Origin of the sequence: Kocuria coralli (assembly GCF_008831305.1) — a bacterium.
GTDB lineage: Bacteria > Actinomycetota > Actinomycetes > Actinomycetales > Micrococcaceae > Kocuria > Kocuria coralli.
This window is the reverse complement of sequence record NZ_ML708610.1, coordinates 114,098-171,768: the sequence shown is the minus strand read 5'-3', so window position 1 is coordinate 171,768 and position 57,671 is coordinate 114,098. Positions and strand designations below refer to the sequence as shown.

The window sequence follows — 57,671 nt, the reverse complement described above, 5'->3', positions numbered from 1 at the left end:
TCCTCGCTGCCGGCCCGGCGGCCCTGCATGCGCAGCATGGCGGAGACCGTCTGGAGGCTGTTCTTCACCCGGTGATGGGTCTCGCGGATGGTCGCGTCCTTGGAGTCCAGCTCACGTTCCCGGCGGCGCAGTTCCGAGACGTCACGGCACAGGATCACGGCTCCCAGATGGTCCCCGCCGAGCTTCAGGGGGATGGAGCGGAAGGTCACGGCGGCGCGCCCGTGGCGCAGTTCGGCGTAGTCGGCCATCCTCCCGCGCAGAACGCCCATGAGGACCTCGTCGACCTGCTTGCCGACGGGGAGCGCGGTGGCCAGGGCGTCGGTCAGGAACTCTCCCAGGACCTGGGGGCCCGCGCCGACCCGGTTGACCGCGGACACGGCGTTGGGAGACATGAAACGCACCCTGTCGTCGGCGGTGAGCCGGATCACGCCGTCGTCCACGCGCGGCGCGCCCCTCCCGGGCGCCTGCGGGATGCCCTCCGCCGGCCAGGCGCAGGTATGCGCCATGCGCATCAGGTCCATGGCGCTGTCCCGGTAGGTGAGGTCCCAGCCCGACAGACGGGCGTCGCCGAGTTCCGCATGCAGCGAGAGCACCGCGAGGGTGACGGACTCGAAGGTCACGGGAACCGCGAAGACCTGGCGGCGGGCGTTGCGGTCCCTGTAGACCGAGACGGTCGGCTGGACCCACGCCTCACGCAGGAAGTCCGACAGGCCGGCTTCGATCTCCCGCCCCAGCTGGTCCTCGACGTACGCCGTCTGGGCGGTGCCCGGCCGGGTATGGGCGATCACGTTCATGGAGGCTCCCACGGCGGGGCGGCGGGATTCCGCGGGTCCTCTCGTATATTCGCCCGGAGCGCTGAGCATGACGTCGCCCATGCCCAGATCGGCGACGATCTGCAGGTCTCCGAGCAGCAGGTGCAGATGGTCGATCGCGCGCGCTGAAACCTCGGGACGATCCTGGATGGCGGTCAGCGGCAAGAGAGCAACCTTTTCGGTGGTCCGGACGACCGAGGCCGCGGTGTCTTCGCCGGCACCCGGGAACCTGATCAGGTGCCCAGGTCCTTCCGCAGATTATCACCGGCGCAACCATCCGCTAAGGCGCCGGCCGAAACTCGTGCCCGTCACCTCCTCCCCGTCGTCGTCCGGGAGCTCTCCTCCGGCGAGGCCGTCTGCCACCTGACGGGCCAGGCTGCGCAGCTCGGTCCGGACCGTGGAGGCCGGGGCGGCTTCGGCCAGCACGGACCCGTCCAGCGCCGCCCGGTCCACGGTCGCGGACTCGAAGGACACCGAGGCCGAGATCGGGACCGGAGCGCCGATGGCATCCCAGGCCTCCCGGATGGCAGCCCGGGGAGCCCGGCCCGCGGCTGCCTGGCGGACCTTGTTGGCCACCACGAGGACCGGGGCGGCGGTGTATTCGGTGAGGGCCGGCAGGGACTTGGCAGCGCGCGGCATTCCCAGGACATCGGCGGAGACCACCGCGAGGACCAGGTCGGCTTCCTCCAGGGCGGTGATCGTCGCGGCGTTGCGCCGAGGGGCTTCGGTGTCGAAGCTCAGCTCTTCCTCCTCCTCGAGGCTGAAGCCGACGTCCACGACCACGATCGGCTGCGGCGTCGCCGCCGGCCGCTCTCCGCCCTCCTCGCCGTCCCCGGCCCAGTGGGGCTCCCCCGCCGCACGGCAGGCCTGAAGCAGGCGCCGGACCGAGGCCGCGCGCAGTTCCGGCCAGCGTTCGGATCGGGTCAGGCCCGTGAGCACGTCGATGTGCGTCTTCCCCAGGTCCACCCGCACGGCCGCACGGTCGAGGGCGGCGAGGTCCAGGCGGTTGCGATCCGCGGCGCGGCAGGCCAGGGCCACGCCCGCGGACTCGTCCAGGAGCCCCAGGAGGCTCGCGACCGACGGCCCCCAGGTATCCAGGTCCACCAGGGTGACGGGATGGCCCAGCACCGCCAGTTCAGCAGCCACGTTGACGGCCACCGTGCTCCGGCCGGGGGAACCGTGCGGCCCCCAGACCACGACGACCCCCGGGGACTCTCGGACGGCCTCGGCACCGGCTCCTGGCTCCCCCGGGCGCCGGGGGCTCTCTTCGTCCTCCGCGGCAAGCGGGGACCGGGCCTCATCAGCCGAGCCCGGGATACCCGTGCTCGGCGGGCTCCCCGGCAGGGACGGGCCGTCCGGGCGGTTGTACCGCTCGCCCTCCTCCGCCGGGTCGTCGCTCGGGCCGTGTCCGGCGGAGGGATACGCGCCCTGAGCGGTCGGCTCGGTCCGGTCCGGGCCACGACCCTGCGAGCCGCCCAGCCCGGCCTCCGCACGACGGGAAGCCTCCAGCAGCAGCTCCGCGACGTCCTGGGCGGGCAGGTCTGCAGGGACAAGAATCGCTCCGAGCCGTACCAGCCGGTCCTCGTCGTGCCCTTCGACCACGGCGACGACCGCCCCTCCCGCCAGGAGGGAGTCGACGGCCTCACCCGCGAACTCCGGGGCGCACTCCGCCACGAGCACCGCTCTGGCCAGGCCCGACCGGACCACAGAGAGGACCTCCACGAGATCCGAGGCCCGGCGGACGAGGGTGACCGGTCCGTGGAGCCGGTCGATCTCATGGGCGAGGAGGGCGGCTGCCGGACCGGCTGTGACCAGTGGCAGGCTCACCCGCCACCGCCCATGTGCGGCACCACGGTAATCCGCGACTCACTGGCCAGTGCGTCCACGACGGCGGAGACATCCTGCTCCTCGACCAGCACCTGAGCGGTCGCCCCCGTTCCCGCTCCCAGAGTTCCCGTAGCCCGCTCGACGGAAGCGAGCTCAGCCCCGGAGAGCACCTGGACTGGCTCGCTCCAGCCCCGCCCGGTGTTCTCCCGCCGGGACACCCAGAGGTCCACGACGTCCCCGGCCGAGGTCTCGGCCGGAAGAGCGGTCTCCAGGGGGATGCCCATGGGGCGGCGGTCCAGGTCCTCCGCCGAGCCCACCGCGCCGGCGGGCAGCAGCCGCCCGCTGGGAACCCTCTCGACGATCACGTCTCCCTCCCCCACCTCGGCGGCGTCCCGGACGTAGGTGCCCTCCGTCCCCTCCAGACGCACGTCCACCGTGCGGAGGTCCTCCGCGGAGATCCGGGTGCCCACGTCGAGGTCTCGGGCGGCGACCACATAGGGCTCGGTGGCCGTGGCCCATGCCATGGTCGCGGTGGTCCCGGCCACGGAGGCCACCACCAGGCCCACGCCGATCAGGAGGCGGGGCTCCTTCCACCCCGGACGGCGGAACCGGCCGCCCCCCGCGGCCTCCGCCGGTCGACCCGGCCCAGATGCGCCGCTGCGTCTGCCCGTTCCATGTGCCACCCGGTCTCTCCCCTCTGGAGCACGAACTCGCGTGGACATAGTGACCCATCGGAAGGCGGAGATTCGAGGCCGTCGGTCGATCTGTGGACGGGAACCGCGCAATAAACCCCAGAACGACCGATTTGCATCGGAACATGTGGATATCGACGCGTCGCCGCTCGGCGGTGGCACACTGGTGGCACACCGACCGACCCCGCCGGCGCTGCCGGCGCTGCCGGCGCTGCCGGCCCCATGAGGAGCAGACGTGTGAGGAGCAGACGTGGCGAACGCGCAGTTCTACACCCTGGCGGACGTGGCTGAGATCCTCAGCGCCTCCCCGGCACAGGTGCGTGCCATGGTCCGGTCCGGAGAGCTGCCCGCGATCCAGATCGGCGGCCGGGGCCAGTGGCGGATCCAGATCACCGTGTTCGACGACTGGGTGCAGCGCAAGCATCAGGAGACGGCCGAGGCCGTGCGCAGCGGGGCGTCACTGGACTGACGGCCCGCCCGGGAGCAGGATCCGGTCCCCGGCCTACGATCCGGCGCCCTGCCCTTGAGCCACCACGCAGGCGATCGCCGCGTAGGGAACCGTGCGGACCGACCGCACGGAGCGACGACGCCGGAACTCGTCATGAGGGTGCAGAGCCAGGTCCAGGTGGTCACGGCCCGCACGATCGACCGTTCCCTCGAGAAGCACCGCCGGGCCGGAGGCCAGATGCACCGTGGCCCCTGCCCGCGCCTGCGCCAGAGCTCTGATCGCGTGGGGCAGCCCCAGACGACGGCGCTGCTCGGGCGACTGACGCCGCAGTCCCAGGCCCTCCACCCAGTCGATGGCATGGATCGGCACCAGGGTCTCGCTCCCGGCATCTTCGACGACGGTCCAGTCCGTCCCGGCCGAAGCGATGCATCCCTCCAGCACCAGGCCGCCGCGAAGGCCCGCTCGCACCCGATGGCCGATATGGGCCGCGAACCGGTCCTCCAGCAACGCCTCCGAGGTCTCCGCACGGGTCAGCTCGGCGGCTTCTAGTTCGATATCACGGTACCGAGCCGCTGCCAGCTGGGCCTCCATGTCCGCGAACAGGTCATCCCACCGCATCGTCCCGCCCTCCCCCAGGTTCCGCCGCACGCTCGTGCGTCCGATCGTGTGCCGGATGTCACTTTACGTCGTAGTCCACAGCGGTGACGCTCACCCCTTGACTCATCACCTGATCTTATCCACCATGCTCTAACAGCATCTAATGCAATCAAACGACATCAAATGACCATCGCGGTTGATCTCATTCTCGGCGTCAGGCAACGGGAGGCGGACCATGAGTCCTCGGCAGGCAGTCCGGTTCACCCCACCACGACCGAGCTCACCCCGCATCGAGCCGTGCGAGTCCCAGGCTGAACCGCCCACGAGGTACTCGCGCGCCGGAGACGGCACCGTGGCCCGCACGCCCGCGGCCTCCGTGCTGATCGGGCTGGCGGCCCTCGGTCTCACCGCATTGTCGCCCGGGGCCGCCGTCGCCTCTCCCCAGCAGTCGACCGCAACCGACCCGCACGATGCGACGACCCATCAGGACGGGGGCACCGGAAGCGGGAGCACCTCTTCCGGCTCCCCCTTCTGGTCCGCCCCCGGCGAGTCTCCGTCGAGTCCCGAGGCTGGACCCGCGGATTCAGCGGCGTCCGCCGTTCCGGAGATCGCCACCGGCCCCGTCGAGGTCGCCCGGCCGGGGCCTGCCGGAGGGGCGTCCCGGGTCGTGGACGGGACCGTGACCGTCCGCGGAGGCGAGTCCCTGTGGTCCATCACCGCGGACCTCCTGGGCCCCGAGGCCTCTCCGGCGGATATCGCAGCGACCTGGCCGCATCTGTGGGAGGCCAACGGCAGCCACATCCCGGACCCGGATCTCCTCCTGCCCGGGACGGTCCTCGACCTTCCGGAGTACCTGCGGAGCGCCGGATCATGACGGCCTCCGGTCGTAGCGGCGGCTCCGCGATCCCAGCGCACGCACCCTGCCCGGCGGGGCATCGCCCGCCGTCCTTCGTGACCGCCAGCCGCCCGTCAGGAGCATGCCATGTCCATCGTCGCCCGGAATGAATCGACCCCGCGCAGAGCCGCCGGATACATCTGGCGTGCAGAGCAGCGCGCCGCACAGGATCTCAGACCCGGGACCGAACGCGAGCGCGTGACCGCGCTGACCCGCGCAGTCACGGTGGCGGCCCTCGAGGTACTGGCCGGGACGCGCACCGCAGGGCAGTTGCTGCGCTGGACCACGCCGGAGATCGTCGAGAAGTTGCGTCGTCGTGCAGAACTTCTCCAGCAGCGCAGGACGCACGAGCCTTCGAACACCGCCCTGCAGGGCGTCTACCGCCATTCGGAGGTCGTCCGCCAGCGCGTATGCCACGTCGCAGACGGCGTCTACGAGGTCGCCCTGGTGGTCCGCGACGACGCGCGGACCCGTGCCGTGGTCCTGCGTGCCGAACGCCCCGAGCAGGCCTGGCGCATCACGATCCTGGAGATCGGCTGAACCGCGCGCCGGCCGGACCATGAACGCAGTGTCGGCACCATGGGCCGGCCGCCCGGTCAGGCGTCCCGGCGCGCCTTGTTCTTCTTCTTGCCCTTGCGCCTGGCCGCCGCCTCCGCGGCACGACGCTCGGCGCGCGAGGTGTGCTGAGCGGACTGCTCGCCCTTGCCGTCGGCGGGCGCGCCCTCCACCTCGGGCACCGACTGGGTATCGGTCGGGGATGCCTGGCTCCCGGTGTCCTCCGGATCCTGATCCTCGTCCGATGCGGTGGTGTTCGGCTCGGTATGGACATCGGCCGCGCCGTCCTCGCCGGGCGCCGAGAACTGCAGGAACCGCGGTTGCTTGGGCACCTTGACCTTCACCGCACCCCCGGCTCCGGCCCGCTGCCGGGAGAGGTCCATGTTGAACAGGTAGGTGACGGTCTCCTCCCGGATGGCCCCCATCATCGACTCGTACATGGAGAAGCCCTCGCGCTGGTACTCCACCAGGGGATCGCGCTGGGCCATGGCGCGCAGGCCGATGCCGTCCTTGAGGTAGTCCATCTCGTAGAGGTGCTCAGGCCACTTGCGCCCCAGCACGGACAGCAGTACGCGGCGTTCCAGGTTGCGCATGCTCTCCGCGCCCACGGATTCCTCGCGCTCCTCGTACACGACCTGGGCATCCGAGACGATCTGCTCCCGGAGGAACGCGGTGGTCAGCTTCTCCCGGCCGCCGGCCTCCTCGATGAGCTCGTCCGAGGAGAGCCCCACCGGGTACACCATCCCCAGGGCCTCCCAGAGGGCATCGAGGTCCCAGTCCTCGGGGTGGCCCTCCCGGGTGCGGTCGACCACGATCGAGCCCACGACCTCCGAGACGAACTGCTGGATCTGGCCGCGCAGGTCGTCGCCCTCCAGGATCCTGCGGCGGTCCACGTAGATCGCCTTGCGCTGTCGGTTGAGGACGTCGTCGTACTTCAGCACGTTCTTGCGCTGCTCGGTATTGCGGCCCTCGACCTGGTTCTGGGCGGAGGCGATCGCCCGTGAGACGATCCGGAACTCCAGGGCGGAGTCGTCGGCGGCATTGGCCATCAGCCGCGCGGCGCCGCCGGCGTTGAACAGCCGCATGAGGTCGTCCGTCAGGGACAGGTAGAACCTGGACTCGCCGGGATCGCCCTGACGACCGGATCGGCCCCTCAGCTGGTTGTCGATGCGCCGCGACTCGTGCCGCTCGGTGCCCAGCACGTAGAGCCCGCCGAGCTCCAGGACCTCGTCGTGCTCGTCGCCGATTTCCAGCTCGGCCTCCGCCAGCACCGCGGGCCAGGCGGCCTCGTATCCCTCGAGATCGCGCTCGGGGTCGAGCCCCTTCTCCTTCATCCGCTCGATGGCCATGGCCTCGGCGTTGCCGCCCAGGATGATGTCCGTGCCACGGCCGGCCATGTTGGTGGCCACGGTGACGGCGCCCTTCCGCCCCGCCTGGGCCACGATCGCCGCCTCGCGCGCGTGGTTCTTGGCGTTGAGCACCTCGTGGGGAACTCCGCGTTTGGCCAGCAGCTTGGACAGGTACTCCGACTTCTCCACGGACGTGGTGCCGACCAGCACCGGCTGCCCCCGTTTGTGCCGTGCCTCGATGTCCTGCACGACGGCGGCGAACTTGAGGATCTCGTTCTTGTAGACCAGATCGGTCTTATCCTGCCGGATCATGGGCTTGTTGGTGGGGATGGCCACCACGCCCAGCTCATAGGTGTTCATGAACTCGGCCGCCTCGGTCTCGGCGGTGCCTGTCATGCCGGAGAGCTTGTCGTAGAGCCGGAAGTAGTTCTGCAGCGTGACCGTGGCCATGGTCTGGTTCTCGGGCTTGATCTCCACCCGCTCCTTGGCCTCGATGGCCTGATGGACGCCCTCGTTGTAGCGGCGGCCCTTGAGGATACGGCCCGTGTGCTCGTCGACGATCTGCACCTCGCCGCTCATGAGCACGTAGTCCTTGTCGCGCTGGAACAGCTCCTTCGCCTTGAGCGCGTTGTTGAGGAACCCGATCAGCGGGGTGTTGGCCGTGTCGTAGAGGTTCTCGATGCCCAGCCAGTCCTCGACCTTGTCGATGCCCTCCTCGAGCACGGACACCGTGCGCTTCTTCTCGTCGGCCTCGTAGTCCTCGTCCAGCTTCAGGCGCTGGACCAGCGTGGCGAAGACCGAGTACCACCGGTTGGCGTCACCCGAGGCGGGACCGGAGATGATCAGCGGGGTCCGCGACTCGTCGATGAGGATGGAATCCACCTCGTCGACGATCGCGAAGTTGTGCCCGCGCTGCACGAGCTCCTCGACGCTCCAGGCCATGTTGTCGCGCAGGTAGTCGAAGCCGAACTCGTTGTTGGTCCCGTAGGTGATGTCCGCCGCGTAGTGCTTGCGGCGGGTGGCCGGGTCCTGCCCGGAGAGGATGGTCCCGGTCTCCAGCCCCAGGAAGCGGTAGATACGGCCCATCTGCTCGGCCTGGGACTCGGCCAGGAAGTCGTTGACCGTGACCACGTGCACGCCCTTGCCGGACAGGGCGTTGAGGTAGGCGGGAGCGGTGGCCACGAGGGTCTTGCCCTCACCGGTCTTCATTTCGGCGATGTTGCCGAGGTGCAGCGCCGCCCCGCCCATCAGCTGGACGTCGTAGTGACGTTTGCCCAGGGTCCGGGAGGAGGCTTCGCGGACGACGGCGAAGGCCTCCGGGAGCAGGCGGTCGAGCGATTCGCCGTCGTCGACACGAGCCCGGAAGGCCTTCGTCTCGGCGCGCAGCTCGGCGTCGGTGAACTCCCGGTAGCCGTCCTCGAGGGAGTTGATCGCCTCGGCGTATTCGCGCAGGCGCTTGAGCAGCCTCTTGTCACCGGTCCGGAGCACCTTCTCCAAGATTGACGCCACGTGCTCACGCTCCTTGTAAGTCTGTTCGTCTCTGCAGCCGTCGATCACAGCTGGGTAGCCGCTGGTGCTGGCCGCCCGCCGGGGCTACCCGGCAGCTCGCGCAGCACAAGTTGGGGGCTTGGCAATCCGATCCAGTGTACGCCAGCGGACACGCAGACGGTGCGGCGGGAGACTCCCGCCGCACCGTTCCCGTCGGCGCCCGGCTACAGCATGGTCCGGACGCCCCGTGACCTGGTCAGCCGGCCTGGTAGGCGCGAGCCGGCTCGGACTCGGCGTCGGTGACCTGGGGGCTGAGGCCGATCACGCCGTATTCCCAGCCCTTGCGACGGTAGGCCACCGATGGCTCACCGGTCTCGGAGTCGACGAACAGGTAGAAGTCATGCCCCACGAGCTCCATCCGGTCCACGGCCTGATCGACCGTCATCCGCTCCTCCGGGAACCTCTTGCGCCGGATCTCGACGGGGGGAACGTCGTCGGCCAGGGCGTACGAGGTGTCGAAGGCTTCGTCCTCGGCCGCCGCGAGCGCTTCGGCCGACGCGTAGACAGGACCGTTCAGGGGCGCGACCGGCAACGTTCCCGTTGCCTCGGAGACGGCGGTGGGCCGGTGGTTGCCGCGGTGGACCTTGCGGCGATCCCGGGCGCGGCGCAGTTGCTCGATCAGCTTGGCGTAGGCCTCGTCGAAGACCGCGAACTTGTCGTCCCCCCGGGCCTCGGCACGCAGGACAGGTCCCCTGCCGATCACGGTGGCCTCGACGCGCATCCCGTCCCGGCCGGGGATCGGGTTGTCCTTCACGACCTTGATCTCGATCCGTTGGACCTTGTCACCTAGCTCTTCGAACTTCACAACCTTTTCGGCCACGTATTCCTTGAACCGCTCCGGAACGCTGACGTTGCGTCCCTGGACGATGAGCTCCATGGTGTCCTCCAGTCTCGCTGGTCGCTGAGGAGGTCGGCGAAGGCGGACCCCCACCCCGGGAAGCTGTCCCGGTAGCCACAACGTTACCCTGCTCACACCGCGAATTCATCTTGATCGGCCTCCTCGGCGATCTGGTTCCGCCTGTTCTCACCGGGCGTATTCGCCGCCGCGAGGACCACCGCTCCCAGCACCTCCGCACCGGCGGCTTCCAGGCTCCTTCGCGCCTGCGCGAGCGTGGCGCCGGTGGTCACGACGTCGTCGATCAGCACCACCGTGCCGGGGCCCGCTCGGACGCCTCCCGGCATCCGGCGGCCGGGCGCCACCCGGAACCGCTGCTGTCCCGTTCCCAGCCGCTGATCCGCCGACAGGGTCTTCTGCGCTCCGGGGCCGCCTCCGCCGGGACGCAGGCGGCCGGGCAGATCGCGGAGGTTTGCTCCGGGGTCCCGGCTGCGATGGACGAGCCAGGGTGTCACCCGCACGTGCGCGGTCAGATGGCCGCTGCGCCTGCACGCCGCCAGGAGCTCCTCCACGGGGTCGTACCAGCGACGGCGCAGCGCCCGCGCGGAACTCGGTATGCCCACCAGCTCCACGGGCACGGGACACGAAGGTCCCTGCGTGCCCAGCGCCGATCGGAGGGCCCGCCCGAGGACCGGAGCCAGGACGGGCACCAGGTCCGTGCGCCCGGCCTGCTTCATGGCCAGGATGCACGTGGCCAGTTCGTGCTCATAGGCCCCGGCGGCCACGATCGGCAGGCCCGCGGCATGCCGGGCGTGCCGCTCCACCCGGAGGGGCCGCGCGGTCGTACGGTACAGCAGCCGCCGGCACGGGGCGCACAGTGCCACCGCCGCGCTCCGGCACACCACGCATTCGAGAGGGAGAACCGGTTCGATCCCTTGCGCGATCAGGTCGTGGCCCCTGGTCGCGAGACGGTCGAGGCGGCGCAGGAGATCGCCCCGGGAGTCGTGCGGGAGACCGTCCCACGCGTGATGCCGGTCGTCCTGCTCTGGGCCGTGGAGGGAGATCACCCGTTCATGGTCCTCCGGCGACCCCGCCTGCCGGCGGCAGCGGCGCGGCAGTGGACGGCGAGGCGCCGGTGCCGCCCGAGACCGCCGGGTGTGGAGCCGCTAGCCCGCGAAGGCCGTGGAGGTCACGGAATCGCTCTGCGGCGACCAGGACTCACCCGTGAGCATGCGCAGCCGGCCGTCCGACTCGACGAAGATCTCGCTCTCGCCGTTGCCGCCGGCCAGGTTGCTCACCCCGTCCTCCACGACGGGCAGGTCGCGGTACCGTCCGGAGACGTCGTAGAGCCTGGGGACGGCGCTGCGATCGGTCAGGGCGGAGGCCACGAACTGCGATTCGCTGATCCACACGGCCTGCGACTTCATCCCGGCGCCCTGGCCGGTGTCCACCAGGTACGGCTCGTTGAGCGACTGCGGAGCGCCGTCGTCGTCGCGTTCGATGCCGCTGATCAGGACCTGTGCCGAATCCCCGTCGGTGACCACCAGGAGCGCCCGCGTCCCGTCCCGGGAGATCTTCAGGGAGGAGACCTCCCGCCCGTTGAGCCATGCCGCGTCGACGTTCACGGCGTCCTCCTCGGGCTGGGACAGATCCGCAGCGCTGACCTGCCCGTCGTCGCTCCCGGTCCAGGCCCATCCCTGGGTGTCGACGGACGGGGCCGACAGACCCTCGCCGGTGACGCGTTCCGCCGGCTCCGTGCTCGTCGTGGTGAAGGTCACCATGGCGGAGTCGCCGTCCACCAGGGCGGCGAACCCGTCGGTGTCGATGTTCATGGCCGGGTGACTCGGGTCCTGGCCCGAGAGGGTGTCCGCCAGATCGCCGTCCGGGCTGCTCTGACCGCCCTGCTGGAAGACGAGCTGGTCGCCGTCCAGGCCGATCTGACGGGAGGGGACCTCGATGCTGTCGGCGGACAGGGTGGCCTCGTCGCCCGCGCCGAGGTCCATCTGGCCACCGCCCGCCAGCAGGTCCACCTGGCTGACATCGCCCAGGGCCAGCAGGGTCAGCGTCAGCTGCGAGTACATCTCGCGGTTCGAGGCCACGTCCACCGCGCTGTTGTTGGGGACGTCGAGCGAGACGGTGGCCGTTCCGTCCTGCACGGGGACGGACGCCCCCTCGAGCGCGGTGTCCTCCGGGAAGGCCGTCTCCACCGACCCCTCGAGATAGGAGGCGGGGCCGTTGAGCAGCGCGCGGACCAGGGAGGTGGATACTCCGGGCCGGTCCGGGAACCACCGGGGGTCGGGGACCACGGTCTGGCCGTCGTCTGCCAGGAAGTACAGGTTGTAGGGCTGGTACAGGTCGTCCAGGTTCGACGCCGGGACCAGCACCCCGTCGGGCACCTCGGAGATCCGCCACTGGCCGTCCACCTGGACGAGATCCACGTCCATGCCCTCGCTGGAGCCGGCTTCCTGACGCTGCATGGTCCCGTTGCTGTCGATCATGGCCCGTGCGTCCACGCTGACCCGGACCTGGTCCTCCTCCAGGCCCTGCTGGATGCCTGCCGCCCCCGAGAAGACCACGGTTCGCGCGTAGGGCCGCCACGTGCCCGCCAGCTCGCTCGTAAGGTACTGACGCGCCACGGCGTAGTCGTCGTCCTGCCCCTGACCCGCCGCCAGGAATCCCTGGACCACCTCCTCGGGCGACATCCCGTCCTCCGGCCCGGCCACGGCCGGCATGGTCTCCTCCGTGGCGGTCGCGGCGGGCGGTTCCACCTGATGGACCGGGCCCGAGCGGGGAATCGAGGCGCATCCCGAGATCATCAGGCCGGTGGCCAGCGCGACCGCCGTCGTCCTGGCCAGCCCGGTGCGGTTCCTGGGGCTCCTGGGGTTCATCGGTCCTCCCCTGACGGGTCGTCCGGCTTGACGTCGCGGAAGGCGGGCAGTTCTCCCGTGTCGTCGAGGAAGAGATCCTCGTAGGCCTCGTCGAGATCGTCCTCGAGATCGTCCTCGAGATCCTCGTCCAGATCGCCATCGAGATCGTCGTCGAGGCCGTCCTCCGCATCGACGCCGAGGACGCCGTCGCTTCCGGCCTCGGCGTCGCGCGCCTCGCCGTCCGGCTCCGGGGCGGCTGCGGCGGGAACGGTACCGGTGGCCGCGCCGTCCCCCGTGACGCCGATCCGCTGCGCGGGACCATCCGCCTCCGGCTCGGCTTCGTCGTCCGTCTGGGCCTGGCCGGGAACGGTGTCGAGGGCACCGGACGGATACACCGCGCCCACCCCCTGGTCGCTGACGGAGGCCGAGGACAGGAAGTCCCCGCCGATGGCGGGGCGCGACCCGGCGTCGCCGGCGTCCGGGCCGACCGTCCCTCCTGAGCCGTCAGGGGCCACCTCCTCGGCATCGTCGTCGTCCGCGTCGACGGCGGGAATGGTCTCGGTGATGGTCGCCATCACCGAGGCACGGTCGAGGGGGACGGCGGCGAAGGTTCCGGTGTCGGTCACGACGGCCACCGACGGCAGCTCGTCCTCGTCGGGTGGCAGCTCCACGGGGCTGACGTCGGCATCGTTGAGCGGCCGCGAGCGCAGCAGGGGCAGGGTCAGGCGGAAGCAGGCGCCCTCCTCCAGGGCCCCCCAGGCGTCCAGGCGGCCGCCGTGCAGGCGGGTGTCCTCCACGGAGATCGACAGGCCCAGGCCCGTGCCGCCGGTCGTGCGGGCGCGAGCGGGGTCCGCCCGCCAGAAACGGTCGAAGACCTTCTGGGTCTGCTCCTCGCTCATGCCGATGCCGTGATCGCGGACCGCGATGCCGACCGCCACGTCAGAGGCCTTGACCACGATGTCCACGGGGCGGCCCTCCCCGTGCTCCAGGGCGTTGACCAGCAAGTTGCGCAGGATGCGATCGATGCGGCGCTGATCCATCTGCACGATGCACCGCTGCAGGTCCGAATGCACGCGGATCACGGAGCCGGAGTTCGCCGCCAGCGGGGCGGCCGCCTCGAGCACGTCGTTGAGCAGGGCGAAGATATTGGACCCGGAGATGTCCAGGCGTGCCGCGCCGGCGTCGAACCGGGAGATCTCCAGGAGGTCCGCGAGCAACGTGTCGAAGCGGTCCACCTGGTTGTAGAGCAGCTCGGCGGAGCGACGGTTCACGGGGTCGAAGTCCTCGCGCGCGTTGTGCAGCACCTCGGCCGCCATGCGGACCGTGGTCAGGGGCGTGCGGAGCTCGTGGGAGACGTCGGAGACGAAGGTCTGCTGCATGCTGGAAAGCCGTTCCAGGCGGGTGATCTGGTCCTCCAGGTTGTCGGCCATGCGGTTGAAGGACCGGCCCAGGCGCGCGACCTCGTGCGATCCCTCGACCTGCATGCGCACCCCGAGGTTCCCGTCCGCCAGGGATTCGGAGACCCTGGCCGTCGAGGAGACCGGGCGCACGACCTCACGGGTCACGTAGCCCACGACCCCGGAGACCAGGAGGGCCTGCACCAGGGTCGCGAGGATGAGCACGGCGTGGATGGCGTCCAGGGTGTTCTGCGGCTGGGAGAAGTCGTTGACCAGGTACAGGCCGTAGCGGGAGCCCTGCTGGGGCTGCACCTCGTGGCCCACCACGACCACGGGGACGGCGGCGCCGTCCTCCTCCATCCGGACGGAGGACGACTGCCAGTAGGTGCCACCGTCCGCCGCGACCCGGTTCTGCAGCTCGCGGGGAACGGTGGCGGAGGTCATCCACTCGCTCTCCGCCTGGGCCGGGAGGACGGTCTGGCCGGTGTCCGTGGACAACGGCACGAGCAGCCAGCGGCGCTGGCTGTTGGTGGCATCCGAGTCCAGGGCGTCCAGGGTCGCGGTGACCAGGGTCTGCAGCTGCTCGCGGTCCACGGCGTCGGAGGAGTCGAAGCTCGCCTGCACCTGCCCGAAGTCCGCCTCCGACTGGGTGAGGACCTGCTCCAGCCGGTCGTTGAAGAGCCGTTCCGAGATCTGGTGGGACAGGAAGGCACCCGTGACCAGGAAGATCACCAGCGCGCCGAGCATCGCGATGCTCACGGCGCGGAACTGCAGGGACTGGCGCCACCGGCGGACCAGCAGGCTCATCCTGAATCGCAGCACCCGGAATGGTCCCCGGCGACGCCGGTGCGCCGAGTGGTCGTGGCGGGCCGCGCGGCCCGCGGTGCCCTGGCGGGCACGGCCGGAGGACACGGAGCGCACCGGCCTCGAGCGCGGCCTGCGCGCCGGAACGTGCCCATCGTCGATGACCCCGTCCTCGAGGGTGGGACCGGTGCGCGGGGACTCGGGCTGCGTGCGTTCGGACATGCTCTGTCGGATGCGCCGGGCTCGGGGCCTCAGTGCCGCTCGGGGTGGCCGGCCCGGTAGCCGACGCCGCGGACGGTCACGACGATGTGCGGGTTCTCGGGGTCCCGTTCGATCTTGGAGCGCAGGCGCTGGACGTGGACGTTGACCAGGCGGGTGTCGGCGGCGTGCTGATAGCCCCACACCTCGCGCAGCAGCATCTCACGGGAGAAGACCTGCTCGGGGGCCCGGGCCAGGGTGGCCAGCAGCTCGAACTCCAGTGGCGTGAGCGCGATCTCCTCCGAGCCGCGGATCACCCGGTGGCCGGTGATGTCGATCGTGACATCGCCCACCTCGAGCTCGTTGTTGGTCGCACGCGACCCCGGCCGCAGCCTGGCCTTGACGCGGGCCAGGAGCTCGGCGGGCTTGAAGGGCTTGGGGATGTAGTCGTCCGCGCCGGCCTCCAGCCCGCGCACCACGTCCTCCGTGTCCGACTTGGCCGTGAGCATCACGATGGACGTGTCGGAAGTGGCCCGGATCTCACGGCAGATCTGGATCCCATCCTTGCCGGGCAGCATCAGATCCAGCAGCACCAGGTCGGGCTGGGAGTCGTGGAAGGCCTGGACCGCCTGTGCCCCGTCGGCGCAGAAGGTCGTCTGGTAGTCCTCGGCATTGAGGATGATGCCGATCATTTCCGCCAGGGCAGCGTCGTCGTCAACGACCAAGATGTGTGCGTTCACCAATCCTCCATCGTCAGGGACCGCCGGCCGGTTCCGGGTCCGTCGCGCCTCGCTCCGTACGCGCGTGTCACTCGGCTATGTTCGCATGACGCCCGGTATGTGCGCCCGCAAATCGTCGACGGCACCATGGTATGGCTCCTGGGCCGGTCCGGCCGAACCGGCGGACGGTTCAAGAGTCCTGCGCGGACTGGTGCAGGCCGTGAGCCAGGTCCGTGGCACGAGCGAGGGCCCGCCGCACCATCGCCGGTGTTCGGCTCTCGAGTCCGCGGGCCGGGGCGACCATCTGGTGGCTGAGCAGCCCCTTCGCCAGTCCCAGTTCCGTCCAGGGCCGGACGATGGCTTCCACGAGCTCCCCCGTCGACGCGCGGTTCCTGCCCGGTTCCGCGTTGAGTTCGCCGAGGAGCAGCCCGACCCGCACTCCGCGCTCGACGACGACGGCCAGCGGCTCCCATTCGGCGGCCGGCCTCCCGGGTCGCTCCAGGTACAGGAGGTCGAAGGTCCCGTCCCCGTATTCTCGCGGGTCGGAATCCTCCGGCAGCACGAGTTCCACCCCGGCGGCACCGGCGTCCCGCGCGGCGCGGGCCACCTCGTGCAGCACCCCGTCGGCCTCGGACCGCGGGAGCGCCCGGAGGGTCCGGTAGCCGCTGGCGGTGGGGATCGTGCCGTCCAGTGCCCGTTGCAGCTGCGGCTCCTCCAGGCGCAGGATGACGGGACGGTTCTCCACGGCCGTGCCGACGGCCTCCAGGTGGGCTCGCAGGCCGTCCGCCAGGGAGACGGCGAGGTCCCGGCGGGCACCCGCGTCCAGGAGCGCCTTCTCCCCGTTGTGCAGGTGCAGGCCGGCGGCCAGAGAGACGGGCCCGAGGAGGGTGACCGTCACGGGCTCCCGGTCGCCGTCGCTCTCGGCGCCGACGACGTCGGCCAGGGCGTTGACGTCGCCGGCCACGAGGGACCCGGCCGCCCGCGCCTCCTTGCCGTCGTGGCGCGTGAGCCGCCAGCCGTGGGGCTGCAGGTCGCACCACAGATCGGTGAGCACGCTCACGGTACGAGGGATCGGATGGGCCACGTCGGACCGCGCGGCCAGGATCGGCAGCACGGACCGGTGCGGAGCCCCCAGCTCGCCTCGCAGGACGGTGATGGCCTCGACCATGTCCTCGCCGGGCAGCCCGGCGAGGACCGTCGCGCGCGTGGTCTCGCCGTCACCGTCGCGATCGGGGAGATCCCCGCGGCCGGCCGGGTCGTGCCGGGCCCGGTTCACGCGTCCTGGCCCGTGCGGTGCTCCTCGGCGATCCGCTCGTGATGACGGATGACCTCGCTGATGATGAAGTTCAGGATCTTCTCCGCGAACTCCGGATCCAGCTGGGCATCGGCGGCCAGGTGACGCAGACGCTCGATCTGCTGCTTCTCCCGGCCGGGATCCCCCGCGGGGAGGTCGTTGCGGGCCTTGAGCTCTCCGACGCGCTGGGTGGCCTTGAAACGTTCGGCCAGCACCCCCACGAGCGCCGCATCCAGGTTGTCGATGGTCCCCCGGATCGAACGCAGCTCCTCCATGGCCTTCTCGGATGCACTCATGCGATCGATCCTAGAGCAGCCGTCGCGCGGGCCGTGTCAATGGTCGACTGGCCCAGCACGCGGGTCCCGTCGTAGACCACGGCCGACTGCCCGGGGGCGACGCCCTTCAGCGGCTCGTCCAGAACCATGACGAACTCCATCCGGGTCGCTCCGGCGTCCGCCGTCGTCTCCTGGCCGGAAGGGGTCTCGTCGTCCTCGGCCGTCTCGAGCCACGCGGTGGCCGGAAGGGACTCGCCGTGGGCGCGGACCTGCACCTCGACGCGGATGGCCTGCGACCGGGCTCCGGCCGCAGCCGAGGAGGCGTCGGTCAGGAAGCCGGCGAACTCCGCCACGGGCTGCCCGGCCCACGAGGTCCTGATGCCGCGGATCGTCCGTACCGCCAGCTGCTCCCTGGCGCCGACCACGACCTCGTTCGTCTTGGGGCGGATCTCCAGGACGAAACGCGGCTTGCCGTCGGGCGCGGGCCGGCCGATCCGCAGGCCCTTGCGCTGGCCCACCGTGTAGGCCAGCGCGCCGTCGTGCTGGCCCAGGTCGTTGCCCTCGGGGTCCAGGATGCGCCCCGGTTCCAGCTCGATCCGCTCGGCGAGCCAGCCGCGGGTATCGCCGTCGGGGATGAAGCAGATGTCGTGCGAGTCCGGCTTGGCCGCCACCGAGAGCCCCCGGCGCTCGGCCTCCGCCCGGACCTCGGCCTTGGACGGGGTGTCGCCCAGGGGGAACATGCAGTGGTTCAGCTGCGTCTCGTCGAGCACGCCCAGCACGTAGGACTGGTCCTTGGCGTCCTCCGCGGCGCGGTGCAGCTGCGGATGCCCGTCGACGACGACCACGTTGGCGTAGTGGCCCGTGCACACGGCGTCGAACCCCAGCGCCATGGCCTTCTCGAGCAGCGCGGCGAACTTGATCTTCTCGTTGCAGCGCAGGCACGGGTTCGGGGTGCGGCCCGCGGCGTACTCGGCGACGAAGTCGTCGACGACGTCCTCCTTGAACCGCTCCGAGAAGTCCCATACGTAGAAGGGGATGCCGAGCCGCTCCGCGGCCCGCCACGCGTCGTTGGAGTCCTCGACCGTGCAGCAGCCCCGTGAGCCGGTGCGCAGGGTCCCGGGCATGCGGTTCAGCGCCAGGTGGACCCCGGTCACATCGTGGCCCGCCTCCACGGCCCTGGCGGCCGCGACGGCGGAGTCCACGCCTCCGGACATGGCTGCGAGCACGCGCAATGGCTTCTCCTGTACTGCTCTCATGGTGGTCTCCGGCTGTCTCCCGTTATCGCAACGACGAAGTGTGCCCGGCCATTCCCGCGGTCCTGGCCCGGCTGTAGACCTCGGGCAGGACGGCCAGCAGGGCCTCGACGTCGTCACGGGTGGAGCCGTGCCCCAGGGTGAAGCGCTGCGCCCCACGGGCCGTGTCCTCGTCGAGACCCAGCGCCAGGAGCACCGTCGAGGGCCGCGGCACCCCTGCGGAGCAGGCCGAACCCGTCGAACTGGCGATGCCGGCGCCGTCCAAGAGAAACAGGATCGAGTCCCCTTCACAACCCGGGAAGGTGAAGTGCGCATTGTTCGGCAGCCGGAGGCCGTCATGCCCGGTGTCCTCGGCTCCGCGCAGGACGGCCTCGGGGACGGCCGCGCGTACGCCGCGGATGAGCTCGTCGCGCAGTGCGGCCAGGCGCCGGGACTCACCGGCGAGGTCCTGGGAGACCGTGTCCACGGCGGCCGCGAAGGCCGCGGCCCCGGCAGCGTCCAGTGTCCCGGAGCGCAGCGCCCGCTGCTGGCCGCCGCCGTGGATCGTGGGGGTCAGCCCCACGGATCTGCCCACGATCAGCGCCCCGGATCCCACGGGAGCCCCCAGCTTGTGCCCGGAGATCGCCAGGGTGGCGATCCCCGGGAGGTGGGCGTCCACGGGCAGGGCCCCCACCGCCTGGACGGCGTCCACGTGCAGCGGCACGGAGAACTCGTGGCAGACGGCGGCGAGCCCGGCGATGGGCTGGACCGTGCCGATCTCGTTGTTGGCCCACATGACCGCCACGAGTGCGACGCCGCCGGGGTCGGAGGCGATGAGCTCCCGCAACCGGGCGGGGTCGGTGAAGCCGAACTCGTCTACGGGCAGGTACTCGACCCTCGCCCCGCCGTGGGCCTCCAGGTACTGGGCGCTCTCCGTCACGGCGGGATGCTCCACGGCCGAGACGATCACCCGGGTGCGTCCGGGGTCCTCGCCGTGCCGGTGCCCGAACAGGCCCTTGACCGCCAGGTTGTCCGCCTCGGTCCCTCCCGAGGTGAAGATCACCTCGACGGGATCCGCGTTCACCGCGGCCGCGATGCGGTCCCGGCTCTCCTCCAGGATCCGGCGGGCCCGGCGCCCCGTGGCGTTGATCGCCGAGGGATTGCCTCCGCGTTCCAACTGCCCGACCATGGCCGCGACGGCCTGAGGGAGGACGGGGTGGGTCGCGGCATGGTCCAGGTAGACCTGCCGGGGCGGCTGCTGGGCTGCGGGAACGGGCATCTGGCCAGTGTAGGAGCCTCGGGGCAGCCCATGGGGCGCCGGTAGCCTGGGCCACGTGATGCCTCCGCCCCCTCAGCTCCCCCGTGCCCCGATTCCCCATGCCTCGATTCCCCATGCCTCGGCGCCCCCTACGCCAGGTGCTTACGCACCGGCGTTCTTCCCCGACTTCGTGGCCCCCGTCCGCTGCATGGGGACCCGGACCGTGGACTTCCGGACGGACCTGCTGGTCATGGCCGTGGTCAACCGCACTCCGGACTCCTTCTACGACCGCGGGAGGACGTTCGCCCTCGACCGGGCGGTGGCGGCCGGCGTGCAGGCCGTCGACGACGGCGCCGACTGGGTGGACATCGGCGGCGTCCCCTTCTCCCCCGGGGACAGCGTGCCCGCCGAGGAGGAGGAACGACGGGTCCTGCCGGTCGTGGAGGGCCTCCGGGCCGCCCGGCCCTCGGCGATCATCTCCGTGGACACCTTCCACGCCTCCGTGGCGGATGCGTGCCTCGCAGCGGGGGCGAACGTGGTCAATGACACCACGGGACTGTCCGATCCGCAGATGCTCGCGGTGGTCCGCGAGCACGACGCCCATCTGGTCATCACGCACTCCCGCACCACCTCGCCCGGGCGCGTACGCACTGCCGTCCCGCGTCCGGTCTATGACGACGTGGTCGCGGAGGTGTCCCGGTTCCTGGCCTCACGGATCGAGGCCGCCGTGGACGCCGGGCTGCGCCAGGAGCAGCTGCTGGTCGATCCCGGCCACGACCTGAACAAGAACACGCTGCACTCGCTGGAGCTGACCCGGCGTCTCGGGGAGATCGCCGCCCTGGGTCATCCGGTGCTGGCCGCGGTGTCCAACAAGGACTTCGTGGGCGAGTCCCTCGGCCTGGGCCGCGACGAGAGGGGCGAGGGATCGCTGGTGGCGGCCGTGGCCTGCGCCTTCGCCGGAGCGCGGGTCTTCCGCATGCACGATGCCCTCGCCTCGCGGCGGGCCCTGGACATGGCGGCCGCCATCATGGGACTGCGCGAGCCTCTGACCCTGCGCCACAACATGGGAGAACGCAATGAATGATCCGCAGTCGCACCCGGAGCCCTCCGGGCACCGAGCCATGCTCGTCGACCGCCTGTGGCCGGACCCGGCGACCGTGGAGCTCGGCGAGCTGCGCGAGCACTACCTGGCCGCCTGGCCCGACGTCGCGGACGGCGCCGTGGCCATGATGATCTCCTCGCTCGACGGGTCGGCACAGCTCGACGGCGTATCCGGCGGGCTGTCCTCCCCCGTCGACCAGGCCCTGATGGACCTGAACCGCAGCGTGGCGGACGTCGTCGTGGTCGGGGCCGGCACCCTGCGGGAGGAGGGGTACGGGGGCCTGCGGGTCTCGGCCGGATCCGTGGCGTGGCGCCGCCGGCAAGGGCTCTCCGATCACCCGGTGCTGGCCGTGCTCTCCGCGCGCCTGGAGTTGCGCGCCGACGATCCGTTCCTGGCGGAGGCGCCCGTCCGGCCGCTGATCCTGACCGGAACGGAGGCACCGGCCGACGCCGTCCGGGAACTGGCGGAGGTGGCCGAGGTCGTCGTCGCCGGAGACGGGCCGGGCGCTGATCCCGTCGCGGTCCATCAGGAGTTCGCCCGGCGCGGAATGACGCGGGTGCTGTGCGAAGGCGGGCCCAGCGTGCTGAGCCAGTGGTTCGACGCCGGCCGGGTCGCCGAGCTGCACCTGAGCGTGGCGGGGGCTCTGGCAGGCGGCGCGGGACAGCGCATCATGCACGGCCGGGCGGGAACGGCCCGTCCGGCCGAACTGCTGCAGGTGCTGCGCGACGGCTCGATGCTCATGCTGCGCCACCGGGTGGGCTGATCCGGTCCCTGCCGGTTGCCGCCCCTGCAGCCGCCTAGACTCTCCAGTCATGCTGCGCATCCTGTTTGTGGAACCCGAGATCCCCGGAAACACCGGCAACGCCATCCGGCTGGCTGCGGTCACCGGCGCGGAACTGCACATCGTGGAACCGATCGGATTCAATTTCGACGACGCCCATCTGCGCCGGGCGGGGCTGGACTATCACGACCTGGCGGTCCTGACCGTCCACCCCGATCTGGACTCCGCGTGGCAGGCGCTGCAACCGCGCCGGGTCTTCGCGTTCACCACCACGGGAACCACGGCCCACACCGACGTGGACTGGAGCGACGACGACGTCCTGATGTTCGGCAAGGAGTCCGAAGGCCTCTCCGACGAGCACAAGAACGACCCGCACGTGACCGCCGAGGTCCGCATCCCCATGCTCCCCGCCCGCAGATCCCTGAATCTCGCGAACGCCGCCTCGATCGCCGTCTACGAGGCGTGGCGGCAGCTGGAGTTCACGGGAGCCGGGTGAACCGGCCTGACACCTGACGAACGGTCGATCCGATCGCCCATCGGCGTTGATGGGCGATCGGATCGACCGTTCGTCAGGTTTGCGCGACAGCAGTGACCGATCGGCCTCAGGCGTCGTCGGCGTTGCCCACGGTCACCTCGATGGTGTGCTCCTCACCGTTGCGGACGTAGACCAGTTCGCCCTTCCCGCCGGCGGGAAGCTCGCGCACGGCGGCCGTGAGCTCGTTCGCGTCCTGGATGGTGTGCCCGTTGAAGCTGCGCACCACGTCGCCCTGGCGCAGCCCGGCGTCGCTGGCCGGCGATCCGCTCTCGACCGACTGGACGACGGCGCCCGAGGAGAACGTCTGACTCTGGCCGTCGTTGGCGGCGGAGGCCGAGACGGTGGCGCCGAGGTAGCCGTGGGTGGCCTCGCCGTTGTCGATGATCTCCTGGGCGACGCGGTCGGCCGTGTTGATGGGGATGGCGAAGCCGACGCCGATGCTGCCCGCCGCATCCTCTGCGGAGCTGGAGGAGCCGGCCGAAGCGATGGCCACGTTGATGCCCACGACCTGGCCGTCGGTGTTCACCAGGGGGCCTCCGGAGTTGCCGGGGTTGATCGCGGCATCCGTCTGCAGCACGTTGAGGAAGACGGACTCGGTCTGACCCTGCGTGGTCCCCTGGCCGTAGTCGAAGAAGAAGTCGCTCCAGCCACCGTTCTGGTCCTGGGTGTCCCCCTCGGTCGGTGTGTCCGGGACCGCGGAGGAGGCGACCGTGATGGTGCGGTCCGCGGTCGAGAGGATGCCGTCGGTCACGGTGCCGGACAGCCCCAGTGGGGCTCCGATCGCGATGGTGGTGTCACCGACGTTGAGCTTCGACGAGTCGCCGATCTCGGCAGGCACCAGGCCGTCGGCGTCGATCTTGATCACGGCCAGATCCGACAGGGGGTCGGTGCCGACCACCGAGGCCTGGGTCACGGTGCCGTCGGACAGCTGCACCTCCAGCGACGGGTTGTTGCTCTGACCGTCGAGCGTGACCACGTGGGTGTTGGTCAGGATGTGCCCCTGATCGTCCAGGATGACGCCCGAGCCGGACCCGGACTGGTTGCCGGCCACGGAGGAGACCGTGACCACCGACGGCGAGGCCTTGGCGGCCGCCGCCGTGACGGCGTTGACGGAGTCCTCGTTGTTGACGATCAGCTCCGAGCTGGCCCCCTGCGTGGTAGAGGTCAGGGCGTTGTCGTTGCCGGTCGCCACGTCCACCAGGCCGTAGGTGCCGGCACCCACGAGCGCGGCGATGAGCATTCCCGCCACCAGGGTCTTGCGTCCCACCCCGCCTCTGGCTGCGCCCTTCGGGTCGTCTCCCTCGGGCGGGGGCGCCCCCTGGGTGCCGTAGTCCTGGGCATAGGGATTCTGGGCATAGGGGTTCTGGTTGACCACGGGCGGCTGGTCTCCCTGTGGCTGCCCGTACTGGCTGTGACCGTACTGGCTGTGCTCGTACTGGCCGTGACCGTACGGGTCGTTGCGCCCGTACGGATCTCCACCGGCCTGGGGTTGCTGGCCGGGATCGTACGGCTGTCGACCGTCGCTCATGAACGTGACTCCTCATTCATCACATCGGTGGGGGCTGACTCCAAGTATCGCCGTCCTGCTGTGTCCAGGCTGTGTACCGCATGACGGGTCACCGGGGGTTGCATCGATGACCGCGGTGAACGACGAAGCAGCAGGGACGACGGCCGGGGATCGGCCCCGTCCATGCTGCATCCACGCTGCCACCATGGTGCCCGGTCTCCATGGTGCCCGATGTCCCCGGCCCTCATGTGCTTTGACGGGACCGCGCAATACGTCCACGGCGAATATCCAGCCGGAGACGAGGGATGCGCACATACGGTCTCAGTAGACTCTCACCATGAGCACGCCTGCAGCGTCCCAGCCGGAAGAGCGCCCGTCGTCCGCCCGCCCATGGGGCAGTGCCGCGCGGACAGCGGCCCTGGTGGGCGTCTTCACCTGGCAGGCCTCTCCTGCCTGGGCGGCCGCCTCGAACGGCGGTCTGGCCTTCGGCGCACTCGGCCTCGCCGGGGTGGGAGCCATCGCCGCCGCGGCCGGGTCGATCGCATGGTCTCGTCGCCGTCGCCGGAACAACTCCCCCGCCGGGCGGGCCGCGGCGGACCCGAACCAGCGCTACGGGCCGGGTGGCGTCCCGGTGGCCTCCGAGCAGCGCCATACCGCTCCGGCGGAATCCGCCGTCCCGCTGCCCGAGTTGCACAAACGGGCGGGTGAGGCCCTGATCGCCACGGACAACGCCGTCCAGTCCGCGCAGGAGGAGCTGGCCTTCGCGCAGCTCCAGTTCGGCGACGAGGCCGTCGCGCCGTACCAGGAGGCTCTCGAGCAGGCCAAGCAGCACTTGCAGCAGTCCTTCGCGCTGCAGCAGAAACTCGAGGACTCCATCCCGGACACCGAGGCCGAGCAGCGGGCGTGGATCGGCGAGATCCTCGCGCGGTGCCAGCAGGCCAGGCAGCCACTGGCCCAGCAACGGGACTCCTTCAGCCAGCTGCGAGCCATGGAGACCAACGTGCCTCGCGCACTGGACGAGGCGGTTGCGGCGGCCACGGCGCTGCAACCGCAGCTCGAGGCCGCCGGGGCCACCCTCGACAGGCTGGCGCAGCGCTATTCGCGTTCCGCGTGGCAGACCCTGCCGGACAACCTGGATCAGGCCCGGGACCGCCTGGAGTTCGTGGACACTGCCGCACAAGAGGCGCGCGGGCACGTGGACGGCGGCAACCGCTCGGAGGCGGTCCTGGAGGTCAGGGCCGCGGAACAGGCCGTGGCCCAGGCGAGTGAGCTGATCGGCTCCATCGACCGGGGCGCCCGGGATCTCGAGCAAGCCGAACGATCCCTGCGAGACGCCATCGCCATCGCCCACCGGGATGTCGCCGAGGCCGAGGCCACCGCTCAGGTGGCCATGCGCACCGAGCTCACCGGCACGGCGGCCGGTGTCCGCTCGGTGCTCGCCGGGATCGAGGCCGAGCTGGCCGCGGGGACTTTCGACCCCCTGGCTCTGTCCCATCGGCTCTCCGTGGTCTCGACCGAACTCGAGAAGGCCCTGAGCGGCCTGCGGGAGGAACACGAACGCGATCGGGCCGCGCGGGCGACGCTGGACCGGACCATGGTCTCGGCCCAGGCGGCGGTCACCCAGGCCCACGACTACCTGTCCGGCAGGCGCGGCGGCGTCGGTTCCGGCTCCCGCACGCACCTCGCCGAGGCCGAGCGGCACCTGTCGGACGCTCAGCGTCTGAGGAACACCGAGCCGTCCACGGCCCTGAACCACGCCAACGAGGCCATCCGCCTGGCCGGTAGCGCGCGCCAGGAGGCGCAGGAGGACGTCAGCAGCTTCCAGGGCGGGGGTTTCGGAGGCTCCTGGGGCGGCTCCGGCTGGGGCGGCTCCGGTTGGGGTGGAAGCGGCCGTCCCAGGGGCAACCGCAGAGACCTCCGCGGTGCCGGCGGTGCCGGCGGGGCGGGCCGTAACGCCGCGGGGCTGGGCGGGGCGGTACTCGGCGGCATCCTGCTCGGGTCGATGCTCGACGGTCTCGGTGACGATGACGCCGCCCACCACATCACGGACCACTTCAGCGGGGGCTTCGGGGAGAACCTGGGCAATGCCCTCGACCCCGGGGAGCTTCTGGGCGGGCTGGGCGATCTCGGCGGATTCGACTTCTGATGCCCGCCCGTGACGAAGCACCTCTGCCGTCGACCACACCCATGAACCACACCATCTGGAAAGGATGAACCCATGACAGCCAAACAATCGATCTTCGGACGCGTCGCGCAGCTGGCCAAGGCCAATATCAATGCCTTGATCGATTCCGCGGAGGATCCGCAGAAGATGCTGGACCAGATGGTCCGGGACTACACGCAGAACATCCGGGAGGCCGAGTCCGCGGTGGCCACCACCATCGGGCAGCTGCGGCTCCTCGAGCAGGATCACGCCGAGGACGTCCGTGACGCCGAGGAGTGGGGCAACAAGGCCCTCGCCGCCTCGACCCGGGCCGATCAGCTGCGTGCCGCCGGGCAGAGCGGGGAGGCCGACAAGTTCGACAACCTCGCCAGGGTGGCCCTCCAACGGCAGATCCAGCACGAGTCCGAGGCCCGTTCGGCCGAACCGCAGATCGAGACCCAGACCCGTGTGGTCGGCCAGCTCAAGGACGGGCTGAACAAGATGCACGGCAAGCTGCAGGAGCTCTCGGCCAAGCGCGACGAGCTCAACGCGCGGCAGAAGACGGTGGCCGCGCAGGCCGCGGTCCAGGACTCCCTCAAGGCCTTCGACGTGATGGACCCGCTCTCCGAGGTGTCCCGGTTCGAGGACAAGATCCGCCGCGAGGAGGCGCGCGTGGCAGGTCAGCAGGAGCTCGCGGCCTCGTCGCTGGACGCGCAGTTCGAATCCCTCGAGGAGCTGGGCCGCCAGTCGGAGCTCGAGGCCCGCCTGGCCGCGCTGAAGTCCGGCGGCTCCGGCAATCCGGCCAAGGACGGCGAGAAGATCGTGGGCTCGCAGGAGGTCTGAGGCCGCGGGAGACCTGCCACCCGCCGAGTAGTGAGTTCAGCCGCCCATCAGCATTGATGGGCGGCTGAACTCACTACTCGGCGCAGAGTCGTTGCAGGACCGCACTGAACACGGCAAGCAAAAGGCCCCTGACCAGTGTTTCCACCGGCCAGGGGCCTCATCTCGTTGCGGGGGCAAGATTTGAACTTGCGACCTCTGGGTTATGAGCCCAGCGAGCTACCGAACTGCTCCACCCCGCGGCGACAGATAAGAACACTACGCGTCCGAACGCGACCACGCAAATCGAGTGCGTCGTCGTGATCGGTTTCACACGCCCGCACCGGGACCGGCAGGACCGTCCGAAGAGCCCCCTACGAAAAGTCCGGGGCCTCCCTCCTGTCATTGGAACAGGTGAGAGGCCCCGGACTTCCCGGTTGCGGGCCGGCAGGCTACCCGGAGGTCAGCTGCCGTCCTCCGGAGCCACGGGCCCGGCGCCCTGGGTGGGAGCGGCGCCGGCGGCACCGTCCGCCTCGAGCGCGCGGTCGATGGCGTCCTGGAGCCGGTTCTGGGCGTCGCCGTAGGCTGCCCAGTCGCTGTCCTGCAAGGCGGCCTCCGAGTCCTGCATGGCCGTGCTGGCGTCGCTCAGAGCCTCCTCCAGGGTTCCGCCGGCCTCGGGGGACGGCGACGGCGATTCGCCGCCTTCCTCCGTCGCCACCTCGTCCTGGCCCGCGGCCTCCGCCGCCTGCTCCTCGCTCACGCCCGCACCCTGGACGGTCTCGGCGCCGGAGTCGCCGCCGAAGACCTGGTCCAGCGACTCGTCCAGCGTGGGCGCGAAGCCCACCTCCTCGCCGTAGCTCACGAGCACGCGGCGCAGCGTCGGGTAACCGGACTCTCCGGAGGACCGGACGTAGACGGGCTGGATGTAGAGCACGCCGTCGTTGACGGGCAGGGCCAGCATGTTGCCGTTGATCACCTCGGAGCCGCCCTGGCGCAGCAGGTTCAACGCGGAGGACACTTCCGTGTTCGAGTTGAAGTTGTTCTGCGCCTGGCCGGGCCCGGGGACCACGGAGCTGCGCGGCAGTTCGAGCAGCGTGAGATCGCCGTAGCTGTCCGCCTTCACCCCGTCCTCACCGGTCGCGGCGTCGCCGTTGGCCGAGAGGTAGCCGTAGAGCACGTTACGGGTGTTCTCCCCCTGGTTCTGCTGGGGAATGAACGGAGTGGTCAGGGAGAAGCTCGCCTCGTCCTGACCCGGCATCTGCAGGGACAGGTAGTACGGCGGGATGGCCGTGGAGTTGTCGTTGGTCGGATCGTTGGGGATCGACCAGACGTCGTCTCCGGCGTAGAAGCTGTTGGCATCCGTCACGTGGTAGGTGTTCAGCAGTTCGCGCTGGACCTTGAAGATGTCCTCCGGGTAGCGCACGTGCTCCATGAGCTCCGCGGACATCTCCGAGTACGGCTTGACCGTGTCCGGGAAGACGCCCTGCCAGGCCTTGAGCACCGGATCCTCGTCGTCCCAGGCGTAGAGATCCACCGAGCCGTCGTAGGCGTCCACCGTGGCCTTGACCGAATTGCGCATGTAGTTCACCTGCTCGTTCGGCAGCTGCGCGGCGGCGCCCTGGGCCGTGGAGGTGTCCGCCGTGGCGTCCTGCAGCTCCATGGGAGTCGAGTACGGATAGGCGTCCGAGGTGGTGTAGGCATCAACGATCCACTTGACGCGGCCGTCGATGATCGCCGGGTACGGGTTGCCGTCCACCGTCAGGTACGGGGCGGCGTGCGAGATCCGATCGCGCGGGTCCCGGTCGTAGAGGATCTGCGAGTCGGAGCGGACCGCATCCGAGAACAGGAGGTCCGAGGACTGGAACCGGATGGCGTAGGACAGCCGGTTGAGCGGGTTGCCCACGTTCGGGCCGCCGTCGCCGTCGAAGGTGGTGCGGACGTCCTCGGTCTCGTCGTCCGTGGTGGAGGGCCGGTCCAGCTCGAGGTCCGGGTCCCCCTCGGCTCCGCCGACCACCGAGTAGTCCGGCGACTGCTGACCGAAGTAGATCCGGGGCTCGTAGTCCTCGGAGATCTCGCCCTGGGCCAGGATGCCGCCCTGGATGAAGGAGGGCCGGCCGTCGGACTGCACGCGGTCGCCGTAGGCGGCCACCAGGCCGTAGCCGTGGGTGTAGACCACGTGCTGGTTGTACCAGCCGTCGGTCACCCCCATGTCCAGCTCGCGGGCCGCCAGGACGGTGTCCTGGACCTCGCCCTCGATCTCGTACCGGTCCACGTTCAGCGTGCCCGGGAACGAGTAGTAGGGCCGGAACTGCTGCAGCTGGGCGAAGGCCGGGGAGACGACGTTCGGATCCAGCAGACGGATGTTGCTGGTGGTCTGGGCGTAGCCCGCCAGGTCCCCCTCCCCGGCATCGACCGTGGCCGCGTAGGGCTCGGTCTCGATGCTGTCGAGGCCGAAGGCCGCCCTGGTGCTGTCGATATTGCGCTGGATGTAGGGGTTCTCCACCTGCTGCTCGGTCGGGGTGACCTGGAAGCGCTGCACCAGCGAGGGGTAGATCCCGCCGGCGACGACGGACACGACCACCAGCATCGCCGTCCCGATCAGCGGCAGGCGCCAACGGCCGATGACGGCCGAGATCACGAACAGCACGCCCACGAGCAGCGCGGCGATGGCGAGGATGGCTCGGACGGGGATGACGGCGTTGACATCCGTGTACAGCGCGCCCGTCCAGGCTCCCGAGTCCGACTGCAGGGTGGCGTAGCGGTCCAGCCAGAAATTGGTTCCCTGGAGCACCAGGAACGCCGCCGCGGTCACGGCCAGCTGCACGCGCGCCGCGGTGCTGAAGCTCAGACCCTTCTCGGTGATCCGGATGCCGCCGTAGATGTAGTGCACCAGGACCGCGCCGATGGCGCACAGCAGCAGCACGGAGACGAGGAATCCCAGCACCAGCCGCAGGAAGGGCAGGGTGAAGACCCAGAACGAGACGTCCATGCCGAACTCGGGGTCTTCCCGACCGAACGGCACCTGGTTGAAGAACAGCAGGACCGTGTCCCACTGGGAGGCCAGGGTGGAGGCGGTGAACAGCCCGAAGAGCACGGGGACCAGGATCATCGCGATCTTGCGCACCGGTTCCAGAGCCTGCTGATAGCGGCGGAGGTTGTCGTCGGAGGCCGCGGCGGCCGTCACCGGCCGGTTGCGGTGGGCCAGCCACAGCGACAGCCACAGCAGTCCCGCAACGATCAGGGCGGCCACCACGAAGATCGCGCCACGGGCGATGTTCTGGGTCACGAAGACGTTCAGGAAGCCGAGCTGGCGGAACCAGAGCACTTCCGTATAGAGCTGCGTGAAGGCGACGAACGCCGCGATGAGCGCGACGACGATGATCACGGTGAGGAACAGCGGGCTCCTGCCCCTGCGGCTCTTGCGGTTTGCCGTACCCTTCGGGCGCGGCGGTCTGGGGGGTCGAGGCGGTTGCGCCGGTCCTGCTGTCACGTCGGTCCTGGGCCTTCCCTGGGATCGGTCATGGGGTGCGCGAGCACGCGCGACTTCTATTCTGACTGGCGAATGCGCTCCCGGGCAAAGTGCCTACCCAGTTCCGTCACAGGCTGAATACAGGTTTCATGATCTGCCGGTGCAGGTGGGCAGGGTATCGGGGTCCTTTCCGTCCGCCACGGCGTTCAGGGCATTCACGGAATCCTCCAGGGTGTCGACGGCGACGACGTGCATGCCGTCCGGCTCGTGCCCCCTCACGTCCTGGCAGTTCTCCACGGGTGCCAGGAAGAGGTCCACCCCGGCGTCCGCCGCGCCGGCCAGCTTCTGCTGGATGCCGCCGATCGGCCCGACGTCCCCGTCGACGTCGATGGTCCCCGTGCCCGCGACGTGGTTGTCTCCGCCCAGCGATCCGGGCGTCAGTTCGTCGATGATCCCGAGGGAGAACATCATCCCGGCGCTGGGCCCGCCGATGTTGTCGAGTGCGAACTCGATGTCGAAGGGGAAGTCGAAGGACCGCTCCAGGTAGACCCCCAGCTGCCGGTGCCCGCCGGACTCCACGGTGCCCACGGTGAGTTCCTCGCGCTCTCCGTCACGGTCCACGCCCAGTGCGACCTGCTCGTCGTCGCCGGGCAACGCCGACCGCAACCCGTCGAGGGAGGTGATCGGGTCGCCGTTCACGGTGCGCAGCACGTCCCCGGCGCGCAGGACACCCTCCGCCGGGGAACCCGGGATCACGGCGTTGACCGTGAGCGTGGTGCTGTACTCCTCCCCCAGGTCCTCCAGGGCCGCAGCCACCGCGAGGTCCTGGGAGGAGTCCATCGCCGCGGTGCCCGAGTCGCTGATCTCCTCGCGTGTGGTCGCCGGGGGATACATGACCTCCAGCGGCAGCGCCGCCTGCGTGGAGGAGGCCCACGAGATCAGGGTGTCCAGGATGCGAGGGCTGGAGCCGGGACCGCCGACGACGTAGACCGTGGTGAAGTCCAGCTGGGTCTCGGTGGGAAAGGTGTCGATGCCGTCGATGCTCATGATCGGCTCGCCGTCGACCTCGCCGGTCGTGTCGAACGCGGGGCCGGGCCGTTCGAGAACGTACGGCGTGGGCGCCCACACCGCCAGGATCAGCAGCAGGCCCGTGGCGATCATGGCCCCCGCCTCCAACCCGATGCGGCGTCTGCGAGCGGGACGGGAGGAGGTACGAGACACGGGGGCAGGATCCTTAAACACGCATGCTTCCAGCGAACTATGGCCCGTTCCGGCCCACCGCGGGGGCCGGAATCGATAGCCTGGTCGCCACATACTACGCCGCGCCCCGGCCGGGACGATCCCGGACGCGACCGCTGGAAGGTCGCCCTGAACCGGTTGTGCGCAGGCGACGTGGACAGGCTAGAGGATCGAGGAGCCATGACTTCGCAGCCCCCGAACGGCGAGAACGAGAACGAAGGTCAAGACCCCTTCCAGGCGATGTTCCAGCAATTCCTGGGCCAGTCGGGCATGTCCGAGGAGGACCTGCGGAAGATGGGGATCCCCACGGACCCGGCCGGCATGCAGGCGATGTTCGCGCAGGTCCAGTCCATGTTCGCCGCGGGACCCTCCGACGGTCCCGTGAACTGGAAGGCGGCCAAGGACCATGCGCGCCGCGTCGTGGCCTCGGCCGGCGACCCGTCGGTGAGCGACAAGCAGCGGAAGGTCATCGGCGACGCCGTCCAGCTGGCCCAGCTGTGGGTCGACGACCACACGGCCTTCGGCGCCCCGGGAACGGACCCGGCCGCGTGGTCCCGGTCCGAGTGGATCGAGGCGACCTTCGAGACCTGGCAGGAGATCACGGCCCCGGTGGCCGAGTCGATGACCACGGCCCTGACGGAGTCCATCCAGGGCCAGCTCCCCGAGGAGATGAAGGGCATGCTGGGCGGGGCCTCCGGGATGCTCGCCAATGCCGGCTCCATGATGTTCGCCATGCAGCTGGGCCAGGTCATCGGCGGCCTGGCCGGTGAGGTGGTCTCCTCGACCGACATCGGCTTCCCGCTGGCCAAGGACCGGTCCGCCATGCTGGCCCGCAACGTCGAGGACTTCGGTGAGGGCCTGGGCGTGCCGGAGCAGGAAGTGGTCATCTACCTGGCCGTCCGCGAGGTCGCGCTGACCAGGCTCTTCCACGCCACCCCCTGGCTGCGCCAGCACGTGATCGACCTGATCACCACGTTCTCCCAGGAGATCCACATCGACATGGACCGCATCGAGGGCCTGGCGGCGCAGATCGATCCGTCGGACCCCACCGCGATGCAGGAGGCCCTGGGCTCCGGCGTGTTCATGCCGGAGCAAACCGCCAAGCAGGAGGCCACCCTCAAGCGGCTGGAGACCATCCTCGCCCTGATCGAGGGCTGGGTGGACGTGATCACCGTGCGGGCGACCACCAACCTCCCGGGGGCCTCGGCCCTGGCCGAGACCATGCGCCGGCGCCGGGCCTCGGGCGGGCCCGCCGAGCACGCGTTCGGCTCCTTCGTGGGTCTCGAGCTGCGCCCGCGCCGTATGCGCGAGGCCGCCGAGTTCTGGCGGTTCGTGGAGCAGCGCCGCGGTCTGGAGGATCGCGACGGCCTGTGGGAATCGGCCGAGCTACTGCCGACGGAGCAGGACCTCGACGATCCCGCCGGCTACGAGTCGCGCCGGGGCCTGCTGACCGCTTCGGACGAGGAGTTCGACGCCGCGCTCGAGAAGCTGCTGGGCGCAGGCCCCGACGAGTCCGCGCCTGAATCCGATTCCGGCTCCGGCTCCGGACACGACGCCGAGGGGCCCGAGGACCCGGATGCGGACCAGCCCGGTCCCGAAGGAGAACAGCCCGGGGGCTCCGGCCCCCGTGACTCCTGACCAATAGGTACTCCGGGCCGATAGGTCAGGAAGGGTCAGGTTCCCTCCGGACCGGCATCGACGTCGGCATCCGGTGGTGACGACAGGGCCCAGGCCGCTCCATCCAGGAAGGCCTGGGCCCTCTCCATGTCCGGAAGGCGGGACTCCAGGGCACGGAACGCCGGGCCGTGACCGGCCTCGATGAGGTGGCACAGCTCGTGGAAGATCACAGCGTCGAGCACCCACTCCGGGACGCTGTACAGGCGCCTGCTGATCCGGATCGTGCCCGTGGCCGGGGTGGCCGATCCCCAGCGGGTGTTCTGCCGCGAGGACCACGAGATGGACGCGGGGCGGGCCCGTCCGCCCAGATGCCGGTCGGAAAGCTCCCGGGCGCGCCGGGACAGGTAGTCGTCACCGGCACGGTGATGGCTCCGGGCCTGGTTGCGCCGACGCGAGGCCACGAGCTTGGCCACCATCTCGCGTTCCCAGCGCCCCACCTCCCTGGCCGGCATGCGCGCGGGCACCTGCAGCACCACGCGGTCGCCCGACCAGTGCGCCGAGACGGTCTTCTTGCGGCGGGCGGAGCGCCGTACCTCGACCGGCGGGTCGTCGGAGGCGCGGCCGGCATCCAGTGGCACAGGGGACTTGGAGGGCGCTGACAGGGGTTCTCGGCTCACCCCTCGATGGTAGTGACCATCTCGGAGGCCGCGGCAGACCCGGGCCCGCCCGTCGGGCACCCGGTCGGTCCGAGTTCCGCCGTCGTCCGTGACCCCGCCTGTGGATATCCTCTTCCCCGGCCCTGGGAAGGGCAGACTGATCCCACCCGGCCCGTCCGGGCTCCCGCCCGGTCCGCGCTCTCATCACGGAGGCTCCGTGTCCACGTCTGCGATCCCAGCCGCTCCCACAGCGCGCGACCCGGTGCTGCGGGCGCCCTCCCCCACCGGCGCCCGGTTGTCCCAGCGGGTGCCGGTGGCGCAGCTGCGCGTCATGTTCCTCGGCTTCACGCCCGTCAGCGCCGCGGCGGCCGTGATGCTGGCCGGCTGCGGCGCTCGGGGCTTCGTCGTCGTCGATCCGCAGCCCGTGACCTGGGACGACGCCAGGGCCGGAGCCTACGACGTCCCGGACGTGGGGCTCGCTCGTGAACTGGTCATCCGGCAGCGGATCAGGGCCGCCAATCCAGCTGCCGCACCGATCGGCGATCCCGCCGGGCACCCGTCCAGGGGCCTGAGGGGAACGCTGGTGGTCCGTTCACGGGACTTCACGCATCGCGACGGCGACGGCCTGGACCCGCGTCTGGAGGCGGCTTCCGCGCACCTGTCCGAGGATCACCGGGTCATCGACGTCGCCACGCCCGCGGGCCACGCGCCGGGGACCACCGTCCTCTGGCCCCCGCGACCCTGGCACGCCCGGGCCTGCGGGCAGTGCCTGGCCCGGGCCGCCGGCATCAGCGGCCCGGAACCGGCACGGGCACCGCGCCACGACGTGTGGCCCGCCCACACGGCCATGGCGGCCTCGGTCCTGGTTCAGCAGATCGTCGCCGTGGCCGGTGGCTCGGCCGATGACCTCGAGGACCGGGTGACGGTCATCCGGCCCGGCGCACCCCTGTCCGCGGTCGGCAGGCTACCCACCACCCCGGCCGGCTGCGCCCTGTGCGCGGCCTCGTGGTCACCGGGAGGCCGCGGGACCGGCGCCGTGAGCGGAACCGGTACGGCGACGGGCGGAGGCACGTGAGGATCGGTCCGGGAGCACCTCCGCCATGAAACGGGAGGGCCTGCGGTTGGGCCGCCCACCGGGTGTTCTGGACAAGGACCAGGAGAACGTCAGGTGCTCCCGTGCACGGGTGACGCCGACGTAGAGCAGCCGGCGTTCCTCGTCCACCTCGTCGGAGGTCTCGGCGAAGGTGATGGGCATCAGGCCCTCCGTGAGCCCCACCAGGAAGACGGCGTCCCACTCCAGGCCCTTGGCCGAGTGCAGCGAGGCGAGGGTGACGCCTTCGACGGCCGGGGCATCCTGCTGGGCCGCACGCCGCGCCAGATCCTCGGCGACGTGCCGCAGGGTGAACTCGCCGGGTCCTTCGGTTCCAGCCGCCCGTGCCGCCCGGACCGCCTGGTCGTGGGCTGCGGCCATCCGGTCGGTCATATCCACCAGGGCCGCCAGCGATTCCCAGGTCTCCCGCACCGCGCCGGTGACCCGCGGCGCCCGGGGCGACCACCCCAGCGAGGTCAGCATGTCCCGCACGGTCTGCGGCACGGCGTTCGCCCCGCCCGTGTCAGAGGCGGCGCCCGGGACGTCCTCCGTGGCGTCCTCCGGGGCGACGGCGTTGGCCCCGGCACGGATCTGGAGCAGCGCCTGCCGGATCTCCGGGCGGCGGAAGAACTGCTCGGTCCCGCGCAGCCGGAAGCCGATGCCTGCATCGGCCAGTGCGGTCTCGTAGGCCTGGGCCTGGCCGTTGGTCCGGAAGAGCACGGCGATCTGCGAGGGCGGGACGCCGTCGTCGAGCAGGTCCTGGATCCGCACGGCGGTGCCCTGCGCCTCGGCCTGGTCGTCGTCGTACTCGTTCCAGGACGGCAGCGGTCCCTCGGGGCGCTGCCCGACCAGCGTGAGGGGGGTCGCCCAGGTCGCCGGGACCGAATCGGCTCCCGGCCGGCGCGCGGCCAGCAGCCGGTTGGCGGTGTCGACGATCTGCGGGGTGGAGCGGTAGTCGCGCACGAGCCTGACCACGGTCGCGTCGTCGTAGCGGCGCTGGAAGTCCAGGAGGTGCCTCGAGCTCGCGCCCGTGAAGGAGTAGATGGTCTGGGAGGCATCGCCCACGACGCACAGATCGTCCCGTTTTCCGAGCCAGGCATCCAGCAGGCGCTGCTGCAGCGGCGAGACGTCCTGGTACTCGTCCACCACGAAGTGCCGGTACTGCTCCCGGACGGTCGCGGCGATCCGCTCGTCCTCCTCGAGGATGCCCACCGTCAGCAGCAGGACGTCCTCGAAGTCGATCTGATGACGGTCGGTCTTGATCTCCTCGTAGGTCTGCCACAGCCGGGCGATCGTGCGGGCGTCGTGGCCGCCGGGCAGGTCCGCGGGGCCCTGCCCGGCACGGCCCCCGGCTCTTGCGCCGGAGGCGTGCGCCTCCGCGTAGGTGTCGGGGGTCAACATGGAGACCTTGGCCTTCTCGACCTCGCCGGCCAGATCCCGGATGGTGGCACGGTCGTTGCTCAGGCGCATGGCGCCGGCCGCCTGGGCGATCAGCCGCGCCTTGTGCTCCACCAGTTCGGGCACCGACCCGCCGACGGCCTGCGGCCAGAAGTACTGCAGCTGCCGCAGGGCGGCGGAATGGAAGGTCCGCGCCTGGACCCCCTCCGCGCCCAGCACCCGCAGGCGGTTGCGCATCTCGTTGGCCGCCCGGGTGGTGAAGGTCAGCGCCAGGACCTTCTGGGGGGTGTAGACGCCGGTGGCGATGCCGTAGGCGATGCGGTGGGTGATGGCCCTGGTCTTGCCCGTCCCCGCCCCCGCCAGGATGCACACCGGTCCGCGCAGGGCGGTCGCCGCCTGGCGCTGCTCCGGGTCCAGGCCGTCCAGGATGCGTTCGGGCAAGGGGGTCTCCTCCTCGCTCACGACGGGGAAGAGCGCCTCCGCGGCGGCGTCCGGTACGGGCACGCTCACCACCCCGACTCCGGGAGCGGCTCACCCAGCCAGTGCTCGATCAGCGCCCGGGCGATGGAGACCTTCCCGGGCAGCACGATCTCGTCCTCCAGGGCCGCCGTACGCAGCTGCTCCCGCGTGAACCAGCGCAGCTGCAGGATCTCCTCGCCGTCCGGCCTGAGCGCTCCCCCTTCCATCCGGGCCGTGCACCCGATCATGAGCGAGCGCGGGAAGGGCCACGGCTGGGAGCCGAGGTACCGGACCCGGCCCACGACCAGGCCCGACTCCTCCTCGATCTCCCGGACCACGGCCTGCTCGATCGACTCCCCCGGTTCCACGAATCCGGCCAGGGTGGAGAACCGGTTGCCGCTCCAGGCCGCGGACTGGCCCAGGAGGATCCGTTCCCGGGAGGGGTCGGGATGGCCGTCCGTGATGGAGACGATGACGGCGGGGTCCGTCCGCGGGAAGTGCATGGACCCGTCGGCTCGGCATCTGCGCATCCAGCCGGAGCGCTCGACATCGGTGACGTCGCCGCACCGGGGGCACCGGGGATGGTCGACGTGCCAGGAGGTCACCGCCTGGGCCGTCACCGCCAGGGCGGCGTGCTCGGGCTCACTGGCGCCGAGGGCCGGCGCGATCGCTCGCAGGGTCGACCACTCGATGGGCTCAGCCGCGGTGGAGCCGGCGGCGTGCACCCGCTCCACGAGGCGGACGGCGGTCCTGGCGTCCTGGTCGCTGACCTCGGTGAAGGGTCGGACGGTCACCCCGTCGGCGCTCCCATTGCTCAGTTCCCCCAGGTAGACCTCCGGGAGGCCCGGCACCTCGCGGAACTCCCCCAGCGCGGCCCGCTCCACCAGCACCAGCCGGCCCCCGGCCACCGGCATCCTGCCGTTGAGCAGCACCAGGGTCAGTCGAGAGGCGGGACGCTGGTCCGCCCGGTCGCGTTCGGGTGTGCGGCGTTCCAGCCGGGAGCGGTTCAGCGGCATGAGGTCCGGGTCGAGCACGGAGGGGTCCTTCGAATTCACCGTCACACTCTAACGGCGCGGTCCGACGGCGCCGTCCCCGCGCCGGGGTCCGTGGATATCGGCTGCGCCGCCGCCGGGGGCCCGTACCGCCCTTGTAGGGTTGTCCGCATGCGCGCCTCACTCGAACATCTGGCAGCGGTGGCGGTCGCCGGAGTTCCCGGGATCATTCCCGTGTCCGTGGGCCCGTCGCCGGACGACGACGCCGATTTCCGCTCCGCCGTCGTGACCGACCAGGCCAATAGGCGATGGAGGGTGCGCAGCCCCCTGACGGACGAGGCCGGGATCCGGCTGGCCTCCGAGCACGGCGTGCTCAGCGCCTTCACCCCCGCGCTGCGCTCCAAACTGCCGTTCCTGATCCCCACCGTGGTCGGCTCGGTCGACGACGGCGGGCGGCGCACCTTCATCTATTCGCACCTTCCGGGCCGTCCCGTCCCGATCGACGAACTGGACAAGCTCTCGGAGGCCGCACCCACCAGACCGCAGCCGCCCAGCGCCGAGCCCGTGCCGCCGGTGACCACTCAGATCGGTCAGCTGCTGGCAGCCATCCACGACCTTCCGCGCGCGATGGTCATGGACGCGGACCTGCCCGCCTACAGCGCGGACCAGTGCCGCACCCGGATGCTCAACGAGCTGGATCAGGCCGCGACCACGGGCAGGATCCCGCCCTCGCTGCTGCAGCGGTGGGAGAACGCGCTCGAGGACCGGACGCTGTGGCGGTTCTCCACCCACGTGGTGCACGGCGATCTGCACGAGGACAACCTCGTGGTCGACGGCAACCGGATCACCGCGGTCACGGGCTGGTCGGACGTGCACGTCGGAGATCCCGCCCTGGACTTCGCCTGGCTGATCGGGGCCAATGACGCCGGTTTTGCCGAGGCCGTCGTCGCGGCCTACGCGCGGGCCGGATCGGGCACCCCGGACCAGCATCTGCTGCGGCGGGCCCACCTGGAGGCGGAGTTCGCCCTGGCTCGGTGGCTGGTGCGCGGGGTCTCCCGGGAGCTGCCCGAGATGATCGCCGACGCCCAGAACATGCTGCGGGTCCTCGAGGAGGACGTGGAGGACTACGAGGAGGAGCTCTCCTCGGAGATCAAGCCCGAAGCCGAGGAATCCGTCGAGGCGCGCACCGAACACGCCCGTACGGCCAGGACGCGGGCCGAGGCGCCCGGGGAACAGGGCGACGAGCCGCAGGTGGAGCCTTCCCGGCGGGAGCCCACGTGGCGGGAGGGCAGCCACCGGTCCCGAGAGGAACCGGCCGGAAGCTGACCGGCGGACGCGGTACGTCCGCCCGTCCGCCTGCCATGCCCCGCCGGAGCCTTCATCCCATGGCCCGCGTGACGATGGCCTCCAGCCGGGCCTCGTCCGCCAGGTCGTGCGGCCGCACGGTCCGGTCCGAAGCGACGTAGTAGAACGCCGCCGACACCTGGTCCACGGAAACGCCCATGAGCCGCGCCCAGGCCAGCCGGTACACGGCCAGCTGCGCGGCGCGCTGGGTCAGCTCCTGCTCCGGCGGCACCCGCCCGGACTTCCAGTCCACCAGCTCCCAGTGCCCGTCGGGCTCCTTGAAGACGGCATCGATCCGCCCGCGGACCGTGAGCCCCCCGAGCGGCGTCTCGACGGGATACTCCACGGCCCATGGCTGCCGTCTGCCCCATTCGCTCTCCCGGAAGGTGCGGGCGAGCGCGGGCAGGTCGTAGCCCTCGTCCACGAAGTCGTCCGAGCCGCCGGGCAGCTCGTCGATGTCGAAGATCGCGTTGGAGCCGAAGTACTGCTCGACCCAGGCGTGAAAGGTCGTCCCCGCCCTGGCTGCCACCGCCGGCCGGCGCGGCATGGGCCGGCGCATCTGCGCCGCCACCGCCTGGGGGTCCTGGCCCAGCGCCACCACGGTCGAGGCGGAGATATGCGATGGCATGGGCAGCACCTGCTCGTCGGGCTCGGCCTCGTGCGCCGCCATCAGGACCCGGGCCTCCTCCGCCCAGTCCCGGACGACCGGCAGGTCGAGCAGCTCCCGGTCGGTCAGCCCTCGGTATTCGGCGAAGCCTCCGTCGCGGACCGCCTCGGCCACGCGCAGCACCTCCTCGCGCCGCCCGGCCCTGACGGGCGGGTGGGTGATCCGCCGTTCCAGGGCGTCCGAAGGGTCCTGTCCGGGAGGGTCCTGGCCGGGAAGGCCCTGTGCCTGTACTGCGCCGTCCTGCGGGGTCGCGATGATCTCCGTGATCTCGGGGCCTTCCAGGGGGTCGTACGGCCACGCGGCCTCCAGGGTCCGCGACTGGGCGGGGTTCTGCTGATCGGCCTCGGCCTCCGTCCAGGCACCCCGTTCGACGACGCTGACCCCCGCGGGCCCGGGCCGGGTGAGCTCCTCGAGCTCTTCGAGGAACACGGACTGCTGCCTCTGCTTCACCCCGCCGCCCGTGAACACGGTGCTCGAGAGGGCCAGCAGGGTCCGTGCCCGGGTGAAGGCCACATAGGCCAGGCGCCGTTCCTCGTCCTGGGTGTGCTGGGCGCAGTCCTCCAGGAAGAGCTGCATGGATTCCTTGAGCGCCACCGCATCCGAGGGGTCGGGGTGCCACTGGGGCAGGAAGTCCCGGTCGCCCCGCAGCGGCCATGGCACGGCCGCCGCATCCTTGGTCCAGGCCGAGCCCCGGTCGGCGGGAAAGACCCCGGCGTTCATGCCGGGAACGAAGACCTGGTCCCATTCCAGGCCCTTCGAGGCGTGCACGGTCAGGATCTGCACCGCGGCGGGATCGGGGTCCGGGACCGCCGTGTCGGGGTTCTCCTCCGAGGCGGCCACCTTGAGCCAGGCCAGGAATGCGCGCACGTCCTCGGAGCCGGTGGCGGACGTATAGCTCACGGCGACGTCCATGAGCGCGTCCAGGTTGCGCCGGCCCTCCGCCGCTGCCGCCCGAGTCCTGGCGGAGACCTCGATGTCCACCCCCAGGGTCCGCTCGACCACCGTGAGCACGGTGGCCAGGTCCTCCGAGAGCCACGACCGCAGTCCATGCAGCTCTCCGGCCAGATGCTGCATGCGCTCGCGGGCGGTCTCCGACAGGCTCCGCCCGGCGGAGGATGTCCAGCCGGGCCGGGGAAGGGTCTCCAGCGCCTCGATCAGCGAGGCCATCTCGGCCTGGTCGGGTTCGACGACGACGTCGTCCTCCCCGGTGGCGGGCTGGGCGTCGATGTCCTCGACGGACAGCCCCATCTCGGCCGCCTGGCTACGGCGGCGTTCGAGGTGCCCGGCCCAGTCGGCCAGCGCCACCAGGTCGCGGGCGCCGATGCGCCACCGGGCGCCCGTGAGCAGCCGCGCCAGGGCGTCCGAGCGGCCGGGGTCGGTGAGCACCTGCAGGGTGGCCACCACGTCGGCGACCTCGGGGACCTCTAAGAGCCCGCCCAGGCCCACGACCTCGTAGGCGATGCCGCGTGCGGCCAGTTCCCGGCGCACGGGCTCGAACTGGGAACGGCGGCGGCACAGGACCGCCGCGGTGGGTGCGGCCTCGCCCGGGACCAGGCCCTCACGGGTCTCGTGGATGGCACGGGCGATGGCACGGGACTCGTCGTCGTCGGTGAGGTACCGGCTCACGGTGACCCGGCCGGGCCCCGCGCCGGGCCGGGCGTCGAGTTCCGGCACCTCCTGCAGGCCCTCTGCCGTTCCCGCCGACCATGGCGGCGGGGTGCGCAGCGGACGGGCGATCACATTGGCCGCGTCCAGGATGGAGGTGTCGTTGCGCCAGGCCGTGGTCAGGAACGCGGGCTCGGAGACGGCGCCGTCCGGGGCCGGGAACCAGCGGCCGAAGCCGAAGAGCTGCCCCGCCGAGGCTCCGCGGAAACCGTAGATGGACTGCTGCGGGTCTCCCACCGCCATGACGGAGTGACCGGCGCCGAACAGGGAGGCGAAGAGCACCATCTGCGCGTGGGAGGTGTCCTGGAACTCGTCGAGCAGGACGACCTTGAAGCGTTCCCGCTCCAGCTCCCGGGCCGCGGAGTCCTCCCTGGCGATCCGCGCCGCCCGCTCCAGGAGATCGCCGAAGTCCATGGTCTCGGTGTGCTCCTTGAGCGCCCGGAACCGCTCGACCAGCTGGGCGAGCAGCCGGGTGCGGGCCATCTTGCTCACGGCTGTCTTCACGTCGTCGCCGGGTGACCTGGTCCGGCCCCGAGGGGGGACCTCGAGCAGCTGGGGGACGAATGAGCCGATGAACCCCTCGATCTCCTCCGGGCTCCTCAGGTGCTCGGCCGCCCCGGAGGCGAGGCCGAGCACCTGCTGCGTGAGCGAGGAGGCCTTCAGGTCCGCGGAGACCTCCCCGTCCCAGGACTCCACGACGCGTGAGGCCAGCTGCCAGGCCTGCGCCTGCCCGAGCAGGACCGTCTCCGGTTCCACGCCGATGCGCAGGCCGTATGTGCGCACCAGCGTGCTGGCGTAGGAGTGGTAGGTCAGCACCGTGGGGTCCGGGGAGAGCCCGGGCGCCTCCTCGGTGGTGCGGTCCTGGAAGACGTGGGCATCGTGCGGCTCGCGGGCCGCCAGCGGCACCGGGGGGTCCTGGGGCTGTCCCGCCTCGAGGAGGCCCTTGGCGCGCAGGACGCTCAGTCGCCCGCGCACCCGGTCCCGCAGTTCACCGGCCGCCTTGCGGGTGAAGGTGACACCCAGCACCTGGTCGGCCCGCACGATGCCGTTGGCCACCAGCCACACGACGCGATCGACCATGGTGGCGGTCTTCCCCGAGCCGGCCCCCGCCACCACGAGCCTGGGCGTCAGGGGGGCGGAGATCACCGCCGACTGCTGGGGAGTGGGTCTGTGCCCGTCCAGGGCATCGGCGAGCTCTTCCGGCGTGAACCGCGGCTCGATGCCTCCATACGGATGCAGGGGTCCGCGGCCCTCGGCGGACGTGCCGCCGTCGTCACCGGGCACGTGCTGTCGGCTCTCGCTCTGGTGGTCGATCGGGCCGCCGGTCATTCGGTCACCTGTCTTCCCTCGTTGCACAGCGGGCAGATACCGGGCAGCCGGCATGGCGAGCCGCGGCCGCCGGCGTTCTGCGCGGAGTGCCGGGCCAGGAAACGGTCACCGGCGATCAGATCGGCCGCCGCCGTGACCAGCTCCCGGGCCCAGTCGTCCTCGGGGGCCAGCGGCTCCTGGGTCTGCTGCGTGTACTTGGCGGTGGTGCGACCCAGCTGCACCAGCACGGCGCCACCGGGTTCGGCCACCATGACACCGTCCTCGCCCAGCTCCAGGACGACGTCGGGCTCCTCCTCCGCGAGGAATCCCTCCTCCGTGATGGGCTCCCGACCGGGACGGGAGGCCTTCGCCATCGCGGCCCCGGCGCCGGCGGCGAGCGCCACCTGATAGGCGCCCAGCTGAGGGTGGGTGGGCACATCGCCCTTGGCCGGCTGCGTGGTACCGGTCTTCAGGTCGACGACGACGAACCTCCCGTGCGAGTCCACCTCGAGCCGGTCGACGCGACCGCGCAACAGGGCGTCGCGGGCACGGCCCCTGACCAGGACGCTGAACGACCCCTCGACCGCGACCAGCTCCCGTCCGAGGTCCTTGCGGGCCTCGATCACGTACATCGCGTACTTGCGCAGCATCCCCCGGGCGCGCTCCTTGAGCAGGTCGGTCTCCCAGGACTGCGCCAGGCCCAGCTCCGGCCAGCGCCGCTCCAGGTGTTCCAGGAGCTCCGAACCGGGTGCCTCGGGCGCCTCCTCCGCGATGGAGTGCACCAGCGTCCCCAGCGCGCGCGACGGGTCCGTGGCCTCCTCCGCACGGGCGGTGGAGACGAACCAGTCCAGGGGCGAGCGGTTGATCGTCTCGATCCGCGACGGCGAGACCGGCACGGGCTCACCGGGGTCCAGCACCGGGCCCACGGAGGACAGGGGAGCCAGCCCCCACCACTCTCCAGGGTCGGCACCGGGCACGCGGGTACGTGCACGGGAGAGACGATGCAGCGAACGGACGGCGGCCTCCGCGAGCTCGGGCGGCTCGGGCGTCTGCGCCGCCGCCCGTAGTTCCGCTGTCAGCGCCCGCAGGGTCAGGGGACGCGGTGCCTTGACGACGGGACGGGACTCCCGGGCGGCCTCCGGATGCCGGTCGACCTCCCAAGGGTCGATCAGCCCCAGGAACTCGGACGGCTCCTCGTCCTGGTCCGCAGCGGCCGTCACCACCAGTTCCCTGCCCGCCCTGGACACGGCGGTCGAGAACGATCGCAGTTCGTCGTAGCGCACCAGGTTGAGCCGCGAGACCGGAGAGGTCCGCTGAGCGGCCTCCGGCCCGAGTTCGACGACGTCCGTGAGCAGGTCGGTCCCCAGCAGCTGTCCACGGAGGGCCGTGTTGGGCCACTGCCCCTCCTGGACGCCCGCCACGAAGACGACGGGCCATTGACGGCCCGCCGCGGTCGCGGGGGTCATGATCTCCACGGTGGCCCTGGTGGGAGCCCGGGCCGCCAGGGTGTCCATGGGCAGTTCCTGCAGCTCCAGGAAGTCCAGGAACTCCGCAGCGCCCGCCCCCGGCAGGTGGTCCACGAATCGCTCGGCCATCTCGAACAACCCGACGACGGCGTCCAGGTCGCGATCCGCCCGGCGGCCCGCCTCTCCCCCGTCGAGGGCATCGCGCTGCCACCTGCCGGCCACGCCCGCGGCCTCCCACAGCGCCCAGAGCACCGTCTCGGCGGTGGCGTTCGGTGCGGACAACGCCGTCCGGCCCGCCTGCAGCATCCGAGCCACCCGGCGGGCGGGCGCCGACCGCACCCCCGCGGTCTCGAGCGCTCCCGGGATCAGGAGCGCTTCGACCAGCAGCCGGTCGGAGGTGCGCCCGCCGCCATCGCGCAGTTCGGCGTAGCGCAAACGCTGGCGCAGGCGGCGGATGTCCATGGCGGAGGCGCCCCCGATCCTGGAGGACAGCAGTTCCACCGCTTCGGCCGCCTCCAGGACGGCGGCGGGCTCACCCGCCGTTTCTGCCGTCTGTGCGGACTCTTCCCCCTCTCCGGGTGCCGGCGCCGTGCCGTGCCGCTCCGAACGGTCAGCTGCGACCACCAGGTGCAGTGCCGCCAGGAGGGGCTTGACCGCGGGCTCCTCCCGCACGGCGGTCTCCGCCGCGGAGGTGGTCACGGGGATCCCGAGTCCCTCGAGGTGGCGCTGAACCGATGCCAGGCGCGCGCCGCTGCGCACGATCACCGCCATGTCCTCGAGCGGCACGCCGTCCAGGAGGTGCCTGTGCAGGATGCCGTGGCCGATCCACCGGGCCTCGTGCAGAGCCGAGGCCAGGACCACGGCCCGGGCGGAATCCTGCAGCTCCCGTGGCGATGCCTGACGCACTCGCCGCGCGGTCACCGCCGGGATCCGCTGGGCGACACGCTGCCAGGCCTCCTGCACCTCGGGGCCCATGCGGTGTCCTCGGTCGAGGAGGCGGGTGGTGACCGGACGCTGCCCGGTCCCCAGATCCTGGGCGATCTCGCGCAGGGCATCGGGTCTGGCGCCGCGGAACCCCTGCACCACGGTGTCCGGGCAGGCGGTCATCACGACGTCCCTGCCACCGCAGAGCACCGTCAGCAGCCGCTGGACGGAGCGGGTCGCCTCTTGGAGGTCTTCCGCGATGACCAGTTCCAGCCGGTTCTGCTCCTGGTCCAGGAAGCGGGGGTGGCGCTCGAGTACCCTGGCGGCCTCCGTGACCAGGGCGGCGGGGTCGAAGGCCTCGGGCATCCGGAGGCGCCGGACCGCCTGGTACTCCCTCCGGAGGATCGCCGCGGCCCGCCAGTCGGGGCGGTTCAGCCGGGCGCCGAGCCGATCGAGGTCCTCCGGGGTGAGGAGGTGCTCGGACATGCGGTCGAACAGCTCGCGGATCTCCCGGCGGAACCCGCGGGTGGTCACCGCCTCCCGCAGGTCCTCCGGCCAGACCAGGCCCGAGCCCACGCCGTGGGCGTGCCCCTCCAGGAGCTCTCGGATCAGGACGTCCTGCTCCGGTCCGGACAGGAGCTTGGGGGGATTTTCCACCCCCGGCAGCAGGCCCTGCAGATGCGCCCGGCGCAGCAGGTCGAACGCGTAGGCCTGCCATGCCCTCACGGGCGGCGTGGACATGGTCATGGCCGCCGCGCCGGTGAGAGCGTCCCGCACGCGGGCCGCCGAGGAGCGGCTGGGGGTCAGGATCAGGAGACGGTCCGGGTCGAGTCCCTCCCGCAGGCGCCGCACGGCCAGGTGCAGGACGGCCGTCGTCCGCCCGGTGCCCGGTGCGCCCAGCACCAGATGCGGGCCGCAGCCGGGATCGAGCCCTGCCACCGTGAGCTGGCCGTCGTCGAGCTGCTGAACGGCGGGCAGCCGCGCGCCCAATGACTCCGGGGCGCTGATGGACCAGCGGCCCCGGCGCCCTTCCGGCAGCACGGCTGCCAGGGCCTCGGGGCGCTCCGGACCGGTGCTGCTGGACGCGGGGGCGAGATCGGACATGACACCATCTCACCACGGCACGCCGACAGCGCAGGACACCACCGGACCATGCTCAGGACAGAGGTCTGACCGCGCGGATGAGGTATTGCATCTGCGCCCGGTGCCCGGGCGCCACCCCGTACCGCAGGTCCTGCTCCAGAAGCCCCGGGAGCTCCTCGACGGTGACGTCGGCGAACCCCGCGGCCTCGATGCGCTCTGCGAAGGCGCTGATCGACGCCGCCTCGGCGAGCGGGAGCGCTTCCCGCTGGCCCCGGTAGGCCCTCCTGAAATCGGCCTCTCGAGCGCTGAGGCGGCCGTCCGCCCCGTGGCCGTCCAGGCCCGTGGGGAACCACAGCGAGTCCACGGCGACCAGCACGCCGCCTCGCCTGAGCACCCGCAGCCAGTGCTCCAGGGCGATCTGCGGATCGCGCAGGGTCCACAGCACGTAACGGGCGGTCAGGGCATCGAACATGCCGTCGCCGAACGGAGGCTCTGCGGCGTCTCCTTTGGCGAACCTCGGGTTCCCGTGGGTTCCCGCCTTCCGCCTGGCCTGCTCCAGCATCCCCTCGGCCAGGTCGATCCCGAGGACCTGGTGACCCAGGGCGGCCACGCGGAAGGCCGCAGCCCCGGTCCCCGTACCGACGTCGAGGACACGTGCGGGCGGGTCGGGCAGCGCGGGCCCCCAGACCTTCCCCCAGATCTCGTCCTCTCCCTCCGCCCTCCTGCGGTCGGCCTGATGGGCCTCGTACTGCCCGGCCCATCGCGACCAGTAGTCGTTGATCCGCAGCTGCCCCTCGTCCGGCGTCGTCTGCGCTGTCCTCCCACGTCTCATCGCGGATCCTCCGTCCTCCGGAACAAGAGCTGGGTGATGGCATCCTCCGCCACCACGGGCTCGGCCTTGACCCGGTACACGGGTTCGACGACGGCTCTGGTGAGGACCTCTTCCGGCGTGCCGTACGCGTGCTGCCTCCCGGCCTCCAGCAGGAGGATGGAGTCGCAGTAGCGGGCCGCGAGGTTCAGGTCGTGCAGGACGACCACGGCGGTGGTCCCGAGCTGCCGGACCAGGTGCAGCACCTCGTGCTGGTAGCTGATGTCCAAGTGGTTGGTCGGCTCGTCCAGCAGGATGCATCCGGCTTCCTGGGCGAGTGCCCTGGCGATGACCACGCGCTGCCTCTCGCCCCCGGAGAGCCCGTTGAACTCCCGGTCGGCCAAATGCAGGGCGCCCACCCGCTGCAGGGCTCGAGCGGCGATGCGTCTGTCCCTCCCCGACTGACGCTCGAAGGTGCCCAGGTGCGGGGTCCGCCCGAGGAGGACGACGTCGGCCACCGAGAGCATGAGGTCGCTGGGAGCCTCCTGGGCCACGACGGCCAGCCTCTGGGCGAGTCTCCTCGCGGGGATCCGGTGGATCTCCTCTCCGTCGAGACGCACCCGGCCCCCGTCCGGGATCAGGGACCCGTAGAGGGTGCGCAGGAGGGTGGTCTTGCCGCTCCCGTTGGGGCCGAGGAGGCCCATCACCTCCCCCGGGCTGACGTGCAGGGACACCCCTTGCAGCACCGGTTTCGCGCCGTAGGAACAGGAGACGTTCTCCGCCGTGATCAATCTTCAGTCCCCCTGGAATCTCTCGGAGATCCGCTCGAGCCCGTCCACGGCCAGCGGAGTGGCGGGTTCGGTGAAGTTGAACAGCTGGGTGTGGATGTCTCCGTTGCGCACGGCGGTGATCGTCTCCGCTCCGGGCAGCTCCGTCACGGCCTGCTCGACGCCTTCGGCCTCTCCCTGGTAGAGCAGGATCAAGACGTCGGGATCGCGGTCCACCAGGTCCTCGATCTGCACGTCGAAGACCCGCTCGTCGACATCGTCGTAGACGTTCTCGAACCCCGCCATCTCGAGCTGCGGCTGGGCCATGGAGCGGTTGCCGTAGGCGTAGGTGGTCCCGCCGCCGACGGTCGGGTACAGCACCGCTGCCGTCCGATCCTCGCCCTGGGAACGGTCGGCGACGGCGTCCACCCTCTCGCGCAGCTGCGCGACGAGCTCGTCGGCCGCCTCGCCCCGGTCGAAGATCTCGCCGTAGGTCCCGATCTCGTCGTAGAGCGTCTCGTAGGTGGCGTTCATCGCCGAGTCGGGGCAGTAGACCTCCTGGATCAGCAGGTTGCTGCCGGCCGAGGCGAGGCTGCCGCGATCGACGCCGTCGGGCTGTCCCAGCACGAGGTCCGGGCTCTGCGCGACCACGGCCTCCTGCGAGATCGCCAGATGCCCCGAGGCGTCCAGGTCCTCGGAGAGGGAGTCGATCCCGTCGATCCGTTCGTTGAGGTCGTCGTCGTAGTACTCGGCCGGGAAGTCCCCCGCACGCGCAACGGCCCTGTTCAGCACGCCCAGGCCGTCGAGGATGGTCACGGGTGCGGTCTCCAGGAGGACCACCCGCTCGGGGGCCTGGTCGAAGGTGACCCCCTCACCGCAGTTCTCGACCGGATGCGGGTAGTCGACCGCGCCGTCGCCTCCGGAGGCGCCGCCGGCCGCGCCGGAGGTCTCTGCGCCACCCCCCGATCCGCAGGAGCTCACGAACAGGGCCGTCACGGCCAGAATGGCCAGGGCGGCCGGGCGGGCCGGTCTCATGAAGGGTCCTTTCAACGGTGCGGGCGGGAGGTCAGCTGAGCCGGGCGTACATGCGCCGGATCAGGATCAGCAGGAACGGTGCGCCCACCAGGGCGGTGATGATGCCGATCGGCAGCTCGCGCGGCGGCATGAGCACCCGCGCCCCGGCGTCGGCCCAGATCAGCAGGATGGCGCCCAGGAGCGCCACGACCGGAATGAGCCTGGCGTGGGCGGCCCCGGCGATGCGACGGCCCAGATGCGGGACGACCAGTCCGACGAAGCCGATGGCGCCGGCCGCCGCGACGACCGCCCCCGTGCACAGCGAGACCACGACGAGCAGCTGGATCCGGGTCGCCATGGGCGCGACGCCGAGGGCCCTGGAGGTCTCGTCCCCGACGGACAGCGCATCCAGGCGGCGGGCCCACAGGACCAGGAAGGCGACGGTCACCAGGACGACGGCCACGACCAGCGCGAGGAACGCATCCCAGCGTGCCAGGGCCAGGGAGCCCAGCAGCCAGAACATGACCGAGCGGGACCCCTCCGCATCGTCCGAGGCGAAGATCAGGAAGCTCGTGGTCGCCGAGAGCGCGTATCCGACGGCGATACCGGCGAGGAGCAGGCGCACGGACGTCACCTGGCCGTTGGCGCGGGCCAGGAGGAAGACCAACGACGAGGCGATCAGCGCCCCCAGGAACGCGGAGAGCGGCAGGGCGTACTGGCCGGCCCCCGCGGCGACGCCGAAGAGGATGGCCGCGGCCGCACCCGTCGAGGCTCCGCCGGAGATGCCCAGGATGTACGGGTCCGCCAGGATATTGCGGACCATTCCCTGCAGCGCCGCCCCGCAGACGGCCAGCCCCGCCCCCACCGCGAGGCCGAGCAGCACGCGCGGTGCTCGCATGTCCCACACGATGGACTGCTCGGCGGCCGTCCAGCTCGGGTCGACGGGCAGACCCAGGCCGTGCCCGAGGATACCCAGCACCGTGCCGGGCGGGATGGTCACGGGCCCGATGCCGACGCACACGGCCACCGTGACGCACAGGATGCAGGACAGGCCGATGGTCCACACCAGCGAGCGCCGGCCCATCCGGCGCCCGAGTTCCGGGGTGTCCCCGGGGACCGCGGTGGACCGCGCCGTTCCGGCCGGGGCCGCCGTGAGGCGGTCGCTGCCGGGCCGGCCGTCGGTCCCCGCCACCGCGTCCTCCTGCGCCATTCGACCTCCCGCATCGCCGCTGCCCGCGCTCGGGCTCACGGCATCCGACCCACGGCCTTCTGATGCAACATTGTTGCACCAATGCGGAGGCAGTAGCTGCGGTTTGCACCGGTCGGGCCGGTGCCGGGCGAGAGGTTCAGCGCGAGGGAGCCCTGCAGCCCTCGCACAACCCGACGAGCACGCTCGCCTGGAGGTCGAGCGCGAAGCCCGTGACCGCGACGACGGATTCCGCCGCCCGGTCGAAGGCCCCCGGGTCGAGGGCGACCACGGTGTCGCATCTCGCGCAGTGTCCGTGCAGGTGCGAGGCCGCCGCGAGGTGGTACGCGCTCGCCCCGCCGGGAAGCTGCCGGTGGGAGAGGATGCCGAGTTCGAAGAACCGTTCCAGCGTCCGGTACACGGTGGTCCGGTGCACCGGCGAGCCCGACGAGCCGTTGCTCCGGTCGAGTTCGACCGCCACCTCGTCGGCGCTCAGATGCCCCGTGTGCCGGGCCAGGACCTCCAGCACTCCGCGCCGGGCGGCGGTGAGGCGCTCACCCCGTTCTCTCAGCCGGGCGGCGGCCCGTTCCACCGACGCGTCCGCGCTCTCCCCGTGGAGGCGGTCGTGGTCCCTCATACGCTCCCCTGCTCTGCTCGCGGGCGCCCCTCATGGGGCGGCGATCATATTGAATCACCGGCTCCGGGTCCGTGCCCTCGCACGACATCGGGGGCCAGCACCGGGGCGCTGCCCTGCGGTGTCGGAGCGGGCACGTACCGTGTGAATATGCCGCATCAGACCGAGGCTCATCAGCCCGCACTGTTTGATACCCCAGTCTCCCCGCAGGCGCAGCCGGCCGGGGCGGACCTGGACGCGATCCGGGTGGATCCGTCTGCGCCGTGGCCCGACCAGCCGTTGGCGACCTTCGACCTGGAGACCACCGGGCGTGACGCCACCCAATGCCGTATCGTCACGGCATCCCTCCTGGTGGTCGGCCCCGACGGCGCTGTTATCGGCCAGTGGGAATGGCTGGCCGATCCCGGCGTCCAGATCCCCGAGGGAGCTGCCGCGATCCACGGGATCACCACGGAACATGCCCGGGCCCACGGTGCCCCGGCTGCTCAGGTGGTGACGGAGATCGTGGGCATCATCGGTGACCTCTTCGCACGGGGCATCCCGGTCCTCGCCTTCAACGCCTCTTACGACTTCACGGTGCTGGCCAGCGAGGCCGCTCGTCACAGCCTCCGGTGCCCCGAGCCGCGGCCGGTCCTGGATCCCTACGTGATGCACAAGCAGGTCCGCGAGCGCTGGCGCGGCAAGCGCACTCTGGTGGCTCTCTCCGAGGCTTACGGCATCGACCTGGAGTCCGCCCACACTTCGGCTGCGGACGCCATGGCCGCCGTCCACCTGGCCCAGGCGCTGGCCGCGGAGCATCAGGAGCTCCGCCTTCCGGCGGCACGGCTGCACGAGGCCCAGATCGAATGGGCCAGGGCTCAGGCGCTGAGCTTCCAGGGCTATCTTCGCGGCGTGAAGAACGATCCTTCGATCACCATCGACGGCTCCTGGCCCGTTCACGCCTAGGTCGACGGTGCCCGCTGCTACGGGCGAATTCACAGCAAACTGCGTACTTGCTCAGGGTACTGTTTTGTCCGTCAGCATTGATCGCGACCAAGGAGGTACCCATGGGACTCGGTGACAAGATCACGAACAAGGCCGAAGAGGTGTCCGGCAAGGGTAAGGAAGCCCTCGGCGACGCCCTGGACAACGAGCAGATGCAGGCCGAGGGCGTCGGTGATCAGGCCGCTGCTAAGACCAAGCAGGCCGGCGAGAACGTCAAGGACGCCGGTAAGAACATCACCGGCCAGTAGGCGCCTCCCACCGCCGCGGTCCGATCCGGAGCGGCCTGAGCCGGCCGGACCGCGGATGCGATTCAGGCAAGGGCCCCGTGCAGCTGCACGGGGCCCTTGCCGTGTCCGTTGCCGTCCAGCGGCATCTGAAGGCGACGGTGCCCGGGACTTCGCAGCCCAAAGCCCTCGCGGCTCAGCTGTCCGGGGTCGCCGCCCCCGCCGCCTCGGCGGCTGCCGGCAGCGCTTGGATGATCCGGTCCATGGCCGAGTCGTCATGGGCCGCGGAGAGGAACCAGGCCTCGAACACCGACGGCGGCAGGTGCACCCCGGAGTCGAGCATCGAGTGGAAGAACGGCGCCCAGCGGAAGACCTCCTGGCCCTTGGCGCCGGCGTAGTCGCGCACGGGGCGCTGCGAGGTCCCGAAGGTCACCGAGAACAGCGAACCCGCGTTCTGGACGGAGTGATCCACCCCGGCGGCGTCGAAGGCCTCGGTGACGGCCGCCCTCAGCTGCTCGGAGCGACGGTCCACGGTGCGGTAGCAGTCGTCGTCGGCCAGCTTCAGCGTGGCGAGCCCCGCCGCCATGGCCACCGGATTGCCGGACAGCGTTCCCGCCTGGTAGACGGGCCCGGTCGGCGCCAGCTGCTCCATGAGCTCGCGCTTGCCGGCAACCGCAGCCGCTGGCAGCCCGCCGCCGATCACCTTCCCGAACGTGAACAGGTCGGGCTCCCAGTCGCCCTCCTGGGGCGCGGAGAGCCCCCAGTATCCGGCGGCATGCACCCGGAAGCCCGTCATGACCTCGTCGAAGATCATGAGTGCGCCGTTGTCCCGGGTGATCTCCCGCAGGCCCGCGTTGAAGCCGGGGTCCGGCGGGACCACTCCCATGTTGGCCGGGACCGCCTCGGTGATCACCGCGGCGATACGCCCGGGATGCGCTTCGAAGGCGGCGCGCACGGCGCCGAGATCGTTGTAGGGCAGCACGAGCGTCTCGGCGGCGGTGGCCGCGGTGACCCCCGCCGAGCCGGGCAGTGACAGGGTGGCCACCCCCGATCCCGCCTCCGAAAGCAACGAGTCCACGTGGCCGTGGTAGCAGCCCGCGAACTTGATCACCAGATCCCGCCCCGTGGCACCGCGGGCCAGGCGGATCGCCGTCATCGTCGCCTCGGTTCCCGTGGAGACCATGCGGATCTCCTCGATGGCGCCGACCCGGTCGACGACGAGCTCGGCGAGTTCGGTCTCCGCCCGGGTCGAGGTGCCGAAACCCAGCCCGTTCTCCACCGCGGAGTGCACCGCCTCAAGGACCACGGGATGGGCGTGCCCCACCAGTGCCGGTCCCCACGAGCCCAGGAGGTCGACGTACTCGCGGCCGTCGACGTCCTGCAGGTACGGCCCGCGGGCCGCAGTGATGTAGGCCGGGGTCCCGCCGACGGAGTTGAAGGCACGCACGGGCGAGTTGACGCCGCCGGGCATGACGCGGCGGGCTCGGTCGAAGAGTTCATCTGAGACGGTCACGGGATCGTCCTCTCGGGAGTCGGTGCTGCGGGGTCCTGGCCCCGCGGGGAGTTGACGGCGGCTGCGGGATCTTGAGCGGGTGAGCTCCGAAGTGAATCAGCCATTCTGCTCGCGCCACCAGCGGGCGAGTTCTGCGGCGAAGTAGGTCAGGACGGTATCGGCGCCGGCGCGGCGGATCGACAGGACGGATTCCTCGATCGCGGCACGGCGGTCGATCCAGCCGTTGGCGGCGGCGGCCTGGATCATCGAGTACTCCCCCGATATCTGGTAGGCGGAGACCGGGACCGTGGAATGGTCGGCCACCTCGCGCACCATGTCCAGGTAGGACATGGCCGGCTTGACCATGACCATGTCCGCGCCCTCGTCCAGGTCCAGGCGGAGTTCGCGCAGGGCCTCGCGCCGGTTGGCCGGATCCATCTGATAGGCCTTCCGGTCGCCGGTCAAGGTGGAGTCCACGGCTTCGCGGAAGGGCCCGTAGAAGGCGGAGGCGTATTTGACCGAATAGGCCAGCACGGAGACGTCGATGAACCCGGCGCGGTCCAGCGCGCCCCGGATCACCCCCACCTGGCCGTCCATCATTCCGGAGGGTCCGAGGACGTGGGCGCCGGCACGGGCCTGCGCCACGGCTGCCTGCGCGTACAGCTCCAGCGTGGCGTCGTTGTCCACCCGCCCCTGCTCGTCGAGGACGCCGCAGTGGCCGTGATCGGTGAACTCGTCCAGGCACAGGTCGGCCATGACCAGGATGTCGTCCCCGACCTCGGAGCGCACGGCGCGCAGGGCGGTGTTGAGGATGCCCTCGTCGTCGACGATCCCGGAGCCCGTGGCGTCCAGCGTGGTCGGCACGCCGAAGATCATGATGCCGCCCAGGCCGAGCTCCACGGCTTCGGCGGCTGCCCGCCGGAGCGAGTCCAGCGAGTGCTGGACCACGCCCGGCATCGCGGTGATGGGCCTGGGCTCGGTGGCGCCCTCGCGTACGAAGACGGGCAGGATCAGCTGGCTGGGGTGCAGGTGCGTCTCGCGCACGTGCGCGCGCATGATCGGGCTGCTCCGCAGCCGCCGGGGACGGTGGACCGGCCCCATTGCGGGTGATGCGGTGCCGTACCCGAGCTCGCTGTGACCGGTGCTCATTTCTCGCTTCTCCTCCAGAGCTGTCAGCAATCCATCGATGTCTGGTGTCCGCGCGACCTGCGCGGCGATTCCGAGCCGCTCGGCGGCCTGGCGCGTCGGCTCGCCCATGGCCACGAAACCCACCGTATCGCCCATGGCCGCCCGCTGCCGCTCGGTTGCCCCTCCCACCAGGGCGTCGATCATCGACGGCGCGGTGGCCACCACCAGATCGACGTTGCCCGCCGCCAGCTCCTGGCGGGCCCGGTCCGTCCCCCACACGGCGAGGCCGGAGGGAACCGGAGACGGGGCCAGGGGCTCTTCAGCGGGCCAGGGCACCATGCGGTAGGCGACAGCGGTCTCCACCGTCCACCCCAGGGCGCTCAGGCCGTCCCGCAAGGCGGGGCGCGCGGCCGCGGACTGGGGGAGGAAGACCCTGGCCGACCGCGACGACGCCTCCGCCTTCGGCCAGCAGGCAACCATGCCCTCGGCGGAGTACTGGCCCTCGGCCGGCAGGAGATCGACGGGGACGCCGTTCTCCTCCAGGGCCGCGCCCGTGGCCTTGCCGACCGCCGCGACCTTCAGGCCGCGCCGTACCGCCCCCGACAGGAACTCGCCGAGGCTCTTCCCCTCGCCCTGGGCGACCCGGCTCGCGGCGCGCACGGTGTTCACGGAGGTGACCGCCAGCCAGTGCGGTGCTCCGCTGCCGGCGGCCTCCGTGATGAGCCTCGCGAGATCGCGGCTCTCGGCACCGGTCACCGCAGCCGCTTCCTGAACGGGGGCGAGGACAGGGCGCGCGCCGGCCACTCGCAGGGCTGCGATCAGGGAGGCCGCGCGATCGGGGGTGCGGGTGACGAGCACCCGCGTACCGGACAGGACGCTCGTGCGATGGCCCGCGGCCTCCTCGGCCCCGGAAGCCCCGCGAGCCCCGGCGCCTCCGGGAAGACCGGGTTGCCTGCTCCGCTCAGCCGCGGTCGGCGGTTCCTGCGCCACGCCCGCCTAAGCCAGCCCCGCCAGTGCGGCGGCACCGTCGGCCAGGAGACCGTCGCCCACGCGGCGGCCCAGTTCGCGTGCGGCCTCGGAGGACAGCTCGTCCGAGGCCTCCGTGCGCCGCATGACCTTCCGGCCGTCCGGGGAGGCCACCGCCACGCGCAGCACCAGCAGGCCGTCCTCGACGGTGGCCAGGGTTCCCACGGGTGCTGCGCAGCCGGCCTCGAGCCGGGCCAGCAGCGCCCGCTCAGCGGTGACCGCCCAGCGTGACTCCGTGTGATTGACCCTGGCCAGCGCCTTGAGCAGCCGGGCGTCGAGCCGGTCCTGGCCGTCCCTGCTGGGCGGGCGGACATCGTGCGGAACTTCGCTGTAGGCGCCGGAGGCCTGGGCGGCCAGGTCCGGATCGGCCAGGAGCAGCTCGGCGCGCACCTCGAGGGCCAGGGCCCCCTGGCCGGGTGCGGGGAGCACCACGGCCGGGTCCAGATACTCGGTGATCTTCTCCTGCAGGCCCAGGCGCCGCAGCCCCGAGGAGGCCAGCACGACGGCGTCCAGGTCCCCCGGGCCGTCCGGATCCAGTCCGGCCACCCGGGCCAGCCGAGTCGGGACGTTGCCGCGGATGTCCACCATCACCAGATCCGGTCGTGTAGCCAGCAACTGGGCTGCACGCCGCGGCGAGCCCGTGCCGATCCTCGCCCCCGAGGGCAGGCAGCCCAGGGACAGGCCGTCCCGGGCGCACAGGGCGTCGCGCGGGTCCTCGCGGACGGGAACGGCGCCGATCGCCAGCCCGGGATGCGGCGCGGTCGGCAGGTCCTTGAGGGAGTGCACCGCCAGGTCCACCCTGCCGTCCACCAGCGCGTGCCGCAGGGCTGCCGCGAACACTCCGGTGCCTCCCAAGGAGGCCAGGGACCCGGTGGCGACGTCGCCTTCCGTGCGGATGACCTCGAGCCGGTAGGCGAGGTCTCCCGCCGCCCGCACCGCCTCTGCCGCCTGGCCGGTCTGGGTCATGGCCAGCGCCGAGCCGCGGGTACCGACCCGCAGCACCGCGGTGGCCTCCCCTGCCGGTACCGGAGCGGCGGTCTCCCCATTGCCCGGAGCGGTCATGCGTGCACCACCGCGCCGTCGTCGTCGATCCCCACCGGGAGCGGGGCGCCGGGCTCGCGCTGGGCGATCGTGGGCCGAGGCTCCGTGGCACCTCGCAGGACCTTGACGCAGCACTCCGCGGCGCAGGAGTCGAACCAGGTGGCCCCGGCGACGGCCGAGACCCGCGGTGGGGCCTGCCGGCCCGCCATCCGCTGTTCGATCAGGTCCACCAGGGCGGAGACGAAGGCCGGGTGGGTCCCGGGCGTGGCCGTCCGCAGGAAGGCCAGCCCGTGATCACCGGCCGTCTCCAGCGCCTCGGTATCCAGGTCCCAGATGACCTCCATGTGGTCCGAGACGAACCCCAGGGGCACCACGATCACTCCCCCGGCGCCCTCCCCGGCCGCCCGCTCGATGGCGTCGTTGATGTCCGGCTCGAGCCACGGCACCTTGGGCGAGCCCGACCGGGACTGGAAGACCAGCTCCCATTCGGGCACCTCACCGGCGCGAGAGGCCACGCGGTCCATGATGGCCCGGGAGGCAGCCAGCAACTGATGGACATAGGCGGAGCCGCCCACGAACCGGTCGCGCATCTGCTCGGGTCCCGAGGCCAGCCCGTCCACGTCCGGCACGGAGTGGGCGGCGAACATGATCCGCGTGGGACCGCCCCTGTACGCCTCCTGGTCCCGGATCGAGGTCAGTGCCGCCTCCAGGCCTTCGACGAAGGGGGTCAGGAAACCTTCGGAGTCGTAGTACTGACGGATCTTGGCTACGGTCATCTCATCGCCCAGGCCGATCTCCTCCAGGGCCACCCCGTAGTCCTCGCGGTACTGACGGCACGAGGAGTACCCGGAGAAGGCGGAGGTCGCCAGGACCAGCACGCGGTCCTGGCCCTGCTCGTGCAGGTCGCGCAGCACGTCGGCCACGTAGGGATCCCAGTTGCGGTTGGCCCACAGGATGGGCGTCTGCAGTCCGCGCTCGCGCATCTCCCGCTCGAGGGCCGCGCGCAGGGCGCGGTTCTGGTCGTTGATGGGCGAGACCCCGCCGTTGGCCCGGTAGTGGGTGGCCACCTCTTCCAGGCGCTCGTCCGGAATGCCGCGGCCGCGCGTGACATTGCGCAGGAACGGGATCACATCGTCCTGCCCTTCGGGGCCGCCGAAGGAGGACAGGACGACGGCGTCCCATTCCTGGGGTGCCTCGGCCCGCGCCAGGCTCAGGGCGGGAGAGGGCTCATCGGCTCCGCCCGCGCTCGCGGCGGCACCTCCCCGGGCGGCGAGCCGGTCCAGTTCGGCCCCGGTGGGAACCACCACGACCGAGGGGGCCAGGACCTCCTCCTCGCGTTCCTGCGTGACGGTCTGCGCGCCCTGCCCGGCGGCGACCTGGGAATCCCGGCTCATCGGAGCACCTCGGTCAGCTCGGGGGTGGTGACCCGGCGTCCCGTGTAGAACGGGATCTCCTCGCGGACGTACAGCCGGGCCTCGGTATTGCGGAAGTGACGCATGAT

The 57,671-nt window shown here is 71.3% G+C and carries 45 protein-coding genes, 1 tRNA gene and 1 pseudogene (2 of these 47 running past the window's edge); 13 read left to right on the top strand and 34 right to left on the bottom strand.

From position 1 onward, the window contains the following. From FCK90_RS00750 to FCK90_RS00740, 3 genes are all read right to left on the bottom strand, one after another. Window positions 1-977: the 5' portion of a sensor histidine kinase gene (locus FCK90_RS00750; protein WP_158032398.1), read on the bottom strand. Its footprint begins 592 nt before the window's first position; only the first 977 of its 1,569 coding nucleotides appear in the window; it begins with the start codon at window positions 975-977; its stop codon lies off the left edge, out of view. Window positions 978-1,073: 96 nt separating this feature from the next. Continuing rightward, on the bottom strand, window positions 1,074-2,639 hold the full coding sequence (locus FCK90_RS00745; RefSeq protein ID WP_158032397.1) for a CpaE/TadZ family protein: 1,566 nt from the start codon (window positions 2,637-2,639) through the stop codon (window positions 1,074-1,076). Then, on the bottom strand, window positions 2,636-3,322 hold the full coding sequence (locus FCK90_RS00740) for an SAF domain-containing protein (RefSeq protein ID WP_181954144.1): 687 nt from the start codon (window positions 3,320-3,322) through the stop codon (window positions 2,636-2,638). Before FCK90_RS00740 ends, FCK90_RS00745 begins: the two co-directional genes overlap by 4 nt. 259 nt (window positions 3,323-3,581) lie before the next feature. On the opposite strand from FCK90_RS00740, the gene FCK90_RS00735 reads away from it, so the two are divergent. Then, window positions 3,582-3,800 (top strand): helix-turn-helix domain-containing protein, encoded by a 219-nt coding sequence (locus FCK90_RS00735; RefSeq protein ID WP_158032395.1) that lies wholly within the window; start codon window positions 3,582-3,584, stop codon window positions 3,798-3,800. 33 nt (window positions 3,801-3,833) lie between these two features. Here FCK90_RS00735 and FCK90_RS00730 read toward each other — a convergent pair whose 3' ends face one another. Continuing rightward, entirely contained in the window at window positions 3,834-4,397 is a 564-nt protein-coding gene (locus FCK90_RS00730; protein ID WP_158032394.1) for a hypothetical protein, read from the bottom strand. Between the two features lie 331 nt (window positions 4,398-4,728). On the opposite strand from FCK90_RS00730, the gene FCK90_RS00725 reads away from it, so the two are divergent. Next, entirely contained in the window at window positions 4,729-5,250 is a 522-nt protein-coding gene (locus FCK90_RS00725; RefSeq protein WP_158032393.1) for a LysM peptidoglycan-binding domain-containing protein, read from the top strand. A 108-nt stretch (window positions 5,251-5,358) separates the two neighbouring features. Beyond that, on the top strand, window positions 5,359-5,811 hold the full coding sequence (locus FCK90_RS00720; protein ID WP_158032392.1) for an Rv3235 family protein: 453 nt from the start codon (window positions 5,359-5,361) through the stop codon (window positions 5,809-5,811). A 56-nt stretch (window positions 5,812-5,867) separates the two neighbouring features. Here the strand turns inward: FCK90_RS00720 and secA are convergent, their stop codons facing one another. The 10 genes from secA to FCK90_RS00670 all read right to left on the bottom strand — a co-directional run bounded on the left by secA (window position 5,868) and on the right by FCK90_RS00670 (window position 19,623). Then, a complete protein-coding gene (gene secA, locus FCK90_RS00715) occupies window positions 5,868-8,684 on the bottom strand; it encodes a preprotein translocase subunit SecA (protein ID WP_158032391.1) in 2,817 nt (938 codons plus the stop codon). 235 nt (window positions 8,685-8,919) lie between these two features. Then, window positions 8,920-9,600 (bottom strand): ribosome hibernation-promoting factor, HPF/YfiA family, encoded by a 681-nt coding sequence (gene hpf / locus FCK90_RS00710; protein ID WP_158032390.1) that lies wholly within the window; start codon window positions 9,598-9,600, stop codon window positions 8,920-8,922. Between the two features lie 92 nt (window positions 9,601-9,692). Then, window positions 9,693-10,625 (bottom strand): ComF family protein, encoded by a 933-nt coding sequence (locus FCK90_RS00705; RefSeq protein ID WP_158032389.1) that lies wholly within the window; start codon window positions 10,623-10,625, stop codon window positions 9,693-9,695. 99 nt (window positions 10,626-10,724) lie between these two features. Then, window positions 10,725-12,446 carry an LpqB family beta-propeller domain-containing protein gene (locus tag FCK90_RS00700; protein ID WP_158032388.1) on the bottom strand — a complete coding sequence of 574 codons (1,722 nt, stop codon included), beginning with the start codon at window positions 12,444-12,446 and terminating at the stop codon, window positions 10,725-10,727. Then, window positions 12,443-14,848, bottom strand: a complete 2,406-nt coding sequence (gene mtrB, locus FCK90_RS00695) for an MtrAB system histidine kinase MtrB (RefSeq protein ID WP_246179862.1) — start codon at window positions 14,846-14,848, stop codon at window positions 12,443-12,445. Before mtrB ends, FCK90_RS00700 begins: the two co-directional genes overlap by 4 nt. Window positions 14,849-14,877: 29 nt before the next feature. Beyond that, entirely contained in the window at window positions 14,878-15,564 is a 687-nt protein-coding gene (gene mtrA, locus FCK90_RS00690) for an MtrAB system response regulator MtrA (protein ID WP_158032387.1), read from the bottom strand. Between the two features lie 169 nt (window positions 15,565-15,733). Then, window positions 15,734-16,819 carry a uroporphyrinogen decarboxylase/cobalamine-independent methonine synthase family protein gene (locus tag FCK90_RS00685; protein ID WP_158032386.1) on the bottom strand — a complete coding sequence of 362 codons (1,086 nt, stop codon included), beginning with the start codon at window positions 16,817-16,819 and terminating at the stop codon, window positions 15,734-15,736. Beyond that, a complete protein-coding gene (locus FCK90_RS00680; RefSeq protein WP_158032385.1) occupies window positions 16,816-17,133 on the bottom strand; it encodes a chorismate mutase in 318 nt (105 codons plus the stop codon). Before FCK90_RS00680 ends, FCK90_RS00685 begins: the two co-directional genes overlap by 4 nt. Next, window positions 17,130-18,344 carry a tRNA 2-thiouridine(34) synthase MnmA gene (gene mnmA / locus FCK90_RS00675; protein ID WP_158032555.1) on the bottom strand — a complete coding sequence of 405 codons (1,215 nt, stop codon included), beginning with the start codon at window positions 18,342-18,344 and terminating at the stop codon, window positions 17,130-17,132. Before mnmA ends, FCK90_RS00680 begins: the two co-directional genes overlap by 4 nt. Window positions 18,345-18,390: 46 nt before the next feature. Next, window positions 18,391-19,623 carry a cysteine desulfurase family protein gene (locus tag FCK90_RS00670; RefSeq protein ID WP_158032384.1) on the bottom strand — a complete coding sequence of 411 codons (1,233 nt, stop codon included), beginning with the start codon at window positions 19,621-19,623 and terminating at the stop codon, window positions 18,391-18,393. 58 nt (window positions 19,624-19,681) lie between these two features. Here FCK90_RS00670 and folP point away from each other — a divergent pair, with 58 nt between their 5' ends. The 3 genes from folP to FCK90_RS00655 are packed head-to-tail and all read left to right on the top strand — an operon-like array spanning window position 19,682 to window position 21,981. After that, entirely contained in the window at window positions 19,682-20,686 is a 1,005-nt protein-coding gene (folP, locus tag FCK90_RS00665; protein ID WP_158032554.1) for a dihydropteroate synthase, read from the top strand. Further along, window positions 20,679-21,467, top strand: coding sequence for a dihydrofolate reductase family protein (locus FCK90_RS00660; protein ID WP_158032383.1), 789 nt, complete (start codon window positions 20,679-20,681; stop codon window positions 21,465-21,467). The genes folP and FCK90_RS00660 overlap by 8 nt, the downstream gene beginning before the upstream one ends. A 49-nt stretch (window positions 21,468-21,516) precedes the next feature. Then, entirely contained in the window at window positions 21,517-21,981 is a 465-nt protein-coding gene (locus tag FCK90_RS00655) for a tRNA (cytidine(34)-2'-O)-methyltransferase (protein WP_158032382.1), read from the top strand. A 106-nt stretch (window positions 21,982-22,087) separates the two neighbouring features. Here FCK90_RS00655 and FCK90_RS00650 read toward each other — a convergent pair whose 3' ends face one another. Beyond that, window positions 22,088-23,548, bottom strand: coding sequence for a S1C family serine protease (locus tag FCK90_RS00650; RefSeq protein ID WP_158032381.1), 1,461 nt, complete (start codon window positions 23,546-23,548; stop codon window positions 22,088-22,090). A 316-nt stretch (window positions 23,549-23,864) separates the two neighbouring features. Here FCK90_RS00650 and FCK90_RS00645 point away from each other — a divergent pair, with 316 nt between their 5' ends. Continuing rightward, window positions 23,865-25,673, top strand: a complete 1,809-nt coding sequence (locus FCK90_RS00645) for a coiled-coil domain-containing protein (protein WP_158032380.1) — start codon at window positions 23,865-23,867, stop codon at window positions 25,671-25,673. A gap of 72 nt (window positions 25,674-25,745) precedes the next feature. Beyond that, a complete protein-coding gene (locus tag FCK90_RS00640) occupies window positions 25,746-26,513 on the top strand; it encodes a PspA/IM30 family protein (RefSeq protein ID WP_158032379.1) in 768 nt (255 codons plus the stop codon). Window positions 26,514-26,678: 165 nt separating this feature from the next. On the opposite strand, the gene FCK90_RS00635 is transcribed toward FCK90_RS00640, so the two are convergent. The 3 genes from FCK90_RS00635 to FCK90_RS00625 form a co-directional block, all read right to left on the bottom strand. Then, window positions 26,679-26,752: transfer RNA gene (locus FCK90_RS00635), tRNA-Met, on the bottom strand. A 200-nt stretch (window positions 26,753-26,952) separates the two neighbouring features. Further along, window positions 26,953-29,979 carry a UPF0182 family membrane protein gene (locus FCK90_RS00630; protein WP_158032378.1) on the bottom strand — a complete coding sequence of 1,009 codons (3,027 nt, stop codon included), beginning with the start codon at window positions 29,977-29,979 and terminating at the stop codon, window positions 26,953-26,955. Between the two features lie 126 nt (window positions 29,980-30,105). Then, a complete protein-coding gene (locus tag FCK90_RS00625; protein ID WP_246179860.1) occupies window positions 30,106-31,179 on the bottom strand; it encodes a YlbL family protein in 1,074 nt (357 codons plus the stop codon). Window positions 31,180-31,377: 198 nt separating this feature from the next. On the opposite strand from FCK90_RS00625, the gene FCK90_RS00620 reads away from it, so the two are divergent. Beyond that, on the top strand, window positions 31,378-32,835 hold the full coding sequence (locus FCK90_RS00620) for a zinc-dependent metalloprotease (protein WP_158032376.1): 1,458 nt from the start codon (window positions 31,378-31,380) through the stop codon (window positions 32,833-32,835). A 35-nt stretch (window positions 32,836-32,870) separates the two neighbouring features. Here FCK90_RS00620 and FCK90_RS00615 read toward each other — a convergent pair whose 3' ends face one another. After that, window positions 32,871-33,491, bottom strand: a complete 621-nt coding sequence (locus FCK90_RS00615) for a M48 metallopeptidase family protein (RefSeq protein ID WP_158032375.1) — start codon at window positions 33,489-33,491, stop codon at window positions 32,871-32,873. Window positions 33,492-33,687: 196 nt separating this feature from the next. Here FCK90_RS00615 and FCK90_RS00610 point away from each other — a divergent pair, with 196 nt between their 5' ends. Next, on the top strand, window positions 33,688-34,545 hold the full coding sequence (locus tag FCK90_RS00610; RefSeq protein WP_158032374.1) for a hypothetical protein: 858 nt from the start codon (window positions 33,688-33,690) through the stop codon (window positions 34,543-34,545). Here FCK90_RS00610 and FCK90_RS00605 read toward each other — a convergent pair. Further along, a complete protein-coding gene (locus tag FCK90_RS00605) occupies window positions 34,480-36,420 on the bottom strand; it encodes an ATP-dependent helicase (RefSeq protein WP_158032553.1) in 1,941 nt (646 codons plus the stop codon). The genes FCK90_RS00610 and FCK90_RS00605 overlap by 66 nt on opposite strands. 44 nt (window positions 36,421-36,464) lie before the next feature. Continuing rightward, a complete protein-coding gene (gene nudC, locus FCK90_RS00600) occupies window positions 36,465-37,472 on the bottom strand; it encodes an NAD(+) diphosphatase (protein ID WP_246179859.1) in 1,008 nt (335 codons plus the stop codon). 108 nt (window positions 37,473-37,580) lie between these two features. On the opposite strand from nudC, the gene FCK90_RS00595 reads away from it, so the two are divergent. Next, on the top strand, window positions 37,581-38,735 hold the full coding sequence (locus FCK90_RS00595) for a macrolide 2'-phosphotransferase (RefSeq protein WP_246179858.1): 1,155 nt from the start codon (window positions 37,581-37,583) through the stop codon (window positions 38,733-38,735). 52 nt (window positions 38,736-38,787) lie between these two features. Here the strand turns inward: FCK90_RS00595 and FCK90_RS00590 are convergent, their stop codons facing one another. From FCK90_RS00590 to FCK90_RS00560, 7 genes are all read right to left on the bottom strand, one after another. After that, window positions 38,788-42,414 carry an ATP-dependent helicase gene (locus tag FCK90_RS00590; protein ID WP_158032373.1) on the bottom strand — a complete coding sequence of 1,209 codons (3,627 nt, stop codon included), beginning with the start codon at window positions 42,412-42,414 and terminating at the stop codon, window positions 38,788-38,790. Next, on the bottom strand, window positions 42,411-45,887 hold the full coding sequence (locus FCK90_RS15835; protein ID WP_158032372.1) for an ATP-dependent helicase: 3,477 nt from the start codon (window positions 45,885-45,887) through the stop codon (window positions 42,411-42,413). The genes FCK90_RS00590 and FCK90_RS15835 overlap by 4 nt, the downstream gene beginning before the upstream one ends. A 52-nt stretch (window positions 45,888-45,939) precedes the next feature. After that, window positions 45,940-46,698 carry a class I SAM-dependent methyltransferase gene (locus FCK90_RS00580; RefSeq protein WP_158032371.1) on the bottom strand — a complete coding sequence of 253 codons (759 nt, stop codon included), beginning with the start codon at window positions 46,696-46,698 and terminating at the stop codon, window positions 45,940-45,942. Then, entirely contained in the window at window positions 46,695-47,465 is a 771-nt protein-coding gene (locus FCK90_RS00575) for an ABC transporter ATP-binding protein (RefSeq protein ID WP_158032370.1), read from the bottom strand. Before FCK90_RS00575 ends, FCK90_RS00580 begins: the two co-directional genes overlap by 4 nt. A gap of 3 nt (window positions 47,466-47,468) precedes the next feature. Further along, window positions 47,469-48,476, bottom strand: coding sequence for an ABC transporter substrate-binding protein (locus tag FCK90_RS00570; protein WP_158032369.1), 1,008 nt, complete (start codon window positions 48,474-48,476; stop codon window positions 47,469-47,471). Window positions 48,477-48,507: 31 nt separating this feature from the next. After that, on the bottom strand, window positions 48,508-49,665 hold the full coding sequence (locus tag FCK90_RS00565) for a FecCD family ABC transporter permease (RefSeq protein ID WP_158032368.1): 1,158 nt from the start codon (window positions 49,663-49,665) through the stop codon (window positions 48,508-48,510). Between the two features lie 136 nt (window positions 49,666-49,801). After that, window positions 49,802-50,278 (bottom strand): Fur family transcriptional regulator, encoded by a 477-nt coding sequence (locus FCK90_RS00560; protein ID WP_158032367.1) that lies wholly within the window; start codon window positions 50,276-50,278, stop codon window positions 49,802-49,804. Between the two features lie 147 nt (window positions 50,279-50,425). On the opposite strand from FCK90_RS00560, the gene FCK90_RS00555 reads away from it, so the two are divergent. Next, window positions 50,426-51,220, top strand: a complete 795-nt coding sequence (locus FCK90_RS00555) for a 3'-5' exonuclease (RefSeq protein WP_158032366.1) — start codon at window positions 50,426-50,428, stop codon at window positions 51,218-51,220. Between the two features lie 101 nt (window positions 51,221-51,321). Continuing rightward, window positions 51,322-51,507 carry a CsbD family protein gene (locus FCK90_RS00550; protein ID WP_158032365.1) on the top strand — a complete coding sequence of 62 codons (186 nt, stop codon included), beginning with the start codon at window positions 51,322-51,324 and terminating at the stop codon, window positions 51,505-51,507. 172 nt (window positions 51,508-51,679) lie between these two features. Here the strand turns inward: FCK90_RS00550 and hemL are convergent, their stop codons facing one another. From hemL to hemQ, 6 genes and pseudogenes are all read right to left on the bottom strand, one after another. Then, window positions 51,680-52,996 carry a glutamate-1-semialdehyde 2,1-aminomutase gene (hemL, locus tag FCK90_RS00545; RefSeq protein ID WP_158032364.1) on the bottom strand — a complete coding sequence of 439 codons (1,317 nt, stop codon included), beginning with the start codon at window positions 52,994-52,996 and terminating at the stop codon, window positions 51,680-51,682. A 96-nt stretch (window positions 52,997-53,092) separates the two neighbouring features. Then, entirely contained in the window at window positions 53,093-54,076 is a 984-nt protein-coding gene (gene hemB / locus FCK90_RS15615; protein ID WP_246179896.1) for a porphobilinogen synthase, read from the bottom strand. 84 nt (window positions 54,077-54,160) lie between these two features. Continuing rightward, window positions 54,161-54,961, bottom strand: a pseudogene (locus FCK90_RS15610) (uroporphyrinogen-III synthase); the annotation flags it as partial. 138 nt (window positions 54,962-55,099) lie between these two features. Beyond that, on the bottom strand, window positions 55,100-56,191 hold the full coding sequence (hemC, locus tag FCK90_RS00535) for a hydroxymethylbilane synthase (protein WP_158032362.1): 1,092 nt from the start codon (window positions 56,189-56,191) through the stop codon (window positions 55,100-55,102). Beyond that, entirely contained in the window at window positions 56,188-57,564 is a 1,377-nt protein-coding gene (locus FCK90_RS00530; RefSeq protein ID WP_158032361.1) for a ferrochelatase, read from the bottom strand. Before FCK90_RS00530 ends, hemC begins: the two co-directional genes overlap by 4 nt. After that, a protein-coding gene (hemQ, locus tag FCK90_RS00525; protein ID WP_158032360.1) for a hydrogen peroxide-dependent heme synthase crosses the window boundary here: on the bottom strand, window positions 57,561-57,671 show its end. The gene runs 618 nt beyond the window's last position; the window shows 111 of its 729 coding nt (coding positions 619-729); the start codon falls outside the window, past its right edge; its stop codon occupies window positions 57,561-57,563. The genes FCK90_RS00530 and hemQ overlap by 4 nt, the downstream gene beginning before the upstream one ends.

What these genes read in the sequence shown, in the direction of transcription:
- FCK90_RS00730 (WP_158032394.1), bottom strand. Translation starts at nt 4,397, where the DNA reads ATGCGGTGGGATGACCTGTTCGCGGACATGGAGGCCCAGCTGGCAGCG.
- FCK90_RS00720 (WP_158032392.1), top strand. Translation starts at nt 5,359, where the DNA reads ATGTCCATCGTCGCCCGGAATGAATCGACCCCGCGCAGAGCCGCCGGA.
- hpf (WP_158032390.1), bottom strand. Translation starts at nt 9,600, where the DNA reads ATGGAGCTCATCGTCCAGGGACGCAACGTCAGCGTTCCGGAGCGGTTC.
- FCK90_RS00700 (WP_158032388.1), bottom strand. Translation starts at nt 12,446, where the DNA reads ATGAACCCCAGGAGCCCCAGGAACCGCACCGGGCTGGCCAGGACGACG.
- mtrB (WP_246179862.1), bottom strand. Translation starts at nt 14,848, where the DNA reads ATGTCCGAACGCACGCAGCCCGAGTCCCCGCGCACCGGTCCCACCCTC.
- FCK90_RS00680 (WP_158032385.1), bottom strand. Translation starts at nt 17,133, where the DNA reads ATGAGTGCATCCGAGAAGGCCATGGAGGAGCTGCGTTCGATCCGGGGG.
- FCK90_RS00670 (WP_158032384.1), bottom strand. Translation starts at nt 19,623, where the DNA reads ATGCCCGTTCCCGCAGCCCAGCAGCCGCCCCGGCAGGTCTACCTGGAC.
- folP (WP_158032554.1), top strand. Translation starts at nt 19,682, where the DNA reads ATGCCTCCGCCCCCTCAGCTCCCCCGTGCCCCGATTCCCCATGCCTCG.
- FCK90_RS00660 (WP_158032383.1), top strand. Translation starts at nt 20,679, where the DNA reads ATGAATGATCCGCAGTCGCACCCGGAGCCCTCCGGGCACCGAGCCATG.
- FCK90_RS00655 (WP_158032382.1), top strand. Translation starts at nt 21,517, where the DNA reads ATGCTGCGCATCCTGTTTGTGGAACCCGAGATCCCCGGAAACACCGGC.
- FCK90_RS00650 (WP_158032381.1), bottom strand. Translation starts at nt 23,548, where the DNA reads ATGAGCGACGGTCGACAGCCGTACGATCCCGGCCAGCAACCCCAGGCC.
- FCK90_RS00645 (WP_158032380.1), top strand. Translation starts at nt 23,865, where the DNA reads ATGAGCACGCCTGCAGCGTCCCAGCCGGAAGAGCGCCCGTCGTCCGCC.
- FCK90_RS00640 (WP_158032379.1), top strand. Translation starts at nt 25,746, where the DNA reads ATGACAGCCAAACAATCGATCTTCGGACGCGTCGCGCAGCTGGCCAAG.
- FCK90_RS00620 (WP_158032376.1), top strand. Translation starts at nt 31,378, where the DNA reads ATGACTTCGCAGCCCCCGAACGGCGAGAACGAGAACGAAGGTCAAGAC.
- FCK90_RS00595 (WP_246179858.1), top strand. Translation starts at nt 37,581, where the DNA reads ATGCGCGCCTCACTCGAACATCTGGCAGCGGTGGCGGTCGCCGGAGTT.
- FCK90_RS00590 (WP_158032373.1), bottom strand. Translation starts at nt 42,414, where the DNA reads ATGACCGGCGGCCCGATCGACCACCAGAGCGAGAGCCGACAGCACGTG.
- FCK90_RS15835 (WP_158032372.1), bottom strand. Translation starts at nt 45,887, where the DNA reads ATGTCCGATCTCGCCCCCGCGTCCAGCAGCACCGGTCCGGAGCGCCCC.
- FCK90_RS00580 (WP_158032371.1), bottom strand. Translation starts at nt 46,698, where the DNA reads ATGAGACGTGGGAGGACAGCGCAGACGACGCCGGACGAGGGGCAGCTG.
- FCK90_RS00570 (WP_158032369.1), bottom strand. Translation starts at nt 48,476, where the DNA reads ATGAGACCGGCCCGCCCGGCCGCCCTGGCCATTCTGGCCGTGACGGCC.
- FCK90_RS00565 (WP_158032368.1), bottom strand. Translation starts at nt 49,665, where the DNA reads ATGGCGCAGGAGGACGCGGTGGCGGGGACCGACGGCCGGCCCGGCAGC.
- FCK90_RS00560 (WP_158032367.1), bottom strand. Translation starts at nt 50,278, where the DNA reads ATGAGGGACCACGACCGCCTCCACGGGGAGAGCGCGGACGCGTCGGTG.
- FCK90_RS00555 (WP_158032366.1), top strand. Translation starts at nt 50,426, where the DNA reads ATGCCGCATCAGACCGAGGCTCATCAGCCCGCACTGTTTGATACCCCA.
- FCK90_RS00550 (WP_158032365.1), top strand. Translation starts at nt 51,322, where the DNA reads ATGGGACTCGGTGACAAGATCACGAACAAGGCCGAAGAGGTGTCCGGC.
- hemB (WP_246179896.1), bottom strand. Translation starts at nt 54,076, where the DNA reads ATGGGGCCGGTCCACCGTCCCCGGCGGCTGCGGAGCAGCCCGATCATG.
- hemC (WP_158032362.1), bottom strand. Translation starts at nt 56,191, where the DNA reads ATGACCGCTCCGGGCAATGGGGAGACCGCCGCTCCGGTACCGGCAGGG.
- FCK90_RS00530 (WP_158032361.1), bottom strand. Translation starts at nt 57,564, where the DNA reads ATGAGCCGGGATTCCCAGGTCGCCGCCGGGCAGGGCGCGCAGACCGTC.